The sequence below is a fragment of the Microvirga sp. genome (assembly GCF_014699075.1).
Classification (GTDB): Bacteria; Pseudomonadota; Alphaproteobacteria; order Rhizobiales; family Beijerinckiaceae; genus Microvirga.
Genome location: NZ_JACXAB010000005.1, coordinates 223574 through 279721, shown reverse-complemented (window position 1 = coordinate 279721; position 56148 = coordinate 223574). Strand labels below are relative to the sequence as shown.

The following is a 56148-nucleotide window of genomic DNA, read 5'->3' as shown; positions in this document are numbered from 1 at the left end:
CAGGTCGATCCACAGGGCATCGTCGGGAATGGGCGTTCCCGGCGGCAGGACGTAACGGTCGAGGGACTGACCGGCCGGTCCCATCGTCTGCGCTGGCCTGTGGATCAAAATCATACCCGTCTCCGTATCAGCGGGTATGTTCTAACCCGACTCTCATGCCAACTGCGAGAGGGGTGGCGTGTCATCCGGCACAAAGAAGTCCGGCATCAACGGTTTCGATGGATCCACGCGGTATTTCTCGAAATCCTTCACGCCCTCACCTGACAAGAAGACATCGTCGATGAGGAAGTGGCCCGAAAAACTTTTCGAGGGCTTCTGGAAGACAGCGTAGGCCGCATCGGCGAGAATCTCCGGCGTGCGGCTCGCCTGCACGATCTCATCCCCGCCGAGCAGGTTCTTGACGGCGCTGGTGGCAATGGTCGTACGGGGCCAGAGAGCATTGACCGCAATACCCTTGGGCCGCAGCTCGCCGGCCAGTCCCAGCACGCAGATGCTCATGCCGTATTTCGCGAGCGAATACGCCACATGCGGCGCAAACCACTTCTCGTTCATGTCCAGCGGCGGCGAGAGCATGAGGATGTGCGGGTTCTCGGCCTTCTCCAGATGCGGAATGGCGTATTTCGACACCATGAAGGTGCCGCGCGTGTTGATCTGGTGCATCAGATCGAAGCGTTTCATATCGGTGATGGAGGTCGGCGTGAGGCTGATGGCGCTTGCATTGTTGACCACCACGTCGAGGCCGCCGAAGGTCTCGACCGTCTTTGCGATCGCGCCCTTCACCGCCTCCTCGTCACGCACGTCGACCACCAGCGGCAGCGCCTTGCCGCCGGCCTTCTCGATTTCCTCGGCGGCCGTGTAGATCGTGCCGGGCAGCTTGGGATGCGGCTCGGCGGTCTTCGCCGCGATGACCACGTTCGCGCCGTCCCTTGCCGCCCGCAGGCCGATGGCAAGCCCGATGCCCCGCGAGGCGCCGGTGATGAGGAGGGTTTTTCCATTGAGGCTCATGGGATCAGCTCGCGAGTGCCAGGGTTGCGTCCTGCAGGAAGCCTGCACCGCTCATCACCGTTTCCTCAAGCCCCTTCGCACCGACGGCGATATTTTCGGCAAAGAAGCGGCAGAGCGCGATGCGGCCGGCATGCGCCGGATCTGTGTCACCTGCAGAGGCTTGCACGTTCGCCGCCAGCGCCATCTCGGCGAGAGCCGCACCGCCCTGCGCAAGGGCGAAGAGCCTCAAATAAGGCGTTGCACCGGCAAGCGCCTCGCCCTGGGCATTGGAGGAAAGCGACTGCAGCAGATGGCTCGTGGCCCGGTCCAGGCTCTCGATGGCATCGCGCAGGCGCGGCGCAGTCATGCCGAAAGCCGGCGTATTCTCTTTCAGCAGGCGCGCGACCGTGGCGCGCATGGCGGCGATCTGCGTCCGCACCGTCTCACCGCCGGAGAGCGGCAGCTTGCGGGTAACGAGGTCGATGGCCTGGATGCCGTTGGTGCCCTCGTAGATCGGCGCAATGCGTGCATCGCGGAAGTGCTGCGCCGCGCCGGTCTCCTCGATGAAGCCCATGCCGCCATGGACCTGCACGCCCATGGACGCCACCTCCATGCCGATATCTGTCGAGAAGGCCTTTGCCACCGGCGTCAGGAGGGAGGCGCGCTCATGCGCCTTCTTCCTGCGCGCGGGATCTTCTTCAAGATGGGCGCGGTCGATGGCCTCCGCAGTCATGTAGCAGATCGCGCGCGCTGCGGCTGTCAGCGCCTTCATGGTGAGCAGGTTGCGCTGCACGTCCGGATGCACGGCAATCGGGCTCATGCCCTCAACCGCCCCGATGGCCCGGCCCTGCCTGCGCTCATTGGCATAGCCGAGCGCCTGCTGGTAGGCGCGCTCGGCAATGGCCACACCCTGCAGGCCCACAGCAAGGCGGGCGTTGTTCATCATCGTGAACATGCAGTTGAGGCCGCGATTTTCTTCCCCGACGAGCCAGCCGACGGCACCGCCATTGTCGCCGAAGATCATGGTGCAGGTGGGCGAGGCGTGGATGCCGAGCTTGTGCTCGATGGAATGGCAGCGCACGTCGTTGCGCGTGCCGTCCGGCAGAAATTTCGGCACGAGGAACAGCGAGATGCCGCGGGTGCCGGCGGGCGCATCGGGCAGGCGCGCGAGCACCAGATGGATGATGTTGTCGGTGAGGTCGTGCTCGCCGTAGGTGATGAAGATCTTCTGGCCCGTGACCCTGTAGGTGCCGTCACCTGCCGGCTCGGCGCGGGAGCGCAGGGCCGCGAGATCGGAGCCCGCGTGCGGCTCCGTAAGGTTCATGGTGGCGGTCCACTCGCCGGAGACGAGCTTTTCGAGATAGCGGCTCCTCAGATCGTCGGAGCCATGCTGAACCAGCGCCTCGATGGCCCCCATGGTGAGCACGGGACCAATGCCGAAGGCCATGGAGGCGGCGTTCCACATCTCGACGCAGGCCGAGTTGAGGAGCGTTGGCAGCCCCTGCCCGCCATATTCCAGCGGACCTGGAAGCGCATTCCAACCGGCTTCCGACCACGCCTTGTAGGCTTCTTTCCAGCCGGGAGCCGTGGTCACGGCACCGTCCTTGAGGATCACGCCGTGCTTGTCGCCTTCACGGTTCAGGGGCGCGATGACGTCATTGGCGAAGCGGCCCGCCTCCTCCAAGATCGTCGCGGCCAGATCGGTCGAAAGGTCGCCATAGAGGCCGTCCGCCACGGCACGGTCGAGGCCCGCCACATGCCGCATGGTAAAGACGATATCGGGGACAGGCGCACGGTAGGTCATGGGCGGTTCCTCTCACAGCTTCGGGCTTTTCATGTTGACGCGTGTTCTCGCGCCGTTAAACCCGCCCGGCAAGGGATTTTCCCCACGGGCAAGGGATAGTTTAGACGTGAACGATCTTGGGTCAATGCGCCAAACGGAGCGTCTGACGTCCGATGAAGCCGGCCTTGCCCACGCGGCGGAGGTTCTGCGGGGCGGCGGCCTCGTGGCTTTCCCGACCGAGACCGTCTATGGCCTCGGGGCCGATGCCACGGATGCGCAAGCCGTTGCCGGTATCTATGCCGCCAAGGAGCGCCCGAGCTTCAACCCGCTGATCTCCCATCTGGACAGCTTTGGCTCCGCCCGTGTCCAAGGCGTGTTCGACGAGACGGCCCGACGCCTGGCGGAGGCCTTCTGGCCCGGTCCGCTCACCCTCGTGGTGCCGGTGGCGCCCACCTGCACCATTTCCGACCTCGCCCGCGCCGGTCTCGACAGCGTGGGCCTGCGCGTGCCGGCCCATCCCCTCGCCCATGCGCTGCTGCAGAAGACCGGCCGCCCGGTGGCCGCGCCTTCCGCCAATCGCTCGGGGCGCGTGAGCCCCACCGATGCGGATCACGTGCTGGGCGATCTCGATGGGCGCATCGATGCCGTGCTCGACGGTGGATCGTCCCAGGTGGGCGTGGAATCGACCATCGTGGCCTGCCTCGGTGGTGCGCCGCGCCTGCTGCGCCCAGGCGGCATTGCCCGTGAGGCCATCGAGGCGCTGATCGGCATGAAGCTTGAAGCCGGACCGGAAGGCGGCAAGAGCCCGCTGGCTCCCGGCATGCTCGCCTCCCATTATGCACCCCGCGCACGGGTGCACCTGAATGCGGCGAGCGTCGGGGCGGATGAAGCCGTCCTGCTGTTCGGACCTGAGGCTCCAAAGGGCGCGGATGCAGCGCGCATCACCCTGAACCTCAGCAAAAACGGCGACCTCGTGGAGGCCGCCGCTCATCTGTTTTCCTATCTCAGGCAGCTCGACGCCTCGGGAGCCGCGACCATTGCCGTGAGCCCGATCCCCGAGACGGGGCTTGGCGAGGCCATCAACGACCGCCTGAGGCGCGCCGCGGCGGAGCGGTGACTGCTCCGAATAATCGAACCACATCGTGTCATCACCGGCCCTGTGCCGGTGATCTCGATCCGTCGAGCCTCACAGCATTGAGATGGCCGGGACAAGCCCGGCCATGACGTAAGAGGCGCTTACTTCGCCGCCAACTTCGCGGCGATCTGCGCCACGTGCTTGCCCTGGAAGCGGGCGCCGTCGAGATCGACCTCGGTCGGCTGGCGTGAACCGTCGCCGCCGGCGGTCGTGGAGGCACCGTAAGGCGAGCCGCCGCGGATCTGGTCGACGCCCATCTGGCCCTGGAACGAATAGGGAAGGCCCACAACCACCATGCCGTGATGCAGGAGCACCGGCAGCGTGGTGAGGATGGTGGCCTCCTGGCCGCCGTGCTGGGTGGCGGCGGAGGTGAACACCGAGCCGACTTTGCCGATGAGCTTGCCCTGCGCCCAGAGACCGCCGGTCTGGTCGAGGAAGTTCTTCATCTGGGCCGTCATGGTGCCGTAGCGAGTCGGCGTGCCGAAGATGATGGCGTCGTATTCCGGCAGTTCCTCGACGGTGGCGATGGGAGCCTTCTGATCGGTCTTGTAGTGAGCGGCCTGAGCGATCTCGGCCGGCACGAGCTCCGGCACGCGCTTCACCACGACTTCGGCACCGGCCTCGCGAGCGCCCTCAGCGGCCGCATAGGCCATCTGCTCGATGTGCCCCCAGGACGAATAATACAGAACCAGAACCTTGGCCATGTGAACTCCAATTAGTTGATTGAGGCGCAAGCCAGCCATTGCCGAGCCACTCGTCACGAGAAGCCGGGATGCACTGCCCTGCGGGTGTTGGACATCCAAGAGGATAATCTTTCTCCTCTGCAAAACCAGTGCTAGAGATGCAGGGCCCCTCTTGCGCGAATGCAAACGATGTCCAAGCAGCAGCATCTCGAATGGGACGACTTCCGGCTCGTGAAGATCATCGCCGAAGCCAATGGGCTTGCCGGCGCGGCCGAGAAGTTAGGCGTCAACCATTCCACAGTTTTCCGGCGCCTCGGCCAGATGGAGGAGAACCTCGGGGTCAAGCTCTTCGAGCGGCACCGGACCGGCTACGTGCTCACCACGGCCGGCGAGGAGATGACGGCGCTCGCCGAGCAGATGGAGGAGAACGTCACGGCGTTCACCCGCAAGCTCGCAGGCCAGGCCGTGGCGCCCGCCGGTGAACTGCGGGTCACCACCAACGACACGCTGCTTGTCCACCTGCTCACGCCGATCTTCGCCCGCTTCATCAAGGCCTGCCCGGAGATGCGGCTCGATGTGGTTCTCGCCAATCAGGCGCTCAACCTCTCGAAGCGCGATGCCGACGTGGCGATCCGCGCCACCGACGACCCGCCCGAGACCCTGGTCGGACGGCGCGTGGCCACCATCGCCTGGGCGATCTATGGCCGGAAGGCGGATTTTCCCGATGTGCGGGGACCGGACGACGTCGCGTTGGCCGATCTCTTCGACCGGCATTGGGTTGCTCTGGGTGACAATCTGGCGACCCTGAAGGTCGCCCGCTTCGTGCGCGAACACGTGTCGCCGGACAACATCGTCTACAAGGTCAACACGGTGCTCGGTCTCTCCGAAGCCGTGGAGGCCGGAACCGGCATCGGTCCCCTGCCCTGCTTCATCGCCGATGCGAGCCCCAATCTCGTGCGGCTGTCGGACATCAATGCCGATTTCGCCGCAGGCCTGTGGCTTCTCACCCACCCGGACCTGCGCCAGTCCGCCCGCGTGCGGGCTTTCATGGACTTCATGGCCGCTGAGATCACAAAGCAGAAGAAGCGGATCGAGGGCGGCGCGAGGGAGGCTGCGGTGGCGGTTCCGGCGGAGTAAGTAGCACCTAGCGGCAGATCATGTTATCTCATGACGATGGCAAGTCTTCTGCGGACAACCATTTTAGCTCTTCTCCCATTTGCTGGCTTTGGCACAGTCACGGCTCTCGCCGGGTCCGTGATGCACGAGCCGCCCAAGCACCTTCGGGTCATCTGCCTCCTTGAAGTCGATGGCGAGCGCTATATTAACGGCGAATGCACGATGAAGAGGTTCCGCTCCGTCGGAGCGGAAACGCTGGGATCACTGCAGCTGGAGGATGAGAACTACTACGTGCAGATGAATTACACTGCGCACAACGAAGCGTATCTCCATTGGGGTCCGACCGGGACGAAATGGACCCGCTCCGATCTAGGAAAACTCAAGTCCAATGGATTGACCTGCTTTCTGAGCGACACCGTGAAGGCATGTATGTGGCCTATCCCTAAGCTGGGCAAAGGGTCCACTGTCACGGACGTGCGCTGCCTCGTGCAAGGGAAGTTCTGCAAAACGAAGGATCAGCGTTAGTTAATCTCCACCACCACGCGCCCCTTGATCTTGCCCTCCACAATCTGCCTCCCCGCCTCCATCACCCCATCGAGCGGGATGGTCGACGTCATGGCGGCGAGCTTGTCGTGATCGAGCTCGCGGGCGATCCGGTTCCAGGCCTCGAGCCGCAGCGCCTTGGGCGCCATCACCGAATCGACGCCGAGCAGGGACACGTTGCGCAGGATGAAGGGCGCCACGGTGCTGGGCAGATCCATGCCGCCGGCAAGGCCGCAGGCCGCGACGGCGCCGCCGTACTTCGTCATCGACAGTGCATTGGCGAGCGTCGTGGAACCCACCGTGTCGACACCCGCGGCCCAGCGTTCCTTGGCGAGCGGCTTTCCGGGTCCGGCGAGTTCGCTGCGGTCGAGGATCTCGGCGGCACCCAGGCCCTTGAGGTAATCCGCCTCCTCGGGTCGCCCCGTCGAGGCGATCACGTGCCAGCCGGCTCGTGCCAGCAGCGCCACCGCCACCGAGCCCACGCCGCCGACGGCGCCCGTAACGATGGCCGGGCCGCGCTCCGGACGCAGGCCGTGCCGCTCAAGCGCCATCAGGCAGAGCATCGCCGTATAGCCGGCCGTGCCGACGGCCATGGCCTGTTGGGGCGTGAGTCCCTCAGGGAGCAGGATCAGCCAGTCGCCCTTCACACGCACCTTCTCGGCATAGGCGCCGAGATGCGTCTCGCCCAATCCCCAACCGTTGAGGACAACCGTGTCGCCGGGCCTGAATTCGGGATTCGAGGAGGCTTCCACAATGCCGGCGAGATCGACGCCGGGGATCATCGGGAAACGCCGCACCACCGGCGCCTTGCCGGTGAGCGCGAGCCCGTCCTTGTAGTTCAGCGTCGAGTGCGACACGCGGACGGTGACATCGCCGTCCATGAGATCCGCCTCATCGAACGCGCGGATCCCGACATTCTGACCCGCGTCAGTTTTGTCGATGACCATAGCTTTGAATGCGCTCATGCCGATTCCTCCCCGCACCCATTTGTGGCGCGGCGGAGGATGAGGGCAAGCGCGAAGGCTTCATCCCTTAGCAGGGAGGCGATCCTACTCCGCCGGCTGCAGCGCCGGTGCGCGGTCCACCGGCTGCTCCTTGATCGGCAGGTTGATCAGGGCCGAAGCCAACCCGAGCAGCACGGAAAGCCACCAGACCATGCTGTAGTTGCCGTTGATCTCGTAGAGCAGACCGCCGAGCCACACGCCGAGGAAGCCGCCGACCTGGTGCGAGAAGAACGCGAAGCCGTAGAGCATGGCCATGTAGCGGGTGCCGAACATCAGCATCACCAGGGATGACGTGGGCGGCACGGTGGAGAGCCAGAGCAACCCGATGGAGATGCCGAACAGGATCGACGTGACCGGCGTGGCAGGGACCAGGATGAAGGCGGCAATCGCCACGGAGCGGCCGAGATAGATCCAGGCCAGCAGCCAGCGCTTCGACATGCGCGTTGAGAGCCAGCCCGAACCCAGCGAGCCGACCGCATTGGCGAGGCCGATGACCGCGAGGGTCCAGCCGCCGACCGCCGCCGAGAGGCCGGCATCCTTCAGGTAAGCCGGCAGGTGCACGGTGATGAAGGCGAGCTGGAAGCCGCAGGTGAAGAAGCCGAGCACCAGCAGCACATAGGAGCGATGCTTGAAGGCCTCCGACAGGGCCTGGGCGATCGACTGGTTCGGGGCCGCAGCCGGCCCGGACTGCGCTGTATCGCCCGTGGGCCGGGTCGCAAGCGCCAGCGCCAGGGGCATGACGATGAGCACGCTGGCGGCGAAGACCAGCAGCGCCTGCTGCCAGCCGAAGGAGTCGATCAGCACGTTGCCGATGGGCGGGAACAAGAACTGGCCGAAGGAGCCCGCCGCGGTGCCGGCGCCGAAGGCCATGGGCCGCCACTTCTCCGGCAGAATCTTGCCGAAGGCGCCGAGCACCAGGTTGAACGAGCAGCCGGAGAGGCCGAAGCCGATGAGCACGCCGGCGCCAATATGCAGGACGCCGGGCGTGGTGGCATAGGCCATGACCACGAGGCCGAGGGCATAAAGAAGAGCGCCCACGCAGAGCACGCGGAAGGCTCCGAACCGGTCCGCCACAGCACCGGCGAAAGGCTGCCCCACGCCCCAGAGAAGGTTCTGGATCGCGATGGCAAAGCCGAAGGTGTCCCGGCCCCAGCCGTATTCCGTGATCATCGGAAGCTGGAACAGCCCCGAGGAGGCCCGGGGCCCGAAGGTGATCAGGGCGATAAGGCAGCCGCAGACGACGACGATTTCCGGGGAGACGCGGGAGCGGGCGGGCGATGCAGACATGGTCACGGCCTCAGGGCGCAAAACTGGAAGGGCACCCTAGACCAAGTCGCGCATCAGCAGAATTGAAAGTTTGTCGCCTTTGGTATGTGACTTTGTGATGGATCGCCCAAAGAAAAGAGCGGCATCGTCCAGATGCCGCCCTCCTTGACTGAAGCCGATACCTGATCAGATGACGGCGAAGTCGTCGTATTTGAGCGCCAGGTTCTTCTTGATCACGGCGAACTCGACGGCCCTGCCCTTGCCCGATCCGTCGGCATCGTAGGACAGCACGCCCGTATTCTTGTTGTAGATGATGTAATCGTTTTTGTCGGTGGCCTTGTCGCCGATCTTGAAGAAGGCTGCTTTGAGCTTGGCGGGGTTTTCCTCCGTGCCCTTGCTTCCGAGCTTCCTGAAGATGCTGTTCTCCAGCCAGATCGTGTCGTCTCTCACCTTGAAATCGGTGATGGTGTCCTTGTTCGTTCTTTTGTTCGGGGTCGTCGTGAAGACGAAAAAGTCCCTGCCCGACCCGCCGGTGAGCTTGTTGACGGAGCTGTTTCCAATCAGATAGTCGCTGCCGGAACCGCCGACCGCATCCTCGATGACCGCTCCCTTAGCGATCGTGAAGCCGCCGGCGACATTGATATGCTTCGAGATGAAGCCGCCAGCATTCGGATCGCCATTCTCCAGGGTGGCGGCCCGCAAGTCGATGACCACGCTCCTGAGCGCGCTCCGAGCGGTGATCGTATCCTTGCCTCCCGCATCCCAGATGCAGGTCCAACCCGTGGCCCTGCCGACGCCCCACTCTTCATCCCAGTCATTGTACGTGGGCAACTCGTAAACGTTGTTGCCCGTAGCCGTCGTCATGTTGGCGCCGTAGATCGCCTGGAGGGCAGCGATGTCGAACGCGCCGAAGCTCTTCATGGAGCCCCACTTGCCGTTCGGATGCCCGGAGTTCAGAAAACTCCAGTTGCCTGTCATGACGGTGAAGGGCACTTGGTTGAGGCCTAAGGGGCCGGGATCGTTTTCATAAGAAATACCGGGGAACTCGGCATGAGCTTGCCGCAGGCCCAGCGCCTTCCCGACCATGTTCAGGAGCATCGTGTAGCCCATGCCACCGGGATGCGAACGGTCCCATGCGTCCCCAAAGTAAACGCTCTGGTAGAGCCACGACTGGGATTGTCCGGCCTCGAAGCTCTCCTGAGGGGTGTCGGCATCCGACCAGACCCCGCTAGTTCCCCAGTAGTCCAGATGAGTCTTCCAGACGACCATATCCGCTGTGCTGGCGTCCCGTTTGGTGTCACCGAACACAGGATCAACGTCGAAGCTGATTTGCGCCACCGCGGAAGCACTCGCCAGCGCGTTCAAAACAGGCACCGCGTCTATGTCGCGATAATCGCCGACGATGAATTCGGCTCCCTCAACGCCATTTACGCTGGTAGAAGGAAGGTATTCTTTCCCATCAAACTTGAGCTTCGAAACTCTGCCGCCGTGCTCCTGAATCGCTCCTAGACGATCGTAGCGAAGGCCAAAGTCGAACGTGATCGGCCCGGTGCTCATGTCCCAAACCGCGCCGCCCGCAACCAGCGCATCAATGTAGGCGCTGCAATAACCAGAGCCCGAGATTGTGCGAAAGCCTACCATAGTCGATTCACCTCATTGATGCACTGCATTTTCTATACGGAATTACGTTACAGGCAAGATGTGCAAAAGCGCACATCTCCTAAGCGCCGCAAGTAGTGAGCATGCTGATCCCTGTGCTGGCATTAGAGGGATCTGCTATAAGCGTAAGCAATTGCTGGGAGCTTCCCTTCCGGGTGCTGCTTTCGCCCGCCACATCGCTTTTCATGTCGGCGTAATGGCTGCCAAGACAGTTCTAGATCTCGCAAAACTCGTGATAGGTCATCTTGAGACCCTTCTTCAGGGTAGCGAACTCGACGGGCTTGTATTTCGAGCCCGTGCCGTCCGCATCGTAGGAGAGCACACCCTTCTTGCTGTCATAGATGATCCGGTCCTCCCGATCTTTCGCCCTGGATCCCGTGACGAACATATCCTGCTTCAGCTTCACCGGATTGAAAAACGAGCCGCGCCCGAGCTTGGTGAAGGCCTGATTGTCGAGCAAGATCGTGTCCGAGGAGACGCTGTAGTCGGCAATCTGATCCCTGTTGGACGCTTTATGAGGCCGGGTGTCGAACGCGAAGAAGTCCCGGCCCTGCTGCTGTTCTCATCCACGATGGGGCTGTCACCATGAACGGCGTGGGCGCTAAAGTAATCCTCAGCCTGGCCGAACCAGACCTTGATCGAACTGCTCGACACATCCCAGGCCGCCCCGCCCCAGATCAGGGAGTCCGTGTAGATGTTCCCATAGCCAGAGCCTTGGACGTTGTTGCGAATGACCGCCATGACACCCTCATAAGAGATCGCCTATGAGGCAATCTAGTATAACGTGTCGGCTCTCTCTGTGACAGATCGCACAGGCGAGAGGTTTTCTTTAAGTCTGCCCCGGCTTGAGCTTGTAGAAGATGTGGCGTCCGATCACGTCCATCTTCTTCAGGCGGCGCGACCAGGAGGGCCGGACGTAGTTCGCATGGTAGTGGGTGGCGCCGCCAACATCGGCCAGATAGGTCCTGCCCTCGAGCACGGCGCTCGCCACGCGGGTCGCCCGTTCCCAGGATTCGGTGTCGCGGATGCGCAGGGACTTGCCCTCACAGGCGAAGGTGAACTGGCAGGCGAGATGGCGGTGGCGGTTCTGGTAGACCACGCCGCAGATGGACGAGGGATAGAGCCCGCTCTTCACGCGGTTCAGGATCACCTGGGCGACCGCCGCCTGCCCCTCCACGGGCTCGCTGCGCGCTTCGAAATAGACGGCCTCGGCGAGGCAGCGCTGCTCCTTGTTCATATTGTCCGGATCGATCAGGTCGACATAGCGCGGGCGGTCGGGATCGTCGCTCTTCGGCAGGATGGTCACCTCGCCCCGGTCGAGACGCGGCGATTGCAGCGACACGGGGGCGGCGGCGATCTCCATCGGCGTCGCGTCCATGGGCGCAGGCGTTGCCGACGACAGGGTGACGGCGCGCTTCACCATAGGAGTCGTCGGGCTGGACGAGGCTCCGGTCGAACCTGCCGCTGCGGCAGCCGGGGACTGCACCGAGGTGGCCTGCTGGGTCGTGGTGTATTCCGGCGCCTGCCAGGGCTCGAAGGCCTGCTCCATGTCAAATTCCTCAAGCTGCCCTTCCATGAGAACGGTGGGCGGCAGGAGGTTCTCGTCCCGGCTGTAGAGCAGGCGGGCGCTGCCGGCCTGATTGAGAACCGGGCGCAGCTGCTTGGCGCGGCGGGACAGGGTCGCATGCGGTGCGACCAGCGGGTTGCCCTTCGCGGAACGGTCGATGACCGCGTCGGCACCCGCATCGGCCTTGCGCTCGGCCTTGAGGGGCTCGGAATCGGCCATCTCATCCGGGAGGTCGTAGCGCGGCAGGGTGCGGAGGATGTCGCGCTCGACCCCGAGCCTGCCCCCGGCGATCGAGGTCCCGGTCGGCGGCACAAGAGCGATATCGACGAGGCGCGCGGTGGCGCTGCGCGGGGCAAAGCTCACGCCGGAATGGAGGTCGTTGCTGGCCGATGCCGTGAACGAGATCAGCAAACCCGTGGCCAGCGCCCAGGGAGCCGTGGTGGCGCAGATCCATTTCACCCGAGATCGACGATACGGAAGACGCACGCACAACACCCTGCAAAAAACTCGTGAACATCCGAAGCATCCAGCAGGAGGGCTCCGATGGATTAAAGTTATCGCGGGTTAAGGTTGATGGGTGGTTAAGGCGGGTTTGCTCTATCGGGCAGCGGCTGCGGCAGCCTGACGCTTGTCGGCCAGATGCCGCAAGGCGGTCGCGGTCTCCGCATCGGCGGGGAAGAAGGCCTCGATGGCGAGTTCCGACAGGGTCACGTCCACCGGCGTGCCGAAGATCGTGGTGGTGCTGAAGAGGGTCAGCACGCCCTCCTCCGTCGTGAGCTGCAGGGGCACGACGATGCCCGCATAGTCGTGACTCGTCCTAGAGGCGCGTGCCGCCGCATCAGGGGTTGGGTAGGAGAGTAATTCCTTGATCAGAGCCGCGAGCATTGCGTCGCCGGTTGCATCCACCTGCCGGTGCAGGCGGTGGACGAGATGGTTGCGCCACTCGGTGAAGTTCACGATGCGGCGCGCGAGCCCCGCCGGATGAACGCTCAGGCGCAGCACATTCACCGGCGGCTTCATCAGGGCCGGGTCGACGTCGCCCATGAGCGACACGAGCGCATCGTTGGCCGAGACCAGCGACCAGTGGCGGTCGACGGCGAGCGCCGGATAGGGATCGTGTCCCTTCAACACGAGATCGACCGCCTGACGCATGCTTTGAAGCGCCGGATCGTCGAGAGTGCGTTCCGAATAGACCGGCGCAAAGCCCGCCGAGACCAGCATGATGTTGCGCTCTCGCAAGGGCATGTCGAGTTTCTCGGCCAGAAGCAGCACCATCTCGCGGCTCGGCTGCGAGCGGCCCGTCTCGAGGAAGCTCAGGTGCCGCGTGGAGATCTCGGCCTCAAGGGCGAGATCCATCTGGCTCATGCGCCGGCGCTGGCGCCATTCACGAAGATAATCGCCCACAGGCGGGGGGCTGTTCACGGGTTGGCTCGCGGTTCTCATGAGCGGACCTTAGCGTGGGACGAAGGCATGTTCCATGACCTCGGAGGTAATCGACCGCGTTCCCGGCTTCCGCAATCCTGCACCCACGGTTGAGGCCTTCAGCCGACGAACCACAGGAGACAGCCATGATGAACATCCACTCCTCCCCGCTTCTTCGCCAGGCCCTCGTGGCCGATGCCGCCACCAGCGCCGCCTTCGGCCTCCTGATGCTGATCGGCGCCGGACCGTTGAGCGGCGTTCTCGGGCTGCCGGAAATGCTCCTGCGCATCGCAGGCCTTGTCCTCCTGCCCTATGCCGGCTTCATCGGCTGGCTCGGGGTGCGCGAGACGATCAGCAAGCCCATCGCCTGGGCGGTTGTGCTGGGCAATGCGCTCTGGGTGACCGATAGCGTTCTGCTTCTGATGAGCGGCTGGGTTACGCCGACAAGCGCGGGCTATGCCTTCGTGATCGCGCAGGCGCTCGTGGTGCTGATGTATGCGGAGTTCCAGTATGTCGGCCTGCGGCGTTCGCAGGAAGCCATTGCGTGAAGCATCGAGCAACGGCTCGTCATCCCGGACGGCACAAGCCGATCCGGGATCGTTTTCAGAATGAGGCGCTGGTCTCCCTCTCCCTGAGGGAGAGGGCTGGGGTGAGGGGTTATAGGTCTATCCACAGAAGACACTAACCCCTCACCCGCGCCTGAAGGCGCGACCTCTCCCTCAGAGAGAGGTGAAGAACAGCGCTAGTCTCGTCCAGCGATCCCGGGTTCTGCTCCGCAGCCCCCGGATGACGATACAGGTCAGCCCCTCGCCTCCCGTCCGTTGAACGGGACCGGCTTGATGTCCGACAAATCCACCGTCTCCAGGCAACGCACATTGATCGCAGCCATCGCCTCGCCGGTGGGCTGCTTGCCCTCGCCGAAGGTCGACGTGCCGCAGGTGGAGCAGAAGCGGTGCTGGATCGTATGCGTGTTGAACGTGTAGGTGGAGAGATTCTCCTCGCCGCGGATCACATTCAAGGCTCCGCGCGGCACGAAAGTCAGGAGATAGCCGTTGCGTTGGCAGATGGAGCAGTTGCACGCGATCACCTGCGCGAGATTCGTCTCGACCTCGTACGCGACCTTGCCGCAATGGCACGAGCCCTTGTGAAGCGCCATCCTTCCCCCCTTGGTTGTTATTGTGCCATCGCCACCATGGCGGTCACGATGAGGCCTGCGCCGAGCACGGCCACGAAGCGGTCGCCCATGGTGAGCGGCTCCGCCTTGCCCTGCGCGGCCATCTGGCCGATGATGAGATCGAGCACCAGCGATACGGCGAAGGGCCAGGCGGCCGGCGGCACGGCCAGTTCCTGCAGATGCGGACGTGGCGCTACGATGAGGCCGATCACGATGCCGGAGACCAGCACCGCGGCGATGTAGAGCAGGCGCCCGCGCGACAGTGACATCGGCATCACGCCTGGCTCGCGGCTTTAGCCCCGAGCGCCGCCTGCGCGGCCGCAAGGCGCGCGATCGGCACGCGGTAGGGCGAGCAGGATACGTAGTCGAGTCCGGTCGCCTCGCAGAAATGAATCGACGCAGGATCGCCACCATGCTCGCCGCAGATCCCGAGCTTGATGTTGGCCCGCGTCTTCTTTCCGCGCTCAACCGCGATCTTCACCAGTTCGCCGACACCCTCTTGGTCGATGGTCACGAACGGATCGGCAGGCAGCAGACCCTTTTGCGTGTAGGGGCCAAGGAAAGAGGCCGCATCGTCGCGCGAGATGCCGAGCGTGGTCTGCGTGAGGTCATTGGTGCCGAAGGAGAAGAACTCCGCCGATTCCGCAATCTCGCCGGCCAGCAGGGCTGCGCGCGGCAGCTCGATCATCGTGCCGACCTGATACTCGATGGTGACGCCGCTCTCCGCCTTCACGGCCTCCGCCATGGCGACGATGCGCTCCTTCACCAGATCGAGCTCCGGCTTCGTCATCACGAGCGGCACCATGATCTCGGGCACCACGGGCTGACCGGTGGTCTTGCCCGCTTCCACCGCCGCCTCGAAGATGGCGCGCGCCTGCATCTCGGCAATCTCAGGATAGGCCACCGCCAGACGGCAACCGCGGAAGCCGAGCATCGGGTTGAACTCGTGCAGTTCGCGCGCCCGGTGCCTGAGCTTGTCGACGGAGGCATTCATGGCCTTCGCCACCTCCTGCATCTCCTCTTCCGAGTGCGGCAGGAACTCGTGCAGCGGCGGATCGAGCAGGCGGATCGTGACGGGCAGCCCACTCATGATCGAGAACAGTTCGGCAAAGTCCTTGCGCTGCATGGGCAGCAGCTTGGACAAAGCGGCGCGACGGCCCGCCTCGTCGTCGGAGAGGATCATCTCGCGCACGGCCACGATGCGGTCGCCCTCGAAGAACATGTGCTCCGTGCGGCAGAGACCAATGCCTTCCGCGCCGAACGAGCGCGCGGTCTTGGCATCGAGCGGCGTTTCCGCATTGGCCCGTACCTTCATGCGGCGCACCTTGTCGGCCCAGCCCATCAGGGTCGCGAACTCGCCCGACAGCTCCGGCTGCAGCATCTTCACCTGGCCCAGCAGCACCTGGCCGTTGGAGCCGTCGATGGTGATGATCTCGCCCTTCTTCAGGCTCTGCCCCGCCACCGTGAGCGTCTGGGTAGCATAATCCACGCGGATCTGGCCCGCGCCCGATACGCAGGGCTTGCCCATGCCGCGGGCGACCACCGCCGCGTGCGAGGTCATGCCGCCGCGGGTGGTGAGAATGCCTTCCGCCGCATGCATGCCGTGGATGTCTTCCGGCGAGGTCTCGACGCGCACGAGGATGACCTTGTGGCCTGCCTTCTTTGCGGCTTCCGCGTCGTCCGAATTGAACACGATCGCGCCCGAGGCGGCGCCCGGCGAAGCCGGCAGGCCGGTGGCGAGAATCTTGCGCTCGGCCTTCGGGTCGATGGTTGGATGCAGGAGCTGGTCGAGGGCCGCCGGCTCCACGCGGGTGACGGCCTCTTCCTGGGTGATCAGGCCCTCGGACGCCAGCTCCACGGCGATGCGGAGCGCGGCTTTTGCCGTGCGCTTGCCGTTGCGGGTCTGGAGCATCCAGAGCTTGCCGGTCTCCACCGTGAATTCCATGTCCTGCATGTCACGGTAGTGCTTCTCCAGGATGCCGTAGATGCGCACCAGCTCGTTATAGGCGTCCGGCATCGCCCGTTCCATCGAGGGCTTGTCCGACCCAGACGCGATACGTGCCTTTTCGGTGATGTCCTGCGGGGTGCGGATGCCCGCCACCACGTCTTCTCCTTGAGCGTTGATGAGGAACTCGCCATAGAGCTCGCTCTCGCCGGTGGAGGGATTGCGGGTGAAGGCCACGCCGGTGGCGGAGGTCTCGCCCATATTGCCGAAGACCATCGCCTGCACGTTCACCGCCGTGCCCCAGCTTGCCGGGATGGCGTGCAGCTCGCGGTACTTGATGGCGCGGTTGTTCATCCAGGAGCCGAACACGGCCCCGATGGCGCCCCAGAGCTGCTCCTGCGGCTCCTGCGGGAAGGGCTTTCCGAGCTCCTTTTCGACCAGCGCCTTGTAGCGCGGGAGAACGGCCTTCCAGTTCTGGGCGGTCATGTCCGTGTCGAGCGAGTAGCCCTTGCGGTCCTTGAACTCGTCGAGGATCTCCTCGAAATGGTGGTGCTCGATGTCCAGCACCACGTTGGAATACATGGTGATGAAGCGGCGATAAGAATCGTAGGCGAAGCGCTCGTCGCCCGCGCCCTTGGCCAACGCCTCGACGGTGACATCGTTGAGGCCGAGATTGAGCACCGTGTCCATCATGCCAGGCATGGAGGCCCGGGCGCCGGAGCGGACGGAGACCAGAAGCGGGTTCTCGGCATCGCCGAAGGTGCGGCCGGTCAGCTTGCCGACGTAGTCCAGAGCCTTCTCGACCTGAGCTTTCAGCTCCTGCGGATAGGCGCGGTCATGGTCGTAATAATAGGTGCAGACTTCCGTCGTGATGGTGAAGCCCGGCGGCACCGGCAGGCCCAGATTGGACATCTCGGCCAGATTGGCGCCCTTGCCGCCCAGCAGGTTCTTCATCCCCGCTTGGCCCTCGGCCTTACCGTCCCCGAAGGTATAGACCCACTGCGTCATCACTCGATCCCTTGGCTTAAGAAACGCCCTGCTGCCGCGCAGGTGTTGGCTTGAAACATGTGGAGCCCAAACGCAAGCTGAACAGCCACGGTTCCGGATTTTTCTGGCAGAGCTCTGGAGCAAAGGAATACCTGCCCCTCCGCCGTTATCCCCGGACTTGTCCCGGCCATGACGAAGAGAACAAATAAAAATGGCCGGGACAGGCCCGGCCATTAAAATTCTCAGCAGAGGAAACGGGTCAAACCCGGTACCGCCCGTTGCGCTTCACGAAGACCGTGGTGCCCACGGGGACGCGCTCGTAGAGGTCGGCCACGTCCTCGTTGAGCATGCGCACGCAGCCCGAGGAGACCTGCTCGCCGATGCTCCAGGGCTCGTTGGTGCCGTGGATGCGGAAGAGCGTGTCGGCGCCGTTCTGGTGCAGGTAGAGGGCGCGGGCGCCGAGCGGGTTGTCGAGGCCAGCCTCCATGTGGCGGGGCAGATCCGGCTTGATGCCGACCATGGTCTTGGTGGGCGACCAGGCAGGCCACACGCCCTTGCGGCCGACCGAGGCCACGCCGCGCCAGGAGAAGCCCTGCTTGCCGACGCCGACGCCGTAGCGGATCGCCTTGCCCTCGGGCTGGACGAGATAGAGCATGCGCTCGTCGATATCGACCACGATGGAGCCCGGCTTTTCGGGGCCCTTATACTCCACCGTCTGGCGGGCGTACTTGGCATCCATCTTGCGGCGGTCGACCAGCGGGATGTTGTGCGGTTGATCCGGGATCGAGCCCACATACCAGTTGTCGTCGTCCACCGTGGCAACGGGCTGCTGGGCGGTCTGGCAGGCAGCCAGGGGCACGCTCAGGAGAGCGGCGATCAGGAGGCGTCGAATCATCATCGGTCTTCTGAAATTGAATCGGTTGCCGCCTACCTAGAGCTTGGGGGGCCGATTGGCTGTGCCCCCCAGGCCACACCTTAACCCGAATTAACCTGTGAGGGCTGCCCCATGCGCGTGGCGCAAACCTCACGGTTTGCGGGTCCTGACTACCCCTCGATCCGGGAGAAGTCGGCTACCGTGCGGGTCGCCTCGCGGATGCTGTTGAGGAGCCGCAGCCGGTTGGCCCGAAGTGCCGGATCCTCTGCATTCACCGTCACCTTGTCGAAGAAGGCGTCCACGGGCTGGCGCAGGCGGGACAGGGCGCGCATCGCCCCCTCGAAATCCTCCGCCTCGACGGCAGCGGCCGCCTCGCGCTTAGCGCCGTCGAGAACCACGGCCAGCGCCTTCTCCTCGATCTGCCCTTGGTCGCCCACGATCTGAAGATCGGGCGCCTCGTCATAGGCCCGCCCGTCCTTCTTCTCCTCGATGCGCAGGATGTTGGCCGCGCGGCGATACCCGGCGAGCAGGTTCTTGCCGTCCTCGGTGTCGAGGAAGCGGCCGAGGGCTTCGACGCGTCGGACGATCATGAGCAGGTCTGATGAACCGCTGAGAGAAAGTACAGCATCAATTAGATCGTGCCGCGCCCCTTGATCACGCAGGGCAACTTTCAACCTATCTGCGAAGAATTCCAGCAGGTCCTGAGTTTTGAAATACGAGAGATCAGGCTTTTCGGCCGGATCATCAATCTCAGAGAGCTTCGCCTGGGCAGCTTCTAGAGATTTTGGGTCAACAACGAAGATAGCTTCGAGCTTTTGCAGAGCGTCGTAGATAACACTGCGCAATTGCAGGTTCTTCTTATTCTCAAGCAAAAGCCTGATCACACCCAACGCCGCACGGCGCAGCGCGTAAGGATCCTTTGATCCCGTGGGCTTTTCATCGATGGCCCAGAAGCCGACCAGCGTGTCGATCTTGTCAGCGAGCGCCACGGCAACCGACACCGGATCGGTCGGCACGCGGTCGGAGGGGCCGAGGGGCTTGTAGTGTTCCTCAATGGCGGCTGCGACAGACGCATGCTCGCCCTGCAGCGTCGCGTAGTAGCGGCCCATGAGGCCCTGCAACTCGGGGAATTCACCGACCATCTCGGTGACGAGATCGGCCTTGGCGAGGCGCGCGGCGCGCTCCGCGAGTTCAGGATCGGCGCCGACGATGGGAGCGAGTTCCTTGGCAAGCGCCGCGATGCGCTCCAGGCGCTCGTATTGCGTGCCGAGCTTCTCGTGGAACACGATGGATTTCAGCTTCTCCAGCCGGTCTTCCAGCTTCACCTGCTGGTCGGTCTTCCAGAAGAAGTTGGCATCGGAGAGACGCGCGCGCACCACGCGCTCGTTGCCGCCGACAATCGTCTTGCCGCCATCGCTGGCGATGAGGTTCGAGGTGAGCAGGAACTTGTTGGCGAGCTTGCCGGTGTTCGGATCGCGCAACACGAAGCATTTCTGGTTCGCCCGGATCGTGGTGCGGATCACCTCCGGGGGGATGTCGAGAAACGCCTCATCGAAGGAGCCCATGAGCACCACGGGCCATTCCACGAGACCGGCGACCTCTTCGAGCAGGCCTTCGTCCTCAACGAGTTCGAGGCCCTGAGCAAAGGCGAGGTCCTTGGCGTCGTGCAGGATCATGTCCTTGCGCCGGTCGGTGTCGATCACGACCTTGGCGCGCTCCAGGGCCGGCGCGTAATCATCAAAACGCTTCACGCGGATCTCATCCGGAGCGAGGAAGCGGTGGCCCTTCGTGACGTCGCCCGAGCCGATGCCGTCCACATCGAAGCGCACCACCTCCGGGTCCTCGGTCTCGGGGCCGAAGGTGCAGACGATGGAATGGAGCGGACGCACCCAGCGGAGCGAGCCGGGCTCACGGGAGGCCGCGCCCCAGCGCATGGATTTCGGCCAGGGGAAATTCTTGACGATGCCGGGCAGGATCTCGGCCAGCACGTCCGGCGTCGAGCGGCCGGGCTTCTCGATGACGGCGACGTAGAACTCGCCCTTCTTCGGATCGCTCTCGATCTTGGCCTGCTCGATTGACGAAAGCCCCGCGCCTTTCAGGAAGCCCTGGATCGCAGCCTCAGGCGAGCCGACGCGCGGACCTTTGCGCTCCTCGCGCACGTCCTGTCCCTTCACGGGCAGTCCCGCCACATGCAGCGCCAGTCGCCGAGGCGTCGCGAAGGCCTTGGCGCCCTCATAAAGAAAGCCGCGCTCCACGAGCGCATCGGTGACGAGCTTCTTCAGATCCTCCGCCGCACGGCGCTGCATGCGGGCCGGGATTTCTTCGGAAAAGAGTTCGAGGAGGAGATCGGGCATGGGAGAACTTCTTATCGGAGAAGGAAGGGAACGGGACGGTGCAGCGTCAGGCCGCCACGCCTCCGCCCTCGGTCTTCAGCCATGCGGCGCCGCAGGCTTTCGCCAGTTCGCGGACGCGCAGGATGTAGCTCTGGCGCTCGGTGACGGAGATCACGCCGCGGGCGTCGAGCAGGTTGAACATGTGGCTGGCCTTGATGCACTGGTCATAGGCCGGCAGCGCCATCAGGTGGCGCTGGTCGTTGCCATCGGGCTTCGGCTCGCCGGCCTCAAGATACTTGCGGCAAGCAGCTTCAGCATCGCGGAAATGCCGAAACAGCATTTCCGTATCGGCATGCTCGAAGTTGTGGCGGGAATATTCCTGCTCGGCTTGCAGGAACACGTCGCCGTAGGTGACCTTCTCGACGCCATCGAGGCCGTTGAAGTTGAGGTCGTAGATCGACTCGACACCCTGGAGATACATGGCGAGGCGCTCGAGCCCGTAGGTCAGTTCGCCCGCCACCGGCGAGCACTCGAAGCCCGCCACCTGCTGGAAATAGGTGAACTGCGACACTTCCATGCCGTCGCACCAGCATTCCCACCCGAGCCCCCAAGCGCCGAGCGTGGGGCTCTCCCAATCGTCCTCGACGAAGCGGATATCGTGGAGGGCGGTGTCGATGCCGATGGCCTTGAGCGAGCCGAGATAGAGCTCCTGCAGGTTCGGCGGGTTCGGCTTCAGGATCACCTGGAACTGGTAGTAGTGCTGGAGCCGGTTCGGGTTCTCGCCATAGCGCCCATCCTTCGGGCGGCGGGAGGGCTGCACGTAAGCGGCGCGCCAGGATTTAGGACCCAGAGCCCTTAAGGTCGTGGCCGGGTGGAACGTGCCAGCGCCCACCTCCATGTCGTAGGGCTGGAGGATCACGCAGCCCTGTTCGGCCCAGTAGCGCTGGAGCGTGAGGATCAGGCCCTGGAAAGAGCGCGCAGGGTTCATATGCGCGGGTTCGCTCGTCATATCGGCGTCCGGTTTCATCCAAAAATTTCAGGCGAACCCTTGGGATGACGGGGGCTTCAAGTCAAGCGCTGGGGGTGCACCCGGTGTCATTCCCAGAAGGACGCGCAGCGGAGGGGAAGGGGGTCCATAGGCGCTCAGCGTGTGAGTGGATCTCCTTCCCTCGCCTGCGGCTCGCCGGGGATGACAACCTCCTCGTCATGGCCTTCCCCAGACTTGATCCGGGGATCAGTCCCGGCCATCCCGATGCTGTGAAGCCCCGTGCTTCAATCAATCGAGATCACCGGCACAAGGCCGGTGATGACGGCGCTCTTATAGGCCCAACCGCGCCCAGGCAGCCCTCTCCTCCAGGGTGCCGACGATCTCGCCCGGATCGATGAGGCTGATGTCGCCGATTGCGGGGCGACCGAGCAGGCGCCCCAGCAGCGGCCGGCGGGCGGGCTCGATCATGCGGAACCGCACCTTGTCGCCGAAGCGCCGGCGCATGACGGAGCGGATGTCGCCAAGCCCGTCGACGAGGCCGAGATCCACCGCCTCGGCCCCGACCCAGAAGGCGCCGGAGAAGAGATCGTCATAGGAATCGTTGAGCTTCGCGCCCCGGCGGGAGCGCACGAGATCGACGAAGACGTCATGGATCTTCACCTGAAGCCCCTTGAGACGGATCACGTCGTCCGGGTTCTCGGGCCGGAACGGGTCGAGCATGGCCTTGCTCTTGCCGGCGGTGTGCACCCGCCGCTCGATGCCCAGGCGCTCGATCAGCTCATGGAAGCCGAAGCTCGCGGATACTACCCCGATGGAGCCCACGATGGAGGCCGGATCGGCATAGATCTCGTCTGCCGCGCAGGCGATCATGTAGCCGCCCGACGCCGCCGCGTCCTCCACGAAGGCGATGACGGGAAGCTTCTTCTCCTCCGAGAGGCTGCGGATGCGCCGGAAGATCAGGTGGGACTGCGCCGCCGAGCCTCCAGGCGAGTTGATCACGACGGCCACGGCCTTCGCGCCCGGCACGGAGAAAGCCCGCTCCAGCAGGGGCGCAACGCTCGACATGGCGAGCCCTGAACGCAGGGGCATGACGGCGCCGATAGGCCCGGACAGGCGCACCACGGGCACGACGGGGTGGGCGTGGGTGCGGTACTTGGCCGGAAGGAGGAATTGCAGGCGTGCGGGGAGCATGGAGGAGATGGATGTTTGAGCCATGACCTCTATGTAGGGTGCACGGCCCGGCTTCCCAAGATGAACATCCCGTTAGGGAATTCGTTGGCCTCCGTTCAGCTAGGACCCTTTAAAAGATCAAGTATGAAGCACAGCCCTGCCATGACCCCAACCAACCGGCGCCTGGGGCTGTCGAGGAGAGAAAATGCGTAAGTTGTTGTTCGGCCTTCTTGGCTTTGCGACCCTTGGGCTCGGTGCCCTCTCGGCTCAACCGGTCGAGGCCCAGCCTTATTATCGGGACTACGGATATGGCTATCGTCCGGTGGTCGAGCGCCGTTATGTGCGGCCTCGCCCCCGTCCGGTCTTCAGCGTCCAGGTCGGCACCCCTTACCGTGCCTATCGCCCCTACCGGGCCTATCGTCCTGCGCCGGTCTATTATCGCCCTGTCCGCACGGTTCGCCGCTGCTGGGTCGAGCGCCGGAGGGTCTGGACCAATTACGGTTGGGTCCGTCGTCCGGTGGAGGTCTGCCGCACGGCGCGCAGAGGCGGCTACCGCTACTGACATTAAGGGCGCCGAAAGGCGCCCTTTTTCATAGAAGAGTGGCCTCGCCCCGGTGCAGCGCCTCGGCTTCAGGGGTGAAGCGCCCGTCAGGGCCGTTCAGGATTACGGGCGGCAGGATGCTCAGCGGCGCCCGGCTGCCCTTGATGCCGGAGAGCAGGACGCGGATCGCGGGCCTGTCGGCGGCGGGATGCACGAAGCGAAGCTCCACCCCTCCGAGCCATTTCCCCAGGATGTCCAGGCACTCGGCTGTCCGGTCGGCCCGGTGGATCAGCACCAGCCGCCCCTTGGGCCTGAGGAGACCCGTGCAGGCCTTGAGCCAGGCCTCCAGGCCGCCCACCGGTAGGGCATGGGCTGCCGCCCGGCCCTGGTCCGGCGAGATCCGGGCCTGCCCTTCTTCCAGAAAGGGTGGGTTGGTCAGGACGAGGTCTGCGCTTTCCGGCATGAGGCCGGCAGCCTGACGCGAGCCCCTGCTCAGCACATCGGCAACGATGACCTCGCCCTGAACACCATTGTCCCGGCAGTTCCGGCGGCAGAGGTCCGCGAGTTCAGGATCCTGCTCCACGAAAACAAAGCGCCCGTTCGGCTCCCGGGCTGCCGCCGCCAGCCCTACCGCTCCGGTGGCGGCGCCCACGTCTGTCACCACGTCGCCGGGTTTCACGGGAGCCGCGGCAGCGAGCAGAACCGCGTCGGTGCCGGCACGATGCCCCTTGCCGGGCTGGGCCAGGTGCACGCGCCCGCCGAGCAGTAAATCCTGCGTGATTTCAATCATGCCGCAGTTCGGCTCCAAGACCGGCATCGACGATGAGGCGGCGCGCCTGCGCCGCGTGATCCCCAGGCACCAGGATCCGGCGCGGGAAAGCGCCGATCATGCCCTCCAGGGCGCTCATGTGGTTGTCCGCCACCAGAACCGGGATGTTGGCGTTTTCCAACAAGGATTGTAGGAAGCCGACCAGAACGAGATCGCTGCTTCGGACGATTTCGACCATCGGCCTGAGACCCTTTCCTCTGCGGTAAGCGTTTGCATTGCAGCATGGAAAGTGCCATGCCAGTTCATATTCCTACCGGCCATTCCGGCCGGCAACCCGGGTCGTGACAGTGGGCGTCGTCGTTCCGTTCGAAGACAAGCATCCCGAGAAGAATGCGAGCATCGAGAAGCTCGTGTCCCTTGTGGCCTCCGATATGGAGCGGGTCAATGCGATGATCCTGTCGCGCACGGGCTCCCAGGTCACCATGATCCCGGAGGTGGCGAACCACCTCATCTCTTCCGGCGGCAAGCGCCTTCGGCCCATGCTGACGCTGGCGACCGCCGGCCTCTCGGGCTATCAGGGCGACGGTCATGTGAAGCTCGCGGCCTCCGTCGAGTTCATGCACACCGCCACCCTCCTCCACGACGACGTGGTGGACGAGAGCGACATGCGCCGGGGCAAGATCGCCGCCCGAATCAAGTGGGGCAACGAGGCGAGCGTTCTGGTGGGCGACTTCCTCCTCGGCCAGGCTTTCCGCATGATGGTGGAGGTGGGTTCGCTCCGGGCGCTGGATATCCTCTCCGCCGCCGCGACCGTGATCGCCGAGGGCGAGGTGATGCAGCTCGCCGCCGCCAAGAACACGGAAACGACTGAGGACGAGTATCTCGCCGTGATCCGCGGCAAGACCGCGGAGCTGTTTGCCGCCGCCTGCGAGGTCGGACCCGTCATTACCGGACGCCCCAAGGCCGAGCAGGCCGCCTGCCGCTCCTATGGGATGAATCTCGGCATCGCGTTCCAGCTGGTGGACGATGCCCTCGATTACGGCGGCAAGGCTGCCAACCTGGGCAAAAACGTCGGCGACGATTTCCGCGAGGGCAAGATCACCCTTCCGGTGGTTCTCTCCTTCCGCCGCGGCACGGACCAGGAGCGCGCCTTCTGGAAGCGGGTGCTCGAGCAGGGCGAGATCGAGGATGCCGACCTCGAACAGGCCATCGCCATCATGCGCCGTCACCGGGCTCTCGAGGACACGGTCGAGCGCGCCCGCCACTACGGCGCCATGGCCCGCGATGCGCTGGCGCTCTTCCCGTCGGGACCCATGAAGCAGGCGCTGCTCGACGCGGTCGATTTCTGCATTGCCCGTGCTCACTGAGCATAGCAGGCTTGTTCTTTTTACAGAACGAAACGGTTGACGAAAAAATCAGACGCATTAAAACCAATTTTGTCTTGAGACGGCTCCAGCTGCCTCAAGGCCGCGGTGATTTGAGACGAGCAGCTTGCGCCGCGTGATCAAACGCTAAAGCGCCACGGGCGAATCCCGCCTCGTGGTTCACGAGGATTGATGGCTATGACGCGCCTCTTACCCCTGACCACATTCAAGTCTCCATGTCAGCCTCGTCTGATTGAGCAGTGTTGCCGCTTCACGGCCTGAAATCCTAAGCCCCAGTTCGAACAATCAGTCCGACTTCCTGGTGAAGTCACGACGACCCTTGTCTGAAAGAGATCTGTCATGTCCGTTTTTAACCGTCGCACCCTTCTGGCCGCTACCATCGCGCTCGGCGCTTCCTTGACGGTCGCTCTGCCCGTGGCAGCCCAGCAGAAGAGCATCAAGGTCGGTGTCATGTCCGGCGCCGAGGAAGAGGTGGCGCAGGTTGTGAAGAAGGTTGCGGCTACGAAGGGCCTTACCGTCGAGCTCATCCCCTTCTCCGACTATGCCCTCGTCAACGAGGCGCTGGAGCGCAAGGACCTCGACGCCAACGCCTTCCAGCACAAGCCCTATCTCGACGCGCAGATCGCCGCCCGCGGCTACAAGATCGCCCCCGTCGGCTTCACCTTCGTGCAGCCGATCGGCCTCTACTCCAGCAAGGTGAAGTCCGTCGCCGACCTGCCCAAGGGTGCCAAGATCGGCATTCCGAACGATCCGAGCAACGGCGGCCGCGCGCTCAACCTGCTCGCCGCCCAGGGCGTGATCACGATCAAGGAGGGCAAGGGCCTGTCGCCGAGCCTCCTCGACATCGCCGAAAACCCGAAGGGCGTAAAATTCTCCGAACTCGACGCGGCGCAGCTGCCCCGCGCCCTGCCCGATCTCGATGCGGCCGTGATCAACACCGACCACGCACTGAATGCCGGCCTCGACATCCGCCGGGACACCATTGCGACTGAGAAGCGCGAAGGCAACCCTTACGCCAACTTCGTCGCGGCCCGTCAGGGTGACACGCGTCCGGAGATCAAGACTTTCGTGGAAGCCTACCAGTCGCCGGAAGTCGCGAAGTTCCTGGAAGAGCGCTTCAAGGGAGCCATCATCCCGGCGTGGTAAAGAGTACTTACAACCTCTGAGCGTCATGGCCGGGCTTGTCCCGGCCATCCACGTTTTTGAGCGGTATTAAGACGTCATCCCCGAAACAAGTCCGGGGATGACGTGGAAGGGTTACTTCACCGAAGGCTCGTCGCCTTCACCCACCAGTCCGGCCGCACGCGGAGGATATGCCGTCCCGCCTTGGCGGCCGCTTCGCAATCGTCATAAAGCCCGAACACCGTCGCGCCCGAGCCGGACATGCGGGCCAAGCGGCAGCCGTCCGTCTCGCGCATGAGGCCGAGCGCTTCGCCGATCACGGGTTGAACCTTGCGCGCCGGCAACTCGAGATCGTTGCGGGTTTGCTTGAGCAGGGCGAGCAGCGTGTCCAATGAGGATGCCTCAGGAGCGAAATGCTCAGTTCCGGACAGCTTCTGCCCAGGCTGCAGGCCCAGCGCCTTGAACACGGCCGGCGTCTCCACCGGCACGCGCGCATTGACCAGAACAGCAAAGAGACGCGGCAGATTCAGCCCGGGCCCTACGTCCTCTCCTGCCCCTCGCATCATCCGGGCGCTTGGCTCGAGACATACGGGCACATCGGCTCCGGTGAGCCGAGCCGCCTCCCGCACGGCCGGATGCGAGAGCGGCAAGCCGTTGAGACGCGCTAGAAGCCGCAAGGCCGCGGCGGCATCGGACGACCCGCCGCCGATTCCGGCCGCGACCGGCAGGCGCTTCGTCAAGTGGAAGGTGCCGACCTTCAGGCCCTGTACGCGCTCCGCGAGAAGGCGGGCCGCCTTCATGACGAGGTTGTCGGCATCGCTCCCGGCGAGCGGGGCTGTCGGGCCGCTGACCTCAAGGGCGAGGCTCGGCCCCGGCGTTAGCCGCAGGTCGTCACCCGTGCCGGCGAAGACCACGAGGCTTTCCAGGGCGTGGTAGCCGTCGGCCCGGCGCCCGAGCACGTGGAGCGTCAGGTTGATCTTGGCGGGCGCGCGGGTGGCGAGCGACTGAGGCATGACGCTTCCATGCCCGAGAGCGGCGCGGATGGGAAGAGCACCTCAATGGCCGCTCCACCACTCAAACCTCATCCTGAGGAGCCTGCGGAGCAGGCGTCTCGAAGGAGGTTCCAGAGAACACTGGAGGCGCCCTCGTCCTTCGAGACGGCCAGAAGGCCTCCTCAGGATGAGGGCTCCGGGGAGGTGGTTCAAAAACGAAAATGGCCGGGACAAGCCCGGCCATGACGTTGAAATCAGGAATGTACGGGAGCCTTACCCGCCGTTCTGCTTCGGCGCCTCCGCCTGAGGCGCTGGCGTATTTTCCGCTGCGGCTGGCTTCGGCTCCTCTTCCATGCCGTTATCGATCTTCTTGAGGATCTTCACGAGTTCCTCGTGCTCCGGATCCGAGTTCTTGGCGTGGTCCCACTGGAACTTCGCCTCGAGCTTGCGGCCGACCTTCCAATAGGCATCGCCCAGGTGGTCGTTGATGGTGGCGTCGCCCGGCTTCAGCTCGACCGCCTTCTCCAGCTCGCGCACGGCGTCCTCGTAGCGGCCCATGCGGTAGTAGGCCCAGCCGAGCGAGTCGATGATCATGCCGTCGCGGGGCGCAAGCTCCACGGCCTTCGTGAGCATCTTGAAGGCCTCGTCGATATTCATGTTCTGGTCGACCCAGGAATAGGCAAGGTAGTTCATCACCTGGGCCCGGGCGGCATTCAGGTTCTCGGGAACGAGCTCCAGAGCCTTCTTCAGATCGGCCTCGCCCTTGTCCCACTGCTTCGAGCGCTCGTAGGACGAGCCGCGGTAGAAGAACAGGATCCAGTGGCCGCGCTCGGGCTGGCCGACGAGGTTGATGGCCTTGGTGTACGTCTCGGCGGCTTCCGCGAACTTCTTGCGCGAGCGCTGCACGTTGCCGAGCGCCATGACCACGTCCACGTCCTCGGGATGCTCTTTCATGAGCTTGTCGAGATGCGTGATGGCATCCTCGCCGCGGCCCATCAACTCGTAATTGTGCCCAATGGAGATGTCGGCGCTCGTGCGGATCGGCGAGTCCTTGGGGATGCGTGCGAAGATCGCGTTGGCGTTGTCGTACTGCTTCAGGCGCTCGTAGACGTCGCCGAGGGTGACGAGAGCCAAGGGGTGATCGGGCTTCAGATCGAGGCCGAGGCGCAGATAGATGATGGCGGTCAGTTCGTCGCCCTGGGAGTTGCCCACGACGCCGAGGCCGTAGAGCAGCTCCGCCGCGCCGTCCTGTGCGTTGTTCACGAGCGGCATGAGGGGCTTACCCTCCTCAAGCGCCTTCATGGCGCTGCGCACGATGGGATGGCGCGGGGCCGCCTCGTCGAAAGCCCGGTAGACCTTCAGGGCTTCGTCCTTGCGGCCGCGCTTGGCCAGGAACCGGCCATAGGCGTCGACCACCTGCAGGGTGTTGCGCTCGCCCTCATAAGCCGCCTTGAAGCGCTTCTCCGCCTCGGCCGGATTGCCTGTCACGTCGGCGATGAGGGCGGCGTGGTACTCGCGGAACTGGTCGAAGGCGCGCTCGTTCTTGAGCTTGTCGACGGTGGCCAGCGCCTGCTTGCCGTCCTTGGAGCCGGCGAAGGTCCAGGCGGAGAGAAGCGTTGCCGTAAGATCCGCCTGGCGGCCGCGGATGCTCTTGGAGAGCCGGGCGCGGGCATCAGCATATTTCTGGGTCTTGATGGCGCGGACGCTAAGCGCAAACTGCGCGAGGTTGTTCGACCCGTCCTGCCCCGAGAGGCGCTCCGCCGCCCGGATCGCGTCCGGCATGGAGCCGTTGGCCAGGAAGGCCACGAAGGCGCGCTCCAGGAGTTCCTGGTTGCGGGGATCCTCCTGGATGGCCTGCCGGAAGAAGACCGTCGCAGCCTCCGTGTCCCGCGCCGAACCCGCCACGTAAGCCGAGAGGAAATTGCCCTCAAGGCTCTGCGCCGGCTCCAGGATCTCCTCGGTGGCGTTCGCCACGGCGGCAGGAGCCGCCAGCAGACCAGCGGCCAAGATCAGGGCAGGCAAGCCCCTGCGGGACTTCAGACTTTTCAAGGTGGGCACGAAGCGCGGCTCCAATCATCGCGACATCTCATCAGAGGGAGATGTGCGCCAAATCAGGCCGGAGAATGGCGTCTCCCTCAGAGCGCCGCAAGGGGACAATTGACGCTGGGGCGTAAAAGGCTCGTGAGAGTGGACGTTTGGCTACAAGCCAGGGATGTCATCCCGGACGGCGCAGCCGATCCGGGATCGCAGGACGAGTGAGGCGCTGGTTCACCTCTCCCTCAGGGAGAGGGAGGCCCGAGCCACATTCTGACCGCGATCCCGGATCGCCGCTACGCTTCGTCCGGGATGACGACGGAAAGGGCATCCACTCTCACATGTTGACGTAGTTCGGCCCGCCGCCGCCCTCGGGCGTGACCCAGTTGATGTTCTGGTTGGGATCCTTGATGTCGCAGGTTTTGCAGTGGACGCAGTTCTGGGCGTTGATCTGGTAGCGCACGCCACCCTCGCCCTCGACCCACTCATACACGCCCGCGGGGCAGTAGCGCTGCGACGGGCCGCCGAAGACATCGTGCTCTGAGCCCTTCTGCAGGCCCATGTCCTTGACCTTGAGGTGGACTGGCTGGTCCTCCTCGTGGTTGGTGTTGGACAGGAACACCGAGGACAGCTTGTCGAAGGTGAGCACCCCGTCAGGCTTGTCGTACTTGATCGGCTTTACCTGGGACAGCGGCAGCAGGCACTCGTGGTCCGGCTTGCCGTGGCTCATGGTGCCGAAGGGCGACCAGCCGAAGATCTCGGTCAGCCACATGTCGAGGCCACCCAAAGCCACGCCGGCCGTGGTGCCGTATTTCGACCAGAGCGGCTTCACGTTGCGCACGCGCTTCAGATCGTAGCCGATAGGCGAGGAGCGCCATGACTCCTCGTAAGAAGCGACCTCGTCATGGGCACGGCCCGCCTGCAGGGCCGCGAACACGTGGTCGGCGCAGAGCATGCCCGACAGGATGGCGTTGTGGCTGCCCTTGATGCGCGGCACGTTCACGAAGCCGGCGGAATCGCCCACGAGACAGCCGCCCGGGAACGAAAGGCGCGGCACCGACTGCCAGCCGCCTTCCATGATGGCGCGCGCCCCGTAGCCGATGCGCTTGGCGCCCTCGAACACCTCGCGCACCATCGGGTGCGTCTTGAAGCGCTGGAACTCGTCGAAAGGCGACAGGGTCGGGTTCTTGTAGTTGAGGTGCACCACGAAACCGACGGACACCAGATTATCGTCGAAATGGTAGAGCCAGGAGCCGCCGCCGGAATTGTTCGGCAGCGGCCAGCCCATGGAATGGCGCACGAGGCCCGGCCGGAAGTGCTCGGGCTTGACCTGCCACAGCTCCTTGATGCCGATGCCGTATTTCTGGTGATCCTTGCCCGCGTTCAGGCCGAAGCGCTCGACCATCTGCTTGGTGAGCGAGCCACGGGCGCCTTCACCGAAGATCGTGTACTTGGCGCGCAGCTCCATGCCGCGGGTGAAGTTGGCGTTGGCCTCGCCGTTGCGGCTGATCCCCATGTCGCCGGTGGCCACGCCCACCACCTTGCCGTCCTCGATCAGCACTTCCGCTGCCGGGAAGCCCGGATAGATCTCGACGCCGACTTCTTCAGCCTTGCGGCCGAGATAGCGGGCGACGTTGCCGAGCGAGCCGATGTAGTTGCCGTGGTTGTTCATGAGCTTGGGCATGAACACGTTGGGCAGCGTCACGCCGCCGGCATGGCCCAGATACATGAACTCGTCGGCCGTGACTTCGGTCTTGAGCGGGCGATCCGGATCGGAGCGCCAGTCCGGCAGGAGACCGTCGAGGCCGATCGGGTCGATCACGGCGCCGGACAGGATATGCGCGCCGACCTCGGAGCCCTTCTCCACCACGACCACGGAGATGTCCGCGCCCTGCTCCATTGCCTGCTGCTTGAGCCGGATGGCGGTCGCCAGGCCTGCGGGACCCGCGCCCACGACGACGACGTCGAATTCCATTGATTCACGGGCGGGCAGGTCGGACATCATGTCTCCTCCAGATACGTGCTCTTAGATGGCAGATAGTTTATATATGAACAGTCTGGTCGGCTTCTCAAGTGCAGCCTTGCAGCATGCCGTTTTCCTAACGCGCCTCTAGCATGCCGGAAAGCGCTCATTCTGCATAAGGTTATGCCTGGACGTCCAATTCAGGATGGTGAGCTTCGAACTCCAGTCACGCGTATCTTCGCTTCCGAGAGCAGCCGTGGAGTTTTCGTGCCGTGACGGCTCCTCCGGTTGTTCACAAGCCCCGCTGGTGCTTACATGCGGATCATGCAGGCCAATCCGTCGACCCATACCGCGTTCTACACGCTTTTCGAGACCACCATCGGCCTCTGTGGGCTGGCCTGGAACAAGCGTGGCGTCATCGGCTTCCAGTTGCCTGAGGACCATGCCCCTAAGACCCGCAGTCGCATCGCAAAGCGTTTTCCGGGCGTTGTCGAGGCCCCACCGCCGCCGGACATCCAGCACATCATCGCCGATGTGACGGCTCTGCTGCAGGGTGAAGCGCGCGACTTGTCGGCCGTGACGCTGGACATGGACGGCGTGTCGGATTTCGACCGCGGCGTTTACGAGGTTGCCCGCAGCATTCCACCCGGCCGGGTGCTGACGTACGGTGAGGTTGCCGCGCGGCTCGGCATCAACAACGCCCGGGCCATCGGCCAGTCCCTCGGGCGCAATCCGTTTGCCGTCATCGTGCCGTGCCACCGGGTCGTCGCGGCGGACGGCAGGCTGGGCGGCTTCTCGGCCAATGGCGGCGCCTCGACCAAGCTCCTCCTCCTTGCCATCGAAGGTGCCAGACGTGACGAGAGCCCGACGCTCTTCGACCTGATTTCGTAGGGGTTTAAGATCCCTTGGGTTCTTTGCGGACTTGAGTTGTCCACAGCCCCTGGAATGCTTACATACGGATCATGCAGGATCTCCCCTCCGACCGCGACGCTATCCAGGCGCTGCTCGACTTCCATGTCGAGGCAGGCGTCGATCTCGCGCTCGACGAGACCCCGCATAACCGCTTCGCGGAACCCAAGGCCGAGCCCGCCAAGCCTCAAGGCCCCAAGGCTCCCCCGGCTCAGCCGGCACCCTCCCCCCGCGCCCTTCCGAAGGCTGCCGCCAGTGCGCCCGAGGAAGTTGCCGGCATGGCCCGCGAGCAGGCCCGCCACGCGCAGTCCCTGGAGGAGCTCGAGGCGATCTTGGCAGGCTTCGACGGCTGCGCCCTGAAGTTCTCGGCCAAGAACCTCGCTTTCGCGGATGGCAACCCGGAAGGCCGGGTGATGCTGGTGGGCGAGGCTCCTGGTGCGGATGAGGACCGGATCGGCAAGCCGTTCATGGGCCGCTCCGGCCAGCTGCTCGACCGGATGCTCGCCACCATCGGGCTCGACCGCACCCAAGTCTACGTGGCCAACATCGTGCCCTGGCGTCCGCCAGGCAACCGCACGCCGACGCCTCAGGAAATCGCCATCTGCAAGCCGTTCATCGCGCGGCAGATCGAGTTGGCGTCGCCTGAATTCCTGCTCTGCCTCGGCGGTCCTGCCGCCCAGAACCTGCTCGGAACCAAGGAAGGCATCCTGCGCACCCGCGGGCGCTGGTTCACCTACAAGGCCGAGGATGGGCGCGAGATCAAGGCGCTGCCGACCCTGCACCCGGCCTATCTCCTGCGCCAGCCCTTGCAGAAGCGCCTCGGCTGGCGCGATTTCCAGGCCCTGCGGCGGGCCCTGGACGGGCGCGAGTAAGGCGTCCTTTCGGAACCGGTTCATATGCTTACGCCTTAAGCTTCTGCAGTGACCTGTGCTGCGGCTGGAAGGTGAGCGATGCGCTGGCAAGACTTTCGAACCTCGTCCAATGTGGAAGACCGTCGCGGCATGGGCATGGCGGGCGGCGGAGGGCTCGGAATAGGCGCCATGGTGATCCTCGGCCTGGTCGGCTGGGCGCTGGGCATCGATCCCCGCATCCTGATCGGCGGCGCCGAGATGATGACGGGCGGCGGCTCGGGCTATCAGCAGCAACAGCAGGGCCGACAGGGTGCGCCGCAGGATGAGGCGGGTCGCTTCGCTGCCGCTATTCTCGGCAACACGGAAGACGTGTGGAACACGGTTCTGCCCCAGCAGGCCAATCGCCAGTATCAGGCTCCGAAGCTCGTGCTGTTCTCCGGCCAGACCCGCTCCGGCTGCGGCGGTGCGCAATCGGCCATGGGGCCGTTCTACTGCCCGCTCGATCAGACCGTTTACATCGATCTTTCCTTCTTCGAGGAGATGAAGAGCCGTTTCCGCGCCGGCGGCGACTTCGCCTACGCCTATGTGCTCGCCCATGAGGTCGGGCACCATGTGGAGAACGTGCTCGGTATCCTGCCCCGCGTGCAGGAGCGCCAGCAGCAGGTCAGCAAAACGGAAGGCAATCAGCTTTCCGTGCGCGTCGAGCTGATGGCCGATTGCCTCGCGGGCGTCTGGGCGCATCATTCGGATCAGCGCTGGAAATCGCTCGAGCAGGGCGACATCGAAGAGGCCATCCGTGCAGCGGAGGCCATCGGCGACGACCGGCTGCAGAAGCAGTCACAGGGCCGCGTGGTGCCCGACAGCTTCACCCACGGCTCCTCCGAACAGCGCATGCGCTGGCTCACCACCGGATTGAAGACCGGACAGGTCCAGGCCTGCGATACGTTCCGGACAAGCAGGCTTTAAGAGCCCTGAACAAGGTCTCCGAGGGCGACGTGAGGGCCTTGAGGGCAATGTGAGATCGCCCTCTTGGATACTCTCTTAATGAGTGTGCCTCAGTGAAGGTGAGCCGGTGATGAGAACGGCTTGCCAGCATCCACCACGAAAAGCGCGAACTCCTTTAATTCGGCTGAACCGCTGCTCGACACTTCCATCGGAACGTCGCCTGCATGACCGACCAGGGTCTGGCCGGCGGTGACGCGTGCCACCCCCTGCGGGGTCCTTTGCGTCAGTTCTCCGGCGAGCACGTAGAACGCCTCTGACCCTGGATGAGTGTGCACGGATGTGACGCTGCCTGGAGGACCGCCTGCCTCGTTGATGCGAAGAAGATACTGCGGCGCACTGATCCTTGGAAGCGGACCGATCTCGGCGACTTGCCTGCCACCCTTCGAGGCTTCTCCTGCGCGGCCAAGCTCGAAGAGCCAAACCTTGCCTTCGTACTCGGCCACTAATCCTAAGGGACCTGCAGCCGATTGCGCCTGTTCTTTGTTATCGAAGGTGTGGATCCGCCAGAACAGGTCCCCTGCCGGCAACTCCGTCACTTTCCTCTCAACCAGCGGCTTGACGGAGAGGGCTTGCTGCGCAGTTGCGAGTGAGGGCAGGACGAACAGCCCTGAGGTCAATGCTGCGATGAGCTTGCGTTTCATCATACAACCCCTCCAAGATTGGACGTGCTGTGGCACGAGTTCACGGACGCCCGTCGGGGATCCGGTCGACTAAGTTGTACGCAATCATCCCGGTCACTTTTTGACCGCGGTCTGACAGGTCTAACGATGCGCCTTTTGAGCCCCAAAATCCAGGTGTAATACATAGTGACAGGCTCTAGTCTCCTGCATTGCTGACGCTGAACGCTTTCCCGAAGAACAGGCCCTCTTCATGCCCGGCATCGACGACACCCTCCCCTTCGTCCCGCTCAGCATCGCCGTGCTGACCGTCTCCGACACGCGTTCGCTGGAAGAGGACAAATCCGGCGCCACGCTGGCGGAGCTCCTGACGAAGGCGGGGCACAGGCTCGCCGACCGCGGGATCGTGACGGATGACGTGGAGGCGATCCGCGGCAAGGTGCAGGGCTGGGTCAACGATTCCGGCATCGACGTGGTCATCACCACGGGCGGCACGGGCTTTACTGGCCGCGACGTGACGCCGGAAGCGATTGAGCCCCTGTTCGACAAGCGGATGGAAGGCTTTTCCGCGGTCTTCCACCGCATCTCCTACGACAAGATCGGCACCTCGACGATCCAGTCGCGGGCCACTGCGGGCGTGATCGGCACGACCTTCGTGTTCGTGCTGCCGGGCTCGCCCGGCGCCTGCAAGGATGCATGGGACGGTATCCTGGCCAATCAGCTCGATTACCGGCACCGGCCGTGCAACTTCGTCGAGATCATGCCGCGCCTCGACGAGCACCTGAAGCGGGGCAAGCTCAAGGGCTGAGGACGCGGGCTCTCGGCCTCATACGAGCGAAACCGACTCCGCGATCGTGGAGTCGAGAACAAGGTCGTCGCATGCTCCCATGAGCCAGAGATGATCCACGGTGAGTTGCAGGATCGTGCAATCCCACCAGCAATCGATGAGGGACGCGAGCGCCGCCGTCTCGTCGGCCTCAAGATCGTCTATAAGGTTGTAGAGGCCAACCACATACAGGTCGGTTTCGCGGCAGCCCAGGCTGCGCTGAATGTGGCGGAAGACGTTCTCGCCCATTCGGTTTTCAGGATAGGCGCGAAGATAGAGTCTTCCGCGATTGACGCTGCCGGAGAACAATCCACGAAGCGCGACGTGGATGGGTCCGATCTTGCCGAGCTCCTGCCGCTGCCCTTGATCGAGCACGGGCGGCTCTCCGCTTGAGAGAGAACCGCAGATCGTTGCATGCAGCTTGTCCTTGCGTCGGTCCAGCAGATCCCAGGCGATCTTGTGGGCGAAGGGCGCCGCTCTCAGCGCCTCGTTCAACGCGCCATAAGCTGGGGATCCGAACAGGAGATCACCGGGGATCGGCAGAACGAGCGAGAACACCCGCTCATGCCGGCCCATCACATAGGACGAACCTTCCCGCGCGCTGATCACACGCGGATGATCCGGCGCAACGAGCGGCAGGTGTGCAAGCCGGTAGGTCTCATCGAGGACAAGTCCTTCGCCGGACGTGAAACGCGTTCGGCTGCGCTCGTAGCCGAGTTCGGAATCCTGACAGAACAGGCTTGCGGGTTGGGAGTCGCTCATGAATGGCTCAGACGAAGGCCGGATCGCGCTCGATGGTGGCGGAGAGCCGCACGGGCATGCGGGCCCTCACCTCGTTCAAAAGCACCCGGCGGTGAACCAGATCGCCGGCGCGCACCTTCACATCCGCAAAAAGATTGGTGAGAGCACGCGCCACGCCGGCTCGCCGACGTCGCATCCTTGCAAGTCCCTGCTCCGGCTTCGACAGAGCGACGAAGCGGTCGAGCACCCGGATCCAGCCCTCCTGCGGGATATCGCCATCATCGAGGCACAGGAGCCAGTCGCGCCGCGCCGCCCGCGCGCCATCCGCCCAGGAACCGTGCTCGGCCACCACAAGGGTCGCACCGGCCGCATCGGCAACCTTCGCCAAGGTTTCGTCCTGCCTGTCCGCCAGGATGACAGCATCGCCGACCAGACCTTCGGCCACGGCGGGGACAAGGGCACTCAAGGTGGCGGCCAGAGCCTCGGGCCCATGGCTCACGCGTACGAGAACGGTAATCATATGAACACTATAGCGCTTGTTCATCAGTCCGTCGCCAAGACATTTCTGCCGATCCTGTCTTGATTTTGTTCCTGTTTTGTTCTTAAGCTTGCGGCTTCCGACACCAGATTCGCCCGAGGCTGCCATGAAAGCTCGCGCCAAGGATCAGGCCCATGATCCTGCCCGTTCCAGGCCCGTGAAGCGTACGCCCCTGGAGGCGGCCGAGGCCGCCCGACGGCGCATGGACGATCCGGCTTACCGGGTGGAGGTGGACCGCCGCCGCGGCCGCGGTGCCTCAGCCAACCCGTCAGGGCGCTACGAGCCGGCGCAGCGCGAGGCCTTCGACGACGGTTGGAAGATGGAGGAAGAGCTTCCGACCCTGCCCACCGAGGTGATCGTCGAGAAGCCGCGCACCATCGTCACCCGGAATGACTCGCCCGATATTCTCTTCAAGAAGTCGATCAACCCGTATCGCGGCTGCGAGCACGGCTGCTCCTATTGCTTTGCTAGGCCCACCCACGCCTACCAGGGCCTGTCCTCGGGGCTCGATTTCGAAACCAAGATCTTCGCCAAGCCCAATGCGGCGGAGCTTCTGGAGAAGGAACTGCAATCTTCAAAGTACCAGCCTTCTCCAATCGCGCTCGGCTCCAACACCGATCCGTACCAGCCCGTGGAGCGGCGATTCCGCATCACGCGCTCGATCCTCGAAGTGCTGAGCCGGATGAACCATCCGGTCGCGATCGTCACGAAGTCGGCCCTGGTCACCCGCGACATCGATCTCTTGAGCCCCATGGCCGAGCGGCAACTCGCCAAGGTGGCGATCTCGGTTACCACCCTCGATCCGAAGCTCGCCCGCCGCATGGAGCCCCGCGCGGCCACACCCGCCAAGCGTTTGGAAACAATTCGCAAGCTCACGGATGCAGGAATTCCCGTGACGGTGCTGGTCGCCCCCTTCATTCCGGCCATCAACGATCACGAGATCGAGGCCATTCTGAAGGCCTGTGCTGAGGCCGGCGCCCAGGAGGCCGGCTATGTGCTCCTGCGCCTGCCGCACGACCTCAAGGACCTGATGCGGGACTGGCTTGTCGATCACTACCCGGACAAGCTCAACCACGTTTTCACGCTGCTGCAGGAGGCCTGCGGCGGCAAGGATTACGATGCGAACTGGAGCACCCGCCAATCCGGCGTCGGCCCCTATGCCTGGATGCTCGGCCGTCGCTTCGAGACGACGTGTGAGCGGCTCGGGCTCAACAAGCGCAACCTGCGCCTGCGCACGGACCTGTTCAGGGTGCCCCCGAAGGAGACGGGGCAGCTGAGTTTGTTTTGAACCTCTCGCCCCTGGCTGTCATCCCGGACGAAGCGCAGCGCAGATCCGGGATCGTGTGAGGAGTATGGCTCCCTTCACCTCTCCCGGTGGGAGAGGTCGCGCCGTAGGCGCGGGTGAGGGGTTACGCCATACCCGGAGAGACCTGTAAACCCTCACCCCAACCCTCTCCCTCAGGGAGAGGGAGTTCAGCGCTCCATCCTGCACCCGATCCCGGATCGGCTGCGCCGTCCGGGATGACGAGTGGGGCTGCGACGCTCGTGAACGCTCGCCAAGGGTGACAAAACCATCCCCTTCCCGCTTTCATCCCCTCCATGACCGCCGTGATTCGCCCCTCCAAATCCTCCGGCCTCGGCCTCGCCCGCGAACTCGCCGCCCGCGCGGAGGGCTATACCTGCATTGCCGGCCTCGACGAGGTCGGGCGCGGGCCGCTGGCTGGGCCGGTGGTATCGGCAGCCGTGGTGCTCGATCTCGACAACGTTCCGCAGGGGCTCGCCGATTCGAAGGCGCTCACGGCGGCCAAGCGCGAGGCGCTGTTTGCCGAGATCCTGGCAACGTCGCAGGTGGGCATCGCCTCCGTGTCGCATCAGGAGATCGACACCATCAACATCCGGCAGGCCTCGTTGCTGGCCATGTGCCGGGCGCTGGCCGCACTCCCCTGCACGCCGGACATTGCCTTCGTCGACGGCAACGACCCGCCGGGCCTCCCCTGCGCGACGGAAGCGGTGATCAAGGGTGATTCGAGCATCGCGTCGATCGCCGCGGCGTCGGTTGTCGCGAAAGTGGTGCGCGACCGCATGATGGCGCGGCTCGGGAACGCTTATCCCGCCTATGGTTTTGCCAGCAACGCGGGCTACAGCACCAGGGCGCATCTCACGGCGGTGGCGAGCGAGGGCCCCTGCCCGTTTCATCGATTAAGTTTTTCACCGTTACGCCAAGGGTTACCGGACCTGTAACCTCCCTTAACGCTGATTAACTAAAAAGCTCAATATTTTCAAAGCGTAGGCAAGATTTGCCGATCCAAAATATTTGGATTTTATCGCGTTTGGAAACCTCCTCTTTACCCTATCCGCTCATGATCCTGAGTGTCAGTTGCGTAACCGGTGATCACCCATGGGTACCTCGCGTACCGGGGCTGCCGGCGCCGCCTCCCGGATCCATGTCTCGCGTACCGGGCGGTCTGCGCCGGCACCTCGGACGGGGCGTCAAACGCCCCTCTCCGTTCTGCCGAAAACTCTTCCTCTCAATGAGATCCTTCTCGGCGACTGCATCGCCAATCTCGAGAAGCTTCCCCCTGAGAGCGTGGACGTGGTCTTCGCAGACCCGCCCTACAATCTCCAGCTCGAACAGGCGCTCACGCGCCCGGACCAGAGCCTTGTCGACGCGGTCGACGACGACTGGGACAAGTTCGCGAGCTTTGCCGATTACGACGCGTTCACCCGCGCGTGGCTTCTCGCCGTGCGCCGCGTGATGAAGAAGAACGCGACCCTGTGGGTCATCGGCTCCTACCACAACATCTTCCGCGTGGGCTCGGCCCTGCAGGACCTGAATTTCTGGATCCTGAACGACATCGTGTGGCGCAAGGCCAACCCGATGCCGAACTTCAAGGGCCGCCGCTTCACCAATGCGCACGAGACCATGATCTGGGCCTCCAAGAGCGCGGAGTCGAAGGGCTACACCTTCCATTACGATGCGCTCAAAGCCGGCAACGAAGACGTGCAGATGCGCTCGGACTGGTTCATCCCGCTCTGCACGGGCGACGAACGCCTCAAGGACGCCCAGGGGCGCAAGGTGCATCCGACGCAGAAGCCCGAGTCGTTGCTCGCCCGCATCCTGCTCTCCTCGTCCAATCCCGGCGACGTGGTGCTCGATCCCTTCTTCGGCTCCGGCACCACGGGCGCGGTCGCCAAGATGCTCGGGCGCAACTTCATCGGCCTCGAGCGCGATTCGACCTATGCCAAGGCGGCGCGCAAGCGCATCGACGCGGTCGAGCCTCTCTCCGACGTGTCGATTGCGGCAGCGCCCGAGAAGCGCACGGAAGTGCGCGTGCCCTTCCTGTCCATCATCGAGGCAGGTCTGGTGAAGGCCGGCGAGACGCTGGTGGACGAGCGCCGCCGCCACAAGGCGGTGGTGCGGGCCGACGGCACGCTCGCGTTAGGTGCCATTGTCGGCTCGATCCACAAGATCGGTGCGCTGACGCAAGGCTTCCCCTCCTGCAACGGCTGGACCTTCTGGAACGTGGAGCGGGGCGGCAAGCTGGTCTCCATCGACGAGTTCCGTGCCAAGGTGCGGGCGGACATGGCGGCCTGACGCCACACTGCGACATCGCGAATCCGTGATAGGGCCAGCCATGTGCTGGCCCTTTTCGTTTCCTGCACTAAGCTTTCCGTCACAGAGGCGTCACCCAAGACCGCTAGCGCGGGGAAAGCCTTACCAAAAGCGAGGATCTGCCCCGTGTCGATGAAGCGAATCATTCTCCCTATGCTTGTTGCCCTCGTGCCTGCATTGGCGCAGGCCCAAGGTCTATCGGGCAATCTGGTGCTCTATACGAGCCAGCCCAACACCGATGCACAGCAAACCATCGACGCTTTCAAGGCCAAGAATCCGGGCGTCAATGTCACCTTCGTCCGCGACGGAACCCCGAAGATCCTCGCCAAGCTAAGCGCCGAGTTCGAGGCCGGACAATCCCAGGCCGACGTGCTGCTGATCGCCGACAGCGTCACCATGGAGGGCCTCAAGAAGGACGATCGTCTCCTGGCGCATGAGAAAGCGGACATCTCGGCTTATCCTGCCGGCACCCATGACCGGCAGAAATTCTGGTTCGCCACCAAGCTGATCACCACGGGCATCGCCTACAACACCAAGGCATCCTTCAAGCCGACGTCATGGGCCGATCTCACCAAGCCTGAGGTCAAGGGCCAACTCGTCATGCCGAGCCCCCTCACCTCGGGCGCTGCCCTCATCCATGCCGCGACCCTCACGGGCAATATCGAAGGCGGCTGGGACTATTACGAGGCCCTGAAGAGCAATGAGGCCGTGGCCGGCGGCGGCAACGGCGACGTGCTCAAGCAGGTGGCCGGCGGGCAGAAGCTCTACGGCGTCATCGTCGACTACATGCCGATCCGCGAAAAGGCCAAGAGCGCACCGATCGAGTTCGTGTTCCCGAAGGAAGGCGTCTCCGCCGTCTCGGAGCCTGTCGCCATCCTCAAGACCACGAAGAACGCCGATGCCGCCCGCGCTTTCGTCGACTTCCTGCTCTCGAAGGAAGGCCAGGAATTGGCCCTGAAGCAGGGCTACATCGCAGCCCATCCCGCCGTGGCGTTGCCGGCCGGCTATCCGGCGCGCGAGCAGATCAAGGTCATGGGCTTCGACGCCGCCAAGGCGCTGGCCGACGAAACCGAAAATAAGGCGACCTTCGCCGACATCTTCGGTCAGTGAGACACCGCACGCACGCCAAGTCATTCCTGGAGCGGGGAGGTCTCGGCCTCCTCGCTCCGATTGCTTTGGCTATCCTGGCTTTCGATGTTCTGCCGGCCGGTCGTCTGCTGCTGACTGCCCTTGCTCCCGGCGGTGTGTTCGATCCCGAGAAAGCGCTCGCGGCGCTCGCCAGCCGCTCGGCGATCCGCGCCACCTGGGCGACGCTGGAAACTGCCTTCTTCTCCACCCTGCTGGCGCTGCCCCTCGGCACGCTCATGGCGCTCGTGCTCGGCGTCACCGACATCCGAGGACGTCGGATTGCGTCGTTCCTGTTCGTCCTGTCGCTGATGATCTCGCCCCAGGTAATCGCGCTCGCCTTCCTTCATCTTGCAGGCCCGGCTTCCCCAATCCTCAACACGCTAGGACTCGCACCCGAGGCCGGCAGCGCCAATCCGATGATGGGACGCCTCGGCATCATCCTCGTGCTGGGTCTTCACCATGCACCCCTCGTCTATGTGATCATGAGCGCGGGCCTGAAGCGCATTCCGCTCGCCGTGGTCGAGGCCGCGCGCATGGATGGATCACCGCCGCTCAAGGTCGTGACCGATCATCTCCTGCCGCTGCTGCGGCCGCATCTCATGAGCGCTGGCCTGCTCGCCTTCGTGGCCGGCATCGGCAATTTCGGCATTCCGGCGCTGCTCGGCGCACCGGTGAACTACCTCACGCTGCCTGTGCTCATCTATCGCCGCTTGTCGAGTTTCGGCACGGGCATCCTCGGCGATGTGGCGGCGCTCGGGCTGCTCGTAGCCGTCATCGCCATCGTGTGCGTGGCGGCAAGCCAGATCCTGACCCGACGGGGCGATGTGCTCCTCGAAGAGGATGCGCCGCTGCAACCGTTCTGGATGCTGAATCGCGCCAGCGCTGTCGTCGAAACCTTCGTCATCGCGGTGATCGCCGTCACATTGGTGCTGCCGATGCTGTCGCTCCTGACCGCCGCCCTCGTGCCCTCCTATGGCATGCCGCTGACGCTCTCGACGATCACCCTCGACAACTTCATCGAGGTGCTGGTGCGGCAGGAGGTGACCGTCCGGGCCTTCCTGAATTCATTGCTCTACGCAGGCGGAGCGGCCTGCCTGCTCGCGTGCTTTGCAATCCCGATGGCCTATGGGCTCGTCAGGCTGATGGGACCGATGCGGATCGTCGCCACAGCTCTCCTTGAGATCTCCTATGTGCTGCCCGGCATCGTGCTGGCCATCGCGTGCATCCTGCTGTTCCTGAAGCCGCTGCCGCTCGTCGGCATGTCGCTCTATGGTACCCCGTGGATCATCGTCTTCGCCTATCTCGCTCGCTTCTTAGCCGTGGTGCTCAAGCCGGTGCTTGCCGGCATGACCCAGGTCGATCTGGCGCAGGAGGAGGCCGCGGCGCTCGATGGCGCACGCCTCATGCGGCGGCTTGTCGATGTCATCGTGCCCACGCTGCTTCCGGCTGCCGTCGCGGGCGGCCTGATGGCCTTCCTGCTCGCCTTCAGCGAGCTCACCGTCTCGGCCCTGCTCTGGTCGGCCGGCACGGAAACCATCGGGGTCGTGCTCTACAATCTCGAAGAGGCAGGCTTGGCGAGCCAAGCCTCCGCTGTCGCCATCGTCATCGTGGCCGTCGTGACGCTTGCCATGCTCGCGCTGAACGCGCTGGGCCGATACCTTCCCGCCGGCACCCTGCCCTGGCACATCGAGGTGGAGGGCGCAGCATCCTCAGCCCGCCAGCCGGACCGGATGCCCGCCCGGAGCGGAACGATCGGTCGAGTCGACCCAAGGCCGGCTCTGAGCGCTTAAGCGGTCAGCATCATGGCCGGGGCAAACCGGCCATGGCGGATTTCAGAATGGTACCGTGTGGACAACCACTGCAGCAGTTCCGCATCGAACAGAGCGCTTTCCTCGAAGGGCGGCGTGTGCCCGCTCTTCTCGAACACGCGAACGGTCAGATCCCTGAATTGCTCGCGGTACGGCGCCCATGTGGCGTAGGGCGAGATGAGATAATCATAACGCCCTAGCGCCAGGAACACCGGCACGCCGAGATGCTCAAGCCCCTGCGCGATATCGATGTCGCGGAACGCCTCGCCCCAGAGGTGGTCGAACACCGGCATGTTCACATGCACGCCGTCCCATAGAGGTGCGGCGTCGAACGTGTGATCATACCAGCTTCGCGCACCCATCCTCACGCAGAAGGTGACGAACCGCTTCTCCGGCGCGGCTTCGATCTCCGCCGGCAGCCCGGCGAAGTCGGCCTCGAGTTTCGCCTTGCGCTCGGGGCAGACGGGTTCCTGCCAGTACTGCTCCGTCGCTGCTTGATGCACGGCGCTGTGGCTCGGCCCCGTCGCAATCATCACCACGTGGGATACATGCTGGAGATAACGCTTGGCATATTCCAGCGCCATGTAGCCATGGCCGGAATGGCCGACGATGATCACCTTCTCCAAGCCGAGATGCCGCCGCACGAGATCGATGTCGTCGAGCACGGTATCCAGCGTGTAGTCGGACGCAGCGTATGCGCCCGTCGGCTGCGCGAAGCCGCGATGATCGGCGAAGACGAGCTTCAGGGATTGCCTCAAGCTCTGCGAGAAGACGCGCGGGTAATAGACCGCGCTGCCGATCACGAGAGCGGGCGTTCCCTCGCCCTCGATGGAATAGGCCAGTTCGAATGGGCCCGATTGAATGGTTCCGCGCACGACGGCGCGATTGCTGTCAGACATGATAGTTCCTTCATCCATGCGTCATGATCCGGCCGAAACGGGTGTTTCGGCGCAAAACTGGTCGTGGCTCCTGGGCCACAATGTTTTTGTCGGATCGCGTCGCTAACGGATGAGGCGCATGGCTGATGGACCTGATGGCAGAGCGGTCCTTTTCGCTCAAACGCAGAGGTTTGTGAAGGCCTGAGTTCCCCTTCAAAACTGAAGAGGTCCCCCACAGGCCCGTCAGGCTGCGGGTCGACGTACCTTCGGCGATGGTGTGGACACCTTCCAAGGCTGGAACATTCCCCTATGCCGAACCCGGCTCAGCGCTTTAGCATCCTCACATGGCTCCTTCGTCTCTCGATCCCTTCCGCCTCGCCCTCGCCGAACCGTCCTGGGACGATCTGCGGATCTTTCTCGCCGTGGTGGCTCATGGATCGATGAACAGCGCCGCCAAGGCCCTGGGCCAGAGCCAGCCGACCATCGCGCGGCGCATCAAGGTGCTGGAGGAAACCTTCGGGCTCACCCTGTTCCAGCGCGGCCCCAACAATCTCGAACTGACGGAAGCCGGACACGCCGTTCTGGAAGCGGCCGCTCCCATGGGCGAAGCGGCCGCCATCGTGTCACGCACGGCCGCCACCTACCGGCCCGATCCCGACGCACCCGTGCGGGTGACGGCCACAGCCTCGGTGACGCTATTCCTGTCGCTTCACGCTGCGGAACTGCACGAAGCCGCAGCACCCGTGGAGATCGCCTACATCCCAACCAGGCAGCGACTCGATCTCGCCTCCGGCGAGGCCGATATCGGCCTGCGCATGCGCACCCTCGCGGAGGGCACAGACGATCTCGTCGCCCGCAAGATCGGCCAGATCGCCTTCGCCATCTATGCCCGCACCGAAACTCCCACGGCCGTCATCGCGCCGCCTGAGGACCCGACATTGTCAAAGCAGGCAGCCTATGTGGCGGAGTTCGCGCAAGGCCGCACCATTGCGGCCCGCATCGGCGATATGCCGATCCGTTATCAGGCCGCGAAGGCGGGCCTCGGCGCCGCCTTCCTCCCCTGCTGGCTCGGCGACTCCGATCCGGACCTCGTCCAGGTGATGAAGCCCGAGGGCGACCTGATCGAGGACGTGTTCCTCGTCATGCACCGCCGAAGCCGCAACCGCCCAAACGTCACGCGGGTGGCGAATGCGCTGGCGGCTTTGTTCAAGCGCAATCAGAAGGCGCTTGTGGGCGGGTGAGGCCTTTCACAAAACACAACCTCATCCTGAGGAGCCCACGCAGTGGGCGTCTCGAAGGAGGTTCCAGAGGACACTGGAGACGCCTCGTCCTTCGAGACGGACCTAAAGGTCCTCCTCAGGATGAGGCTCTGGGGGTGCTTCTCTATTAGCTTGATCCACCCTTAGCCTGCTTCTTGCCGGGTTCCTTCCCCTTAGCGCCCGGCAACTCCCCCAGCGCATGCACCAACACTTTTTTCATGGCGCCGGGCAGCGCCTCCTCGTGCAATTGCAGCCGCGGGGTCCAGCGCATGTCCTCCGGCGCGGGGGTTCCCCTCGCGACCTTGGCAAAGAGCACCGTCAGTTCCAGGGGGAAGTGCGTGAAGACGTGGCGGACCGTGCCTGGCAGGCGCTGCCAGCGAGCCTCGATGGGCGCGTCGAGGACTGCGCGGGAAGGTTCGTAATCCGGCACCCAGTCGCTCGTCGGCGGCTCCACCATGCCGCCGAGCAGCCCTGTGGGCGGGCGGGTGCGCAGCAGGATCGTGTCGTCGGCGCGCAAAACCACGAAGGCCGCACCCTTGCGCACCTGCCCAGCCTCCTTCTTCTGCTTTTTCGGGAAGGTCTCCTGCAGGCCCTCGGCACGGGCCCGGCAGGGCACCATCCAGGGGCACAGCGCACAGGCGGGGCGCTTGGGCGTGCAGATGGTGGCGCCGAGATCCATCACGGCTTGAGCAAAGTCGCCGGGACGGTCCTCCGGCACCAGTTCTTCCGTAAGGCTTCGAATCAGCGGCTTAGCCTTCGGGAGCGGCTCCTCGACCATGAACAGGCGGGACATGACCCGCTCCACGTTGCCGTCGACCGCCGCCGCCTTCTCGTTGAAGGCAATGGCCGCCACGGCCGCCGCCGTATAGGCGCCGATGCCGGGAAGCTTCAGGAGTTCGGCTTCAGTCGACGGAAACTGCCCACCGTGCTTGTCCACGACGGCTTTGGCGCAGGCATGGAGATTGCGGGCGCGGGAATAATAGCCGAGCCCAGCCCAGGCGTGCATCACCGCATCCGACGGCGCTTCCGCGAGGGTCTCAACTGTGGGGAACCGCTCCAGAAATTTCAGGTAATACGGTTTGACCGCCGCAACCGTCGTCTGCTGCAGCATGATCTCGGACAGCCAGACGCGGTAAGGGTTTGCGGTCACGCCCGGCTTGGCGCGCCACGGCAGGTCGCGCCGGTGACGGTCGTACCAGACGAGAAGATCCTGCGGGTCGGGCTTGGTCGCGCTCGAAGCGGGCGTTAACATGGGCTTTGGAATAGCGTTCTATACGGAATATTCCAACGCGGCTTTTGGACATTCAACATGAGACGACCGAGGCGACTTTGAGACGACCAAGGCCTTTGGCCCGCCCCCTCGCCGAGTTTCTCGACGTCTGTCTGTCCCCCAGCCTGGCGGCGCAGGGCTTTGCCACGTCGGACATCATCATGGCCTGGCCCGAGATCGTCGGGGAGCGGCTGGCCGCCTTCACCCAGCCCCTCAAAATCGAGTGGAAGCGCAAAGCCCCCCATGCCGATCCGGAATCCCGACCGGACCCGGCGATTCTGGTCATCCGGGCGGAGAGCGCCTTCGCCCTCGAGCTCCAGCACATGGCGCCCACTATCATCGACCGGGTGAACACCTATTACGGCTGGCGCTGCATCGGAAAGATCGTGCTGAAACAAGGGCCGGTTCGGCGGGTTGAGAAGAAGCGCCCGGCTCCTCCCGCCCTCACCCCAGCGGACCGGGAGAAAGTCGACAGGGCCGTCCAGCCCATCGAGGAGGAGGCCCTCAAGGCCGCCCTCGACCGGCTGGGTCAAGCGATCGTCAGCTCCGGTTCACGCACGAAAGCGTGAGATGTCGGCGCTTGCCTCTGAAGGCAAGGCACTCTACCGCAGAACGAAATCTCTTCAGGAGTTCCCTTACGATGATCACCCGGCGTCAGACGCTTCAGCTTCTCGGAACCGCAGCCGTTGCGGCCTATTTCGCCACCAGCCTGCCCGCGCTTGCCCAAAACGTGTCCGCATCCGATCTCGCGGTTCAGGGGCCGCTCGGCGATGCGGCCCTGGGGCCTGAAAACGCCAAGGTGACCATCATCGAGTACGCGTCCCTCACCTGCTCCCACTGCGCCAACTTCCACAAGACCACCTGGCCGGAGCTGAAGAAGCGCTACATCGACACGGGCAAGGTGCGCTTCGTCCTGCGTGAATTCCCCCTCGACCCCCTCGCCACGGCCGGCTTCATGCTCGCCCGCTGCGACGGCGCCGACAAATATTACCCGATCACCGACCTGCTGTTCGAGCAGCAGCGGAACTGGGCTTTCACCGACAAGCCCCTCGACGCCCTGCGCGGTCTGATGCGCCAGGCCGGTTTTTCACAGGAAAAATTTGACGCTTGCCTCAAGGACCAGAAACTATATGACGCAGTCAACGCGGTGAAGAACCGGGGTATGGAGCAGTTCCGTGTGGACTCCACGCCCACTTTCTTCATCAATGGCCAGCGTCATCCTGGAAGCCTGTCGATCGATGAGATTGAAAAGGTCATCAAGCCGATCCTGGGAGAGTAAGCTCTCCTCCCCTGCCCCCTTGGGGCGGGACGGGAAGGCGCGTCCATGAAGCTGACGCGCCTTCGCATTGCCGGCTTCAAGACCTTTGTCGAGCCCACCGACTTCCTGATCGAGCCGGGCCTGACCGGCGTCGTCGGGCCCAACGGCTGCGGCAAGTCCAACCTCGTCGAGGCCCTGCGCTGGGTCATGGGGGAGAACTCCTTCAAGAACATGCGCGCCACGGGGATGGACGACGTCATCTTCTCCGGCTCCGGCGGCCGGCCCGCCCGCAACTGGGCCGAGGTGATGCTCACCATCGACAACGCCGAGCGCACCGCGCCTGCCGCCTTCAACGACACGGACCTGCTGGAGATCTCTCGCAAGATCGAGCGCGAGGAAGGCTCGACCTACCGGGTCAACGGCAAGGAAGTGCGCGCCCGCGACGTGCAGATCCTGTTCGCCGATGCCGCCACCGGGTCCCGCTCGCCCGCCCTCGTCCGCCAGGGCCAGATCAGCGAGATCATCTCGGCCAAGCCCCAGGCCCGCCGCCGCATCCTCGAAGACGCCGCCGGCATCGCGGGCCTCCATGCCCGCCGCCATGAGGCGGAGCTGCGGCTGAAAGCCGCCGAGGACAACCTGGTTCGCGTCGAGGATGTGACCCGCGAGCTGGAAAGCCAGATCGAGAGCCTGAAGCGCCAGGGCCGCCAAGCCTCCCGCTACAAGAACCTCTCGGCCGAGATCCGTCGCCTTGAGGCCCTGATGTATGCCATCAGCTTCTCCGAGGCGCGGGAGCAGGCAGCCACCGCAGAGCGTCAGGTCACCGAGGCCCTCAAGGCCGTGGCCGATGCTACCGAGGAGCAGACCCGCGCGGCCACCGCCCAGGCGGTCGCCGCCCATGCCCTGCCGGGCCTGCGCCAGGAGGAGGCGGCCGCCGCGGCTGCCCTGCAGCGCCTGACCCATGCCCGCAACGAGCTCGAATCGGAAGAACGCCGCTCCAAGGAGCGCGTGACCGAGCTGGAGCGTCATATCGGTGATCTCAACCGGGACATCGCCCGCGAGGCCGCCCAGCGCACGGATGCCGAGGCCACCATCGAGCGCCTCCAGTCCGAGGCGGACGAGATCGCGCTCACCACCGACGGGGCGGACGACGCCCGTGCCGAGGCCGAAGAGCGCCTTCATGCCGCCGAGGCGGAGCTGCACGAGGCCGAGGCCGCCTTGAGCGCTCTTCAGGCCCAGACCTCCGACCTCAATGCCCGCCGCGCTGCCCTGGAGCGCGCGGTGCGCGAGGAGATGGAGCGCGCCGCCCGTTTCCGGTCCGAGAAGGAGCGGCTCGAGCGCGAGATCGCAGCCCTCTCCGGCTCGACCGAGGACGGCCCCTCCCTCGACGACCTGCGCGAGGAGATGGCAATCGCCGAGGAGAGCGCCGGGTCCGCCGAAGAGGCCGTGATCGAGGCGCGCGAGACCCTCTCGGCTGCCCGCGAGGCGGAAAACCGCCTGCGCGAGCCCCTCAACGAGGCCGAGCGCAAGGCGCAGCGCCTTGAGACCGAAGCGCTCACCCTGGCCAAGCTCGTCACCTCCGCCACCGGAGACCTCTGGCCCCCGGCCCTCGACCAGATCACGGTCGAGAAGGGCTATGAGACGGCCCTCGGCGCAGCCCTCGGCGACGACTTAGAGGCCTCGACCAATCCTTCGGCTCCCGCCCACTGGGAAATGACCGGTGCCGGCGAGGGAGACCCCTCGCTGCCGGACGGCGTCCGATCGCTCGCCGATCTCGCCCGCGCGCCGGCCGAGCTGCAGCGCCGCCTGCGCCAAATCGGCGTGGTGGGCCGGGCCGACGGCCTTCGCCTACGCGCCCTCCTCAAGCCCGGCCAGCGCCTGGTCTCGCAGGAAGGCGACGTGTGGCGCTGGGACGGCTTCACCAATGCCGCGGAGGCGCCCTCCCCGGCGGCCCGGCGCCTGGCGGAAAAGAACCGTCTCGGCGACTTGGAGCGCGAGGCGGCGGCAGCCCGCGAGGAGGCCGAGCACCTGCGGCACGAGGCGGAAGCAGCGCTTGAGACTGTCCGCCGGGCCGCATCCCATGAAATGCAGGCGATCGAGGCCGCACGCCAAGCCCGTCAGGCCCTCGATGCCGCCCGCACCCGCCTGACGGCGGTCGAGCGCAAGGAGGCCGAACTCGGCCAGCGCCGCTCGGCCCTGCAGGAGGGCCTGACGCGGTTCTCCGAGAGCGAAGCGGAAGCGCTGGAGCGCGTGCAGGATGCTGAAGGCGCCCTGCAGGACCTCGCCCCGGCCCCCGATCTTGAGAGCCGCCTCCTCGAGGAGCGTACCCGCGTGGCCGAGCGTCGAGCCGCAGCCTCCGAGGCGCGGGCCACCCTGCAGTCGCTCATGCACGAGGCCGAGCTGCGCCGTCGCCGGCAGGAGGCTCTTGCGGCCGATATCCGCCTGTGGACCGAGCGCGCCGCCCGCGCCGCCAAGGCTTTCGAGGATCTGGGCGAGCGGCTCGAACGCGCTCAGGACGAGCACCAGCGCCTGCTGGAGGCTCCCGACACCTATCTCCAGCGCCGCCGCGCGCTCATCAGTGAGGTCGAGGAGGCCGAGGCCAAGCGCAAGGAAGCAGCCGACCGTCTTGCGGATGCGGAGACGGGCCTCGCCGAGACGGACCGCACGGCCCGCGCCGCCCTTGAGGCTCTCTCGGCCGCTCGCGAATCCCGCGCAGGCTCACAGGCCCGGCACGAAGCCGCCGTAGCGCGCCTCGCCGAGATCACCCACAATATCGCGGAAAACCTCGAGACGACCCCGGCCGGTCTCATCGAGCTCGCTGGCCTGAAGGAGGCGACCGAGCTTCCGCCGCATGCGGAGATCGAATCGAAGCTCCACTCCCTCAAGCATGATCGGGAGCGCCTGGGCGCCGTGAACCTGCGCGCCGACGAAGAACTCTCGGAGCTTGAGACCAAGTACAACAGCATCGCCGGCGAACGGGACGACCTCGTCGAGGCCATCAAGCGCCTGCGCCAGGCCATCGGCAGCCTCAACCGTGAGGGCCGTGAGCGGCTGCTCGCCGCCTTCGATGTGGTGAACAACCATTTCAAGCAGCTCTTCACCACCCTGTTCGGCGGTGGCACGGCCGAGCTGACCCTAGTCGATTCGGACGATCCGCTGGAGGCCGGCCTCGAAATCCTCGCCCGTCCCCCCGGCAAGAAGCCCCAGAGCATGACCCTGCTCTCCGGCGGCGAGCAGGCGCTCACCGCCACGGCGCTGATCTTCGCCGTGTTTCTCACCAATCCCTCGCCGATCTGCGTGCTCGACGAGGTGGATGCGCCCCTCGACGACGCCAATGTGGAGCGCTACTGCGCCCTCCTGGAGGACATGGCCCGCCAGACCGAGACCCGGTTCGTGGTCATCACCCACAACCCGATCACCATGGCCCGGATGGACCGCCTGTTCGGCGTCACCATGGCCGAGCGCGGCGTCTCGCAGCTGGTCTCCGTCGACCTGCAGAGCGCCGAGCGCATTCTTGAGGTAGCCTAGCGCATCGTGCGGACCCAGAGGGCCGCGTCAGCGAAAAGTGGTCCCGGTTTTCCGCATCGAACGATGCGCCAGCTAAGGGAAATAGGCATCGGATGGATCCCAAAAGTGGAATCCACTTTTGGGTCGGATGCCGTAAGGTTTTCAGGCCCCGCCATGCTTCAGCCTCAAAAACATGTGCGCTTTCCGGCTCAGCCTGCGTAAAACCGAGCATAAGATAATTATATCAATCACTTAGTTCTTTTCAGACGGTTCTTGACAGGGGTAACCCCCGCTCATATGGTGCGCCCGGCTTTCGGGGCTGGTTTCCAGGCATTTTCCCGCAACGCTTCACAGGAGATCGCAATGGCGGACCCTCACGAGCGGAACGGCGAGAATGAACGGAAACCGAGCAGCGCCGATGATGCCGACCTGTCAGCGAGACTGAAGTCGCTCGATGCGCGGATCTCTCAAGCATCCGTTCAACGAGCCGAGTCGGAACCTCGCGCCCGCCCGACGTCCAATTCCACTGCTCTCGGCCAAGCCTTCCGGCTCTCGGCCGAATTCGTCGCAGGAGTTGCCGCTGGCGGAATTCTGGGTTGGATCGTCGACTACCTGTTCGGATCTTCCCCTTGGGGTCTGATCGTTTGTCTGATACTCGGCTTCTGCGCCGGGATGCTCAATCTGATGCGAGCAGCCGGGGTGGTCAAACCCGCCCGGCACGACGACAAGCGGTGACGGACTTCGAACGCCGAACGGCATTGGCAACAGCGAACTTTTGAGAGCGGATCATGGCGAGCCCGATCGAACAATTCCAGATCAAGCCCATTATTCCGGTCATCAACTTCACCAATTCGTCCGCCTTCATGATCGGCGCCGCCGCGGTGATCGTGGGTGGTCTTCTTTACGCCACGCGCAAGCGCGCTGTCGTTCCGGGCCGCGCCCAGTCGGTCGCCGAGGTGCTGCACGACTTCGTGGCGAACACGCTGGTCGATGCCACCGGCAAGGAGGGGATGAAGTTCTTCCCCCTCGTGTTCTCGCTTTTCATGTTCGTGCTGACGGCAAACCTGCTCGGCATGATCCCCGGCTTCTTCACGGTCACCAGCCACATCATCGTCACCTTCGCGCTCGCGATGCTGGTGATCGGCACCGTGGTGGTCTACGGCTTCGTCAAGCACGGCACCCATTTCCTCGGCCTCTTCGTGCCGTCGGGTGTGCCGGGCTGGCTCCTGCCCTTCATCGTGGTGATCGAGCTCATCTCCTTCCTGTCCCGCCCGATCTCGCTGTCCCTGCGTCTCTTCGCGAACATGCTCGCGGGACACATCGCGCTGAAGGTCTTCGCAGGCTTCGTGGTCAGCCTCCTGGCGGCCGGCGGCGCTCTGACGATCCTCGCTCCGCTGCCGCTCCTCATGGCGGTTGCTCTCATGGCGCTCGAGTTCCTCGTCGCCGCCCTGCAGGCCTACGTCTTCACGGTGTTGACCTGCATCTACCTGAACGACGCGCTGCACCCGGGGCACTAGGTCTGCGCTGAGTTAATCTTCCTTCCCGATCACAGTATATCCCCAAGGAGATCACAATGGATCCGATCGCTTTCAAGTTCCTCGGCGCGGGCCTCGCCTGCATTGGCATGGGCCTCGCCGCCATGGGCGTCGGCAACATCTTCGGTAACTTCCTCTCGGGCGCCCTGCGCAACCCGTCGGCAGCCGACAGCCAGTTCGCGCGCGCTTTCATCGGCGCGGCGCTCGCAGAAGGTCTCGGCATCTTCTGCCTCGTCGTCGCTCTCGTTCTGCTCTTCACCTAATCTCAAGATGGTGATCGGGAGGCTGAGGCGCGGTCTACGCGCTTCGCCTCAACAGGGGTGACGGCGGGCTCAACCGCCGTCATTCATGTTTCCGGCGCATCGTGCGGACCCAGCGGGCCATGCCAGTGAAAAGTGGTTCCGGTTTTCCGCGTCCGACAATGCGCCAATTTAAGAATTAAGCATCGGCTGAGTCCCAGAAGTGCATCGCACTTTTGGGGCCGATGCTAGGAACGTTTATCCTTAGGATCTGCTCCATGGCTCAGGCACAGACGACCAACGCCACAACAGAGGCCCACGGCGGCGCTCACGCAGACGTCGGGTTCCCGCCTTTCGAGACGGAAACCTATGGTGGTCAGCTCCTGTGGCTCGCCATCACCTTCGTGGTGCTCTACACCCTGCTCTCACGGCTGGTCCTGCCGCGCCTGAGCGGAATCATCGAGAACCGCCGCACGATGATCGCAGGAGATCTCGACGACGCCGCCGCCATGAAAACCCGCGCGGAAGAAGCAGGCGCGGCCTACGAGAAGTCGCTGGCCGAAGCCAAGGGCCGCGCTCAGACCCTGGCCCAGGAGACCCGCGCCAAGCTCTCCGCCGAGAGCGACGCCAAGCGCAAGGCCCTCGAGGCCGACCTCAACCAGCGTCTGGCCGATGCCGAAGCCACCATCTCGGGCAAAAAGGCAGAGGCCATGAGCCACGTGGACGCCATCGCGCGCGACACGGCTTCCGCCATCATTGAGCGCCTCACCGGCAAGGCTCCGGCCCCGCAGAAGGTCGAAGCCGCTCTCAACCAGATCAAGGCCTGATCGGGAGATCCGCATGTTAGAGAACACCAATTTCTGGGTTGCGGTCGCCTTCGTCATCTTCTGGGGCATCCTGTTCTACAAGGGTGTTCCCGGCAACGTGATGAACCAGCTCGACTCCCGCGGCAAGCGCATTGCCGATGAGCTGGCCGAGGCCAAGCGCCTGCGCCAGGATGCCGAACGGCTCCTCAAGGAGTACGAGACGAAGCGCGCCGCCGCCGAGCGCGAGGCCGCCGACATCGTCTCCAATGCCCGCGCCGAGGCCGAGCGCCTTGCCGCCGAGGCGCAGGAGAAGATGGCCGACTTCGTAAAGCGCCGCACGGCCACCGCCGAGGCGAAGATCGCCCAGGCCGAGGCCCAGGCCTCCGCCGAGGTGCGCGCCGCTGCTGTCGACGCCGCCATCAAGGCCTCCGAGCGCGTCCTGCGCGACGAGATCACCGGCGCCGCCGCCGCTTCCCTCGTCACGTCCAGCCTCAACGACGTGCGCACGAAGCTGCAGTAAGGCTTCATTCACAACAACAATCTCAAAGGCCGCCCTTCGAGGCGGCCTTTTTGCTGGAGGGCGCACCATGCTGCTGATCTTCGACTGCGACGGGGTTCTGGTGGATTCCGAGGCCCTCGCCTGCGAGATCGACGCCCAGATCCTTACCCGTATCGGGCTGCCGTATTCGGCGGACGACATCGCGCGAAAGTTCGTCGGTGTAAGCTTCAAGGATATGGTGGCACGCCTCGAGGCGGAGCATGACTGCACGCTTCCTGTCGATCTGGGCGCGCAGCTGGACAGCGCACTTTTCGCGAAGTTCGAGACGGACCTGAAGCCGATCGAGGGTGTCCGCAAGGCGATCCTCTCGCTCCCCTACCCGCGCTGCGTGGCCTCCTCGTCCACGCCAGAACGAATCGCCCTGTCGCTGCGCATCACGGGGCTGTCGGACCTGTTCGACCATGTCTTCAGCGCCACGCAGGTCGCGCGCGGCAAACCGGCGCCGGACCTGTTCCTCCATGCCGCAAAGAACATGAACGCCGATCCACAAGATTGCATCGTGATCGAGGACTCAGCGGCGGGAGTTCAGGGGGCGCTTGCCGCCGGCATGCGCGTGATCGGCTTTGTTGGCGGAGCGCATTGCGGGCCGGAGCACGCGGAGAAGCTGCGGCAGGCTGGTGCATCCGTGGTGATCGAAAGAATGACGGACTTAACGAGAACCGTTCAGGCGCTCGCGTGACAACTACGTCATCCCGGACGGCGCCAGCCGATCCGGGATCGTCGGCAGGATAAGTCACTATTCCCGTCTCTCGATCCCGGATCTCCGCTGCGCTCTGTCTGGGATGACGAAGCCAATCAGGACGAAAAGAAAATGCCCGGCACTTGGCCGGGCATTTGCAGTTTGAGGAACCTTACTCCGCCGCTTCCGCCACCGGCGCCGACGGTGTCCACTTGAGCACCGGGCTTCTTGCCGCGCGGGTCTCGTCGAGGCGGCGGCGGGGGGCGTGGTAGGGGGCGCCGGTGAAGCGCTCCTTGTCGCCGTTCTTCGCCGCCATCGCGAGGTCGCGCAGCATCGCGACGAAGAGGTCAAGCGACGCCTTCGATTCGGATTCCGTCGGCTCGATGAGCATGGCCCCATGCACTACTAGGGGGAAGTACATGGTCATCGGGTGGTAGCCCTCGTCGATCATGGCCTTGGCCACGTCCAGCGTGGTCACGCCCGTGTCCTTGAGCCATGCATCGTCGAACAGCACCTCGTGCATGCAGGGCTTGTTGCCGAAGGGCAGCGACATCAGGTCGGCGAGGCCGGCGCGGATGTAGTTGGCGTTGAGCACCGCATCCTCGGAAGCCTGCTTCATGCCGTCCGAACCATGCGAGAGCATGTAGGACAGGGCGCGCACATACATGCCCATCTGACCGTGGAAG

General features: G+C 64.5%; 54 protein-coding genes (2 of these 54 only partly in view). 26 read left to right on the top strand and 28 right to left on the bottom strand.

Features of this window, described 5'->3' with window-relative positions; genetic code table 11:
* The 3 genes in view from IC232_RS11015 to IC232_RS11005 are tightly spaced (at most 39 nt apart) and all read right to left on the bottom strand, a layout consistent with a single transcriptional unit that may run on beyond the window.
* On the bottom strand, positions 1 to 114 hold the 5' end (the start) of the coding sequence (locus IC232_RS11015) for a magnesium transporter CorA family protein (RefSeq protein WP_190844962.1). 882 nt of this gene lie to the left of the window's left edge; only the first 114 of its 996 coding nucleotides appear in the window; its start codon is at positions 112 to 114; the stop codon falls past the left edge of the window.
* 39 nt (positions 115 to 153) lie between these two features.
* Complete coding sequence (locus IC232_RS11010) at positions 154 to 1005, bottom strand: SDR family oxidoreductase (RefSeq protein ID WP_190844961.1); 852 nt, start codon at positions 1003 to 1005, stop codon at positions 154 to 156.
* A gap of 4 nt (positions 1006 to 1009) precedes the next feature.
* Positions 1010 to 2788, bottom strand: a complete 1779-nt coding sequence (locus IC232_RS11005) for an acyl-CoA dehydrogenase (protein WP_190844960.1) — start codon at positions 2786 to 2788, stop codon at positions 1010 to 1012.
* Between the two features lie 106 nt (positions 2789 to 2894).
* Here IC232_RS11005 and IC232_RS11000 point away from each other — a divergent pair, with 106 nt between their 5' ends.
* Complete coding sequence (locus IC232_RS11000; RefSeq protein WP_409564910.1) at positions 2895 to 3884, top strand: L-threonylcarbamoyladenylate synthase; 990 nt, start codon at positions 2895 to 2897, stop codon at positions 3882 to 3884.
* A gap of 119 nt (positions 3885 to 4003) precedes the next feature.
* Here the strand turns inward: IC232_RS11000 and wrbA are convergent, their stop codons facing one another.
* On the bottom strand, positions 4004 to 4606 hold the full coding sequence (wrbA, locus tag IC232_RS10995; RefSeq protein WP_190844959.1) for an NAD(P)H:quinone oxidoreductase: 603 nt from the start codon (positions 4604 to 4606) through the stop codon (positions 4004 to 4006).
* Positions 4607 to 4774: 168 nt separating this feature from the next.
* Here wrbA and IC232_RS10990 point away from each other — a divergent pair, with 168 nt between their 5' ends.
* Both IC232_RS10990 and IC232_RS10985 read left to right on the top strand, forming a co-directional pair.
* The gene (locus IC232_RS10990) at positions 4775 to 5722 is read left to right on the top strand and encodes a LysR family transcriptional regulator (RefSeq protein WP_190844958.1); all 948 of its coding nucleotides are present in this window, start codon (positions 4775 to 4777) and stop codon (positions 5720 to 5722) included.
* A gap of 30 nt (positions 5723 to 5752) precedes the next feature.
* Positions 5753 to 6226: a hypothetical protein gene (locus IC232_RS10985; RefSeq protein ID WP_190844957.1), complete on the top strand. Its 474-nt coding sequence runs from the start codon at positions 5753 to 5755 to the stop codon at positions 6224 to 6226.
* Here IC232_RS10985 and IC232_RS10980 read toward each other — a convergent pair.
* The 6 genes from IC232_RS10980 to IC232_RS10955 all read right to left on the bottom strand — a co-directional run bounded on the left by IC232_RS10980 (position 6223) and on the right by IC232_RS10955 (position 13105).
* Complete coding sequence (locus IC232_RS10980; RefSeq protein ID WP_190844956.1) at positions 6223 to 7209, bottom strand: MDR family oxidoreductase; 987 nt, start codon at positions 7207 to 7209, stop codon at positions 6223 to 6225. The two genes, IC232_RS10985 and IC232_RS10980, sit on opposite strands and share 4 nt — an antisense overlap.
* Before the next feature lie 84 nt (positions 7210 to 7293).
* Positions 7294 to 8535, bottom strand: coding sequence for an MFS transporter (locus IC232_RS10975; protein WP_190844955.1), 1242 nt, complete (start codon positions 8533 to 8535; stop codon positions 7294 to 7296).
* Between the two features lie 165 nt (positions 8536 to 8700).
* On the bottom strand, positions 8701 to 10155 hold the full coding sequence (locus IC232_RS10970; RefSeq protein ID WP_190844954.1) for a M10 family metallopeptidase C-terminal domain-containing protein: 1455 nt from the start codon (positions 10153 to 10155) through the stop codon (positions 8701 to 8703).
* 232 nt (positions 10156 to 10387) lie between these two features.
* Positions 10388 to 10633, bottom strand: coding sequence for a hypothetical protein (locus IC232_RS10965; RefSeq protein ID WP_190844953.1), 246 nt, complete (start codon positions 10631 to 10633; stop codon positions 10388 to 10390).
* A 369-nt stretch (positions 10634 to 11002) separates the two neighbouring features.
* Positions 11003 to 12226: a cell wall hydrolase gene (locus IC232_RS10960; RefSeq protein WP_312895147.1), complete on the bottom strand. Its 1224-nt coding sequence runs from the start codon at positions 12224 to 12226 to the stop codon at positions 11003 to 11005.
* 111 nt (positions 12227 to 12337) lie between these two features.
* Positions 12338 to 13105 (bottom strand): helix-turn-helix domain-containing protein, encoded by a 768-nt coding sequence (locus IC232_RS10955; protein WP_246812160.1) that lies wholly within the window; start codon positions 13103 to 13105, stop codon positions 12338 to 12340.
* 203 nt (positions 13106 to 13308) lie between these two features.
* Between IC232_RS10955 and IC232_RS10950 the strand changes: the two genes are divergently transcribed.
* The gene (locus IC232_RS10950) at positions 13309 to 13710 is read left to right on the top strand and encodes a hypothetical protein (protein WP_190844951.1); all 402 of its coding nucleotides are present in this window, start codon (positions 13309 to 13311) and stop codon (positions 13708 to 13710) included.
* A gap of 251 nt (positions 13711 to 13961) precedes the next feature.
* Here IC232_RS10950 and IC232_RS10945 read toward each other — a convergent pair whose 3' ends face one another.
* From IC232_RS10945 to IC232_RS10915, 7 genes are all read right to left on the bottom strand, one after another.
* Positions 13962 to 14318, bottom strand: a complete 357-nt coding sequence (locus IC232_RS10945; RefSeq protein ID WP_190844950.1) for a GFA family protein — start codon at positions 14316 to 14318, stop codon at positions 13962 to 13964.
* A 17-nt stretch (positions 14319 to 14335) separates the two neighbouring features.
* Complete coding sequence (locus tag IC232_RS10940) at positions 14336 to 14605, bottom strand: hypothetical protein (protein ID WP_190844949.1); 270 nt, start codon at positions 14603 to 14605, stop codon at positions 14336 to 14338.
* 5 nt (positions 14606 to 14610) lie between these two features.
* Positions 14611 to 17289, bottom strand: coding sequence for a pyruvate, phosphate dikinase (gene ppdK / locus IC232_RS10935; RefSeq protein WP_190844948.1), 2679 nt, complete (start codon positions 17287 to 17289; stop codon positions 14611 to 14613).
* Between the two features lie 238 nt (positions 17290 to 17527).
* Positions 17528 to 18166 carry a L,D-transpeptidase gene (locus IC232_RS10930; RefSeq protein WP_190844947.1) on the bottom strand — a complete coding sequence of 213 codons (639 nt, stop codon included), beginning with the start codon at positions 18164 to 18166 and terminating at the stop codon, positions 17528 to 17530.
* A 146-nt stretch (positions 18167 to 18312) separates the two neighbouring features.
* A complete protein-coding gene (gene glyS, locus IC232_RS10925) occupies positions 18313 to 20496 on the bottom strand; it encodes a glycine--tRNA ligase subunit beta (RefSeq protein WP_190844946.1) in 2184 nt (727 codons plus the stop codon).
* Positions 20497 to 20542: 46 nt separating this feature from the next.
* Positions 20543 to 21484 (bottom strand): glycine--tRNA ligase subunit alpha, encoded by a 942-nt coding sequence (locus tag IC232_RS10920; RefSeq protein WP_190844945.1) that lies wholly within the window; start codon positions 21482 to 21484, stop codon positions 20543 to 20545.
* Between the two features lie 309 nt (positions 21485 to 21793).
* Positions 21794 to 22663: a S49 family peptidase gene (locus tag IC232_RS10915; RefSeq protein ID WP_409564914.1), complete on the bottom strand. Its 870-nt coding sequence runs from the start codon at positions 22661 to 22663 to the stop codon at positions 21794 to 21796.
* Between the two features lie 175 nt (positions 22664 to 22838).
* Here IC232_RS10915 and IC232_RS10910 point away from each other — a divergent pair, with 175 nt between their 5' ends.
* Positions 22839 to 23195 carry a hypothetical protein gene (locus IC232_RS10910; RefSeq protein WP_190844944.1) on the top strand — a complete coding sequence of 119 codons (357 nt, stop codon included), beginning with the start codon at positions 22839 to 22841 and terminating at the stop codon, positions 23193 to 23195.
* A gap of 28 nt (positions 23196 to 23223) precedes the next feature.
* Here the strand turns inward: IC232_RS10910 and IC232_RS10905 are convergent, their stop codons facing one another.
* Positions 23224 to 23964 (bottom strand): tRNA1(Val) (adenine(37)-N6)-methyltransferase, encoded by a 741-nt coding sequence (locus IC232_RS10905; protein WP_190844943.1) that lies wholly within the window; start codon positions 23962 to 23964, stop codon positions 23224 to 23226.
* Positions 23957 to 24181 (bottom strand): DUF2007 domain-containing protein, encoded by a 225-nt coding sequence (locus tag IC232_RS10900; protein WP_190844942.1) that lies wholly within the window; start codon positions 24179 to 24181, stop codon positions 23957 to 23959. Before IC232_RS10900 ends, IC232_RS10905 begins: the two co-directional genes overlap by 8 nt.
* Positions 24182 to 24290: 109 nt before the next feature.
* Between IC232_RS10900 and IC232_RS10895 the strand changes: the two genes are divergently transcribed.
* Positions 24291 to 25310 carry a polyprenyl synthetase family protein gene (locus tag IC232_RS10895; RefSeq protein ID WP_190845062.1) on the top strand — a complete coding sequence of 340 codons (1020 nt, stop codon included), beginning with the start codon at positions 24291 to 24293 and terminating at the stop codon, positions 25308 to 25310.
* A 357-nt stretch (positions 25311 to 25667) separates the two neighbouring features.
* On the top strand, positions 25668 to 26474 hold the full coding sequence (locus IC232_RS10890; RefSeq protein ID WP_190844941.1) for a MetQ/NlpA family ABC transporter substrate-binding protein: 807 nt from the start codon (positions 25668 to 25670) through the stop codon (positions 26472 to 26474).
* Positions 26475 to 26590: 116 nt separating this feature from the next.
* Here the strand turns inward: IC232_RS10890 and IC232_RS10885 are convergent, their stop codons facing one another.
* The 3 genes from IC232_RS10885 to IC232_RS10875 form a co-directional block, all read right to left on the bottom strand.
* The gene (locus IC232_RS10885; protein ID WP_190844940.1) at positions 26591 to 27463 is read right to left on the bottom strand and encodes a 4-(cytidine 5'-diphospho)-2-C-methyl-D-erythritol kinase; all 873 of its coding nucleotides are present in this window, start codon (positions 27461 to 27463) and stop codon (positions 26591 to 26593) included.
* Between the two features lie 252 nt (positions 27464 to 27715).
* A complete protein-coding gene (locus IC232_RS10880; RefSeq protein ID WP_190844939.1) occupies positions 27716 to 29500 on the bottom strand; it encodes a tetratricopeptide repeat protein in 1785 nt (594 codons plus the stop codon).
* Between the two features lie 313 nt (positions 29501 to 29813).
* On the bottom strand, positions 29814 to 31478 hold the full coding sequence (locus tag IC232_RS10875) for an electron transfer flavoprotein-ubiquinone oxidoreductase (RefSeq protein ID WP_190845061.1): 1665 nt from the start codon (positions 31476 to 31478) through the stop codon (positions 29814 to 29816).
* Positions 31479 to 31754: 276 nt separating this feature from the next.
* Here IC232_RS10875 and IC232_RS10870 point away from each other — a divergent pair, with 276 nt between their 5' ends.
* From IC232_RS10870 to IC232_RS10860, 3 genes are all read left to right on the top strand, one after another.
* A complete protein-coding gene (locus IC232_RS10870) occupies positions 31755 to 32330 on the top strand; it encodes a methylated-DNA--[protein]-cysteine S-methyltransferase (protein ID WP_409564909.1) in 576 nt (191 codons plus the stop codon).
* A 71-nt stretch (positions 32331 to 32401) separates the two neighbouring features.
* Positions 32402 to 33220, top strand: a complete 819-nt coding sequence (locus IC232_RS10865) for a uracil-DNA glycosylase family protein (protein ID WP_190844938.1) — start codon at positions 32402 to 32404, stop codon at positions 33218 to 33220.
* Between the two features lie 78 nt (positions 33221 to 33298).
* A complete protein-coding gene (locus IC232_RS10860) occupies positions 33299 to 34165 on the top strand; it encodes a neutral zinc metallopeptidase (protein ID WP_190844937.1) in 867 nt (288 codons plus the stop codon).
* A gap of 89 nt (positions 34166 to 34254) precedes the next feature.
* Here the strand turns inward: IC232_RS10860 and IC232_RS10855 are convergent, their stop codons facing one another.
* Entirely contained in the window at positions 34255 to 34848 is a 594-nt protein-coding gene (locus IC232_RS10855; RefSeq protein WP_190844936.1) for a cupin domain-containing protein, read from the bottom strand.
* A 226-nt stretch (positions 34849 to 35074) separates the two neighbouring features.
* Between IC232_RS10855 and moaB the strand changes: the two genes are divergently transcribed.
* The gene (gene moaB, locus IC232_RS10850) at positions 35075 to 35629 is read left to right on the top strand and encodes a molybdenum cofactor biosynthesis protein B (protein ID WP_190844935.1); all 555 of its coding nucleotides are present in this window, start codon (positions 35075 to 35077) and stop codon (positions 35627 to 35629) included.
* 18 nt (positions 35630 to 35647) lie between these two features.
* Here the strand turns inward: moaB and IC232_RS10845 are convergent, their stop codons facing one another.
* Together IC232_RS10845 and IC232_RS10840 are read right to left on the bottom strand one after the other, a co-directional pair.
* Positions 35648 to 36409, bottom strand: a complete 762-nt coding sequence (locus tag IC232_RS10845; RefSeq protein WP_190844934.1) for a hypothetical protein — start codon at positions 36407 to 36409, stop codon at positions 35648 to 35650.
* Between the two features lie 7 nt (positions 36410 to 36416).
* Positions 36417 to 36932: a glycosyltransferase family 2 protein gene (locus tag IC232_RS10840; RefSeq protein WP_246812146.1), complete on the bottom strand. Its 516-nt coding sequence runs from the start codon at positions 36930 to 36932 to the stop codon at positions 36417 to 36419.
* A gap of 100 nt (positions 36933 to 37032) precedes the next feature.
* Here IC232_RS10840 and IC232_RS10835 point away from each other — a divergent pair, with 100 nt between their 5' ends.
* From IC232_RS10835 to IC232_RS10815, 5 genes are all read left to right on the top strand, one after another.
* The gene (locus IC232_RS10835) at positions 37033 to 38214 is read left to right on the top strand and encodes a PA0069 family radical SAM protein (RefSeq protein WP_190844933.1); all 1182 of its coding nucleotides are present in this window, start codon (positions 37033 to 37035) and stop codon (positions 38212 to 38214) included.
* A gap of 311 nt (positions 38215 to 38525) precedes the next feature.
* Positions 38526 to 39167 carry a ribonuclease HII gene (locus tag IC232_RS10830; RefSeq protein WP_190844932.1) on the top strand — a complete coding sequence of 214 codons (642 nt, stop codon included), beginning with the start codon at positions 38526 to 38528 and terminating at the stop codon, positions 39165 to 39167.
* Positions 39168 to 39324: 157 nt separating this feature from the next.
* Complete coding sequence (locus IC232_RS10825; RefSeq protein WP_246812145.1) at positions 39325 to 40521, top strand: site-specific DNA-methyltransferase; 1197 nt, start codon at positions 39325 to 39327, stop codon at positions 40519 to 40521.
* A gap of 150 nt (positions 40522 to 40671) precedes the next feature.
* Complete coding sequence (locus IC232_RS10820; protein WP_190845057.1) at positions 40672 to 41649, top strand: ABC transporter substrate-binding protein; 978 nt, start codon at positions 40672 to 40674, stop codon at positions 41647 to 41649.
* A complete protein-coding gene (locus IC232_RS10815; protein WP_190844931.1) occupies positions 41646 to 43457 on the top strand; it encodes an ABC transporter permease in 1812 nt (603 codons plus the stop codon). The genes IC232_RS10820 and IC232_RS10815 overlap by 4 nt, the downstream gene beginning before the upstream one ends.
* Here IC232_RS10815 and IC232_RS10810 read toward each other — a convergent pair.
* Positions 43454 to 44374, bottom strand: coding sequence for an alpha/beta fold hydrolase (locus tag IC232_RS10810; RefSeq protein WP_190844930.1), 921 nt, complete (start codon positions 44372 to 44374; stop codon positions 43454 to 43456). The two genes, IC232_RS10815 and IC232_RS10810, sit on opposite strands and share 4 nt — an antisense overlap.
* 323 nt (positions 44375 to 44697) lie before the next feature.
* Here IC232_RS10810 and IC232_RS10805 point away from each other — a divergent pair, with 323 nt between their 5' ends.
* Positions 44698 to 45594, top strand: coding sequence for a LysR family transcriptional regulator (locus IC232_RS10805; protein ID WP_190844929.1), 897 nt, complete (start codon positions 44698 to 44700; stop codon positions 45592 to 45594).
* Positions 45595 to 45739: 145 nt separating this feature from the next.
* Here the strand turns inward: IC232_RS10805 and mutY are convergent, their stop codons facing one another.
* A complete protein-coding gene (mutY, locus tag IC232_RS10800) occupies positions 45740 to 46864 on the bottom strand; it encodes an A/G-specific adenine glycosylase (protein ID WP_190844928.1) in 1125 nt (374 codons plus the stop codon).
* Between the two features lie 95 nt (positions 46865 to 46959).
* On the opposite strand from mutY, the gene IC232_RS10795 reads away from it, so the two are divergent.
* The 9 genes from IC232_RS10795 (at position 46960) to IC232_RS10755 (ending at position 55462) form a co-directional block, all read left to right on the top strand.
* Complete coding sequence (locus tag IC232_RS10795) at positions 46960 to 47451, top strand: DUF721 domain-containing protein (protein WP_190844927.1); 492 nt, start codon at positions 46960 to 46962, stop codon at positions 47449 to 47451.
* A 71-nt stretch (positions 47452 to 47522) separates the two neighbouring features.
* On the top strand, positions 47523 to 48161 hold the full coding sequence (locus IC232_RS10790; RefSeq protein WP_190844926.1) for a DsbA family protein: 639 nt from the start codon (positions 47523 to 47525) through the stop codon (positions 48159 to 48161).
* A gap of 45 nt (positions 48162 to 48206) precedes the next feature.
* Positions 48207 to 51665, top strand: coding sequence for a chromosome segregation protein SMC (smc, locus tag IC232_RS10785; RefSeq protein ID WP_190844925.1), 3459 nt, complete (start codon positions 48207 to 48209; stop codon positions 51663 to 51665).
* Positions 51666 to 52007: 342 nt separating this feature from the next.
* The gene (locus IC232_RS10780) at positions 52008 to 52379 is read left to right on the top strand and encodes an AtpZ/AtpI family protein (protein ID WP_190844924.1); all 372 of its coding nucleotides are present in this window, start codon (positions 52008 to 52010) and stop codon (positions 52377 to 52379) included.
* 53 nt (positions 52380 to 52432) lie between these two features.
* A complete protein-coding gene (locus IC232_RS10775) occupies positions 52433 to 53161 on the top strand; it encodes a F0F1 ATP synthase subunit A (RefSeq protein ID WP_190844923.1) in 729 nt (242 codons plus the stop codon).
* A gap of 56 nt (positions 53162 to 53217) precedes the next feature.
* Entirely contained in the window at positions 53218 to 53442 is a 225-nt protein-coding gene (locus IC232_RS10770; RefSeq protein ID WP_036357820.1) for a F0F1 ATP synthase subunit C, read from the top strand.
* Positions 53443 to 53696: 254 nt separating this feature from the next.
* On the top strand, positions 53697 to 54245 hold the full coding sequence (locus IC232_RS10765; protein ID WP_190844922.1) for a F0F1 ATP synthase subunit B': 549 nt from the start codon (positions 53697 to 53699) through the stop codon (positions 54243 to 54245).
* 13 nt (positions 54246 to 54258) lie between these two features.
* Positions 54259 to 54744, top strand: coding sequence for an ATP F0F1 synthase subunit B (locus IC232_RS10760; protein ID WP_190844921.1), 486 nt, complete (start codon positions 54259 to 54261; stop codon positions 54742 to 54744).
* 67 nt (positions 54745 to 54811) lie between these two features.
* Positions 54812 to 55462 carry an HAD family hydrolase gene (locus tag IC232_RS10755; protein ID WP_190844920.1) on the top strand — a complete coding sequence of 217 codons (651 nt, stop codon included), beginning with the start codon at positions 54812 to 54814 and terminating at the stop codon, positions 55460 to 55462.
* 172 nt (positions 55463 to 55634) lie between these two features.
* On the opposite strand, the gene gcvPB is transcribed toward IC232_RS10755, so the two are convergent.
* Positions 55635 to 56148, bottom strand: partial view of an aminomethyl-transferring glycine dehydrogenase subunit GcvPB gene (gcvPB, locus tag IC232_RS10750; RefSeq protein ID WP_190844919.1) — the 3' portion only. It continues 1055 nt past the right edge of the window; 514 of the gene's 1569 nt are visible here — the last part of the coding sequence; its start codon lies beyond the right edge, outside the window — the gene reads right to left on this strand; the stop codon is at positions 55635 to 55637.

Bases quoted from the DNA above. Each gene is read 5' to 3' on its own strand.
- IC232_RS11010 (WP_190844961.1), bottom strand. From the start codon at position 1,005: ATGAGCCTCAATGGAAAAACCCTCCTCATCACCGGCGCCTCGCGGGGC.
- IC232_RS11005 (WP_190844960.1), bottom strand. From the start codon at position 2,788: ATGACCTACCGTGCGCCTGTCCCCGATATCGTCTTTACCATGCGGCAT.
- wrbA (WP_190844959.1), bottom strand. From the start codon at position 4,606: ATGGCCAAGGTTCTGGTTCTGTATTATTCGTCCTGGGGGCACATCGAG.
- IC232_RS10990 (WP_190844958.1), top strand. From the start codon at position 4,775: ATGTCCAAGCAGCAGCATCTCGAATGGGACGACTTCCGGCTCGTGAAG.
- IC232_RS10985 (WP_190844957.1), top strand. From the start codon at position 5,753: ATGACGATGGCAAGTCTTCTGCGGACAACCATTTTAGCTCTTCTCCCA.
- IC232_RS10980 (WP_190844956.1), bottom strand. From the start codon at position 7,209: ATGAGCGCATTCAAAGCTATGGTCATCGACAAAACTGACGCGGGTCAG.
- IC232_RS10975 (WP_190844955.1), bottom strand. From the start codon at position 8,535: ATGTCTGCATCGCCCGCCCGCTCCCGCGTCTCCCCGGAAATCGTCGTC.
- IC232_RS10970 (WP_190844954.1), bottom strand. From the start codon at position 10,155: ATGGTAGGCTTTCGCACAATCTCGGGCTCTGGTTATTGCAGCGCCTAC.
- IC232_RS10955 (WP_246812160.1), bottom strand. From the start codon at position 13,105: ATGAGCCAGATGGATCTCGCCCTTGAGGCCGAGATCTCCACGCGGCAC.
- IC232_RS10950 (WP_190844951.1), top strand. From the start codon at position 13,309: ATGATGAACATCCACTCCTCCCCGCTTCTTCGCCAGGCCCTCGTGGCC.
- IC232_RS10945 (WP_190844950.1), bottom strand. From the start codon at position 14,318: ATGGCGCTTCACAAGGGCTCGTGCCATTGCGGCAAGGTCGCGTACGAG.
- IC232_RS10940 (WP_190844949.1), bottom strand. From the start codon at position 14,605: ATGTCACTGTCGCGCGGGCGCCTGCTCTACATCGCCGCGGTGCTGGTC.
- ppdK (WP_190844948.1), bottom strand. From the start codon at position 17,289: ATGACGCAGTGGGTCTATACCTTCGGGGACGGTAAGGCCGAGGGCCAA.
- IC232_RS10930 (WP_190844947.1), bottom strand. From the start codon at position 18,166: ATGATGATTCGACGCCTCCTGATCGCCGCTCTCCTGAGCGTGCCCCTG.
- glyS (WP_190844946.1), bottom strand. From the start codon at position 20,496: ATGCCCGATCTCCTCCTCGAACTCTTTTCCGAAGAAATCCCGGCCCGC.
- IC232_RS10920 (WP_190844945.1), bottom strand. From the start codon at position 21,484: ATGACGAGCGAACCCGCGCATATGAACCCTGCGCGCTCTTTCCAGGGC.
- IC232_RS10910 (WP_190844944.1), top strand. From the start codon at position 22,839: ATGCGTAAGTTGTTGTTCGGCCTTCTTGGCTTTGCGACCCTTGGGCTC.
- IC232_RS10905 (WP_190844943.1), bottom strand. From the start codon at position 23,964: ATGATTGAAATCACGCAGGATTTACTGCTCGGCGGGCGCGTGCACCTG.
- IC232_RS10900 (WP_190844942.1), bottom strand. From the start codon at position 24,181: ATGGTCGAAATCGTCCGAAGCAGCGATCTCGTTCTGGTCGGCTTCCTA.
- IC232_RS10890 (WP_190844941.1), top strand. From the start codon at position 25,668: ATGTCCGTTTTTAACCGTCGCACCCTTCTGGCCGCTACCATCGCGCTC.
- IC232_RS10885 (WP_190844940.1), bottom strand. From the start codon at position 27,463: ATGCCTCAGTCGCTCGCCACCCGCGCGCCCGCCAAGATCAACCTGACG.
- IC232_RS10875 (WP_190845061.1), bottom strand. From the start codon at position 31,478: ATGTCCGACCTGCCCGCCCGTGAATCAATGGAATTCGACGTCGTCGTC.
- IC232_RS10870 (WP_409564909.1), top strand. From the start codon at position 31,755: ATGCGGATCATGCAGGCCAATCCGTCGACCCATACCGCGTTCTACACG.
- IC232_RS10865 (WP_190844938.1), top strand. From the start codon at position 32,402: ATGCAGGATCTCCCCTCCGACCGCGACGCTATCCAGGCGCTGCTCGAC.
- IC232_RS10860 (WP_190844937.1), top strand. From the start codon at position 33,299: ATGCGCTGGCAAGACTTTCGAACCTCGTCCAATGTGGAAGACCGTCGC.
- IC232_RS10855 (WP_190844936.1), bottom strand. From the start codon at position 34,848: ATGATGAAACGCAAGCTCATCGCAGCATTGACCTCAGGGCTGTTCGTC.
- moaB (WP_190844935.1), top strand. From the start codon at position 35,075: ATGCCCGGCATCGACGACACCCTCCCCTTCGTCCCGCTCAGCATCGCC.
- IC232_RS10845 (WP_190844934.1), bottom strand. From the start codon at position 36,409: ATGAGCGACTCCCAACCCGCAAGCCTGTTCTGTCAGGATTCCGAACTC.
- IC232_RS10840 (WP_246812146.1), bottom strand. From the start codon at position 36,932: ATGAACAAGCGCTATAGTGTTCATATGATTACCGTTCTCGTACGCGTG.
- IC232_RS10835 (WP_190844933.1), top strand. From the start codon at position 37,033: ATGAAAGCTCGCGCCAAGGATCAGGCCCATGATCCTGCCCGTTCCAGG.
- IC232_RS10830 (WP_190844932.1), top strand. From the start codon at position 38,526: ATGACCGCCGTGATTCGCCCCTCCAAATCCTCCGGCCTCGGCCTCGCC.
- IC232_RS10825 (WP_246812145.1), top strand. From the start codon at position 39,325: ATGGGTACCTCGCGTACCGGGGCTGCCGGCGCCGCCTCCCGGATCCAT.
- IC232_RS10820 (WP_190845057.1), top strand. From the start codon at position 40,672: ATGAAGCGAATCATTCTCCCTATGCTTGTTGCCCTCGTGCCTGCATTG.
- IC232_RS10810 (WP_190844930.1), bottom strand. From the start codon at position 44,374: ATGTCTGACAGCAATCGCGCCGTCGTGCGCGGAACCATTCAATCGGGC.
- IC232_RS10805 (WP_190844929.1), top strand. From the start codon at position 44,698: ATGGCTCCTTCGTCTCTCGATCCCTTCCGCCTCGCCCTCGCCGAACCG.
- mutY (WP_190844928.1), bottom strand. From the start codon at position 46,864: ATGTTAACGCCCGCTTCGAGCGCGACCAAGCCCGACCCGCAGGATCTT.
- IC232_RS10790 (WP_190844926.1), top strand. From the start codon at position 47,523: ATGATCACCCGGCGTCAGACGCTTCAGCTTCTCGGAACCGCAGCCGTT.
- smc (WP_190844925.1), top strand. From the start codon at position 48,207: ATGAAGCTGACGCGCCTTCGCATTGCCGGCTTCAAGACCTTTGTCGAG.
- IC232_RS10780 (WP_190844924.1), top strand. From the start codon at position 52,008: ATGGCGGACCCTCACGAGCGGAACGGCGAGAATGAACGGAAACCGAGC.
- IC232_RS10775 (WP_190844923.1), top strand. From the start codon at position 52,433: ATGGCGAGCCCGATCGAACAATTCCAGATCAAGCCCATTATTCCGGTC.
- IC232_RS10770 (WP_036357820.1), top strand. From the start codon at position 53,218: ATGGATCCGATCGCTTTCAAGTTCCTCGGCGCGGGCCTCGCCTGCATT.
- IC232_RS10765 (WP_190844922.1), top strand. From the start codon at position 53,697: ATGGCTCAGGCACAGACGACCAACGCCACAACAGAGGCCCACGGCGGC.
- IC232_RS10760 (WP_190844921.1), top strand. From the start codon at position 54,259: ATGTTAGAGAACACCAATTTCTGGGTTGCGGTCGCCTTCGTCATCTTC.
- IC232_RS10755 (WP_190844920.1), top strand. From the start codon at position 54,812: ATGCTGCTGATCTTCGACTGCGACGGGGTTCTGGTGGATTCCGAGGCC.